At 36.0% G+C, this 57,671-nt stretch carries 58 protein-coding genes, 1 other RNA gene, 1 riboswitch and 2 other annotated features (2 of these 62 only partly in view); of the genes, 44 read left to right on the top strand and 15 right to left on the bottom strand.

Annotated elements, in window-relative coordinates:
• The 3 genes from AC806_RS09900 to AC806_RS09890 form a co-directional block, all read right to left on the bottom strand.
• Window positions 1-29, bottom strand: partial view of an amino acid ABC transporter ATP-binding protein gene (locus AC806_RS09900; protein ID WP_061840747.1) — the start only. It extends 706 nt beyond the left edge of the window; 29 of the gene's 735 nt are visible here — the first part of the coding sequence; it begins with the start codon at window positions 27-29; the stop codon falls past the left edge of the window.
• Between the two features lie 10 nt (window positions 30-39).
• Entirely contained in the window at window positions 40-1,638 is a 1,599-nt protein-coding gene (locus AC806_RS09895) for an ABC transporter permease subunit (protein WP_061840746.1), read from the bottom strand.
• Between the two features lie 118 nt (window positions 1,639-1,756).
• Window positions 1,757-1,927, bottom strand: a riboswitch (Lysine riboswitch).
• Window positions 1,928-2,026: 99 nt separating this feature from the next.
• The gene (locus tag AC806_RS09890; RefSeq protein WP_061840745.1) at window positions 2,027-2,326 is read right to left on the bottom strand and encodes a hypothetical protein; all 300 of its coding nucleotides are present in this window, start codon (window positions 2,324-2,326) and stop codon (window positions 2,027-2,029) included.
• Window positions 2,327-2,519: 193 nt separating this feature from the next.
• On the opposite strand from AC806_RS09890, the gene AC806_RS09885 reads away from it, so the two are divergent.
• The 4 genes from AC806_RS09885 to AC806_RS09870 all read left to right on the top strand — a co-directional run bounded on the left by AC806_RS09885 (window position 2,520) and on the right by AC806_RS09870 (window position 6,597).
• Window positions 2,520-3,359, top strand: coding sequence for a maltose acetyltransferase domain-containing protein (locus tag AC806_RS09885; RefSeq protein ID WP_061840744.1), 840 nt, complete (start codon window positions 2,520-2,522; stop codon window positions 3,357-3,359).
• A 50-nt stretch (window positions 3,360-3,409) separates the two neighbouring features.
• Window positions 3,410-3,644: a binding site (T-box leader), on the top strand.
• Between the two features lie 39 nt (window positions 3,645-3,683).
• Window positions 3,684-3,919 (top strand) — a binding site (T-box leader).
• 83 nt (window positions 3,920-4,002) lie between these two features.
• Window positions 4,003-5,049 (top strand): methionine ABC transporter ATP-binding protein, encoded by a 1,047-nt coding sequence (locus AC806_RS09880; protein ID WP_069029252.1) that lies wholly within the window; start codon window positions 4,003-4,005, stop codon window positions 5,047-5,049.
• Between the two features lies 1 nt (window position 5,050).
• Window positions 5,051-5,731, top strand: coding sequence for a methionine ABC transporter permease (locus AC806_RS09875; protein WP_061840742.1), 681 nt, complete (start codon window positions 5,051-5,053; stop codon window positions 5,729-5,731).
• A gap of 17 nt (window positions 5,732-5,748) precedes the next feature.
• Window positions 5,749-6,597, top strand: a complete 849-nt coding sequence (locus tag AC806_RS09870) for a MetQ/NlpA family ABC transporter substrate-binding protein (protein WP_061840741.1) — start codon at window positions 5,749-5,751, stop codon at window positions 6,595-6,597.
• 428 nt (window positions 6,598-7,025) lie between these two features.
• Here AC806_RS09870 and def read toward each other — a convergent pair whose 3' ends face one another.
• Entirely contained in the window at window positions 7,026-7,589 is a 564-nt protein-coding gene (gene def, locus AC806_RS09865) for a peptide deformylase (protein ID WP_014125545.1), read from the bottom strand.
• A gap of 234 nt (window positions 7,590-7,823) precedes the next feature.
• Between def and AC806_RS09860 the strand changes: the two genes are divergently transcribed.
• The 4 genes from AC806_RS09860 to AC806_RS09845 all read left to right on the top strand — a co-directional run bounded on the left by AC806_RS09860 (window position 7,824) and on the right by AC806_RS09845 (window position 10,990).
• Window positions 7,824-8,798 (top strand): molybdopterin-binding protein, encoded by a 975-nt coding sequence (locus AC806_RS09860; protein ID WP_069029251.1) that lies wholly within the window; start codon window positions 7,824-7,826, stop codon window positions 8,796-8,798.
• A 222-nt stretch (window positions 8,799-9,020) separates the two neighbouring features.
• The gene (locus AC806_RS09855; RefSeq protein WP_231960491.1) at window positions 9,021-9,461 is read left to right on the top strand and encodes a molybdate ABC transporter permease subunit; all 441 of its coding nucleotides are present in this window, start codon (window positions 9,021-9,023) and stop codon (window positions 9,459-9,461) included.
• Entirely contained in the window at window positions 9,458-10,495 is a 1,038-nt protein-coding gene (locus AC806_RS09850; protein WP_061840738.1) for a sulfate/molybdate ABC transporter ATP-binding protein, read from the top strand. The genes AC806_RS09855 and AC806_RS09850 overlap by 4 nt, the downstream gene beginning before the upstream one ends.
• A 3-nt stretch (window positions 10,496-10,498) precedes the next feature.
• Entirely contained in the window at window positions 10,499-10,990 is a 492-nt protein-coding gene (locus AC806_RS09845; RefSeq protein WP_014125540.1) for a MogA/MoaB family molybdenum cofactor biosynthesis protein, read from the top strand.
• 91 nt (window positions 10,991-11,081) lie between these two features.
• Here the strand turns inward: AC806_RS09845 and modA are convergent, their stop codons facing one another.
• A complete protein-coding gene (gene modA, locus AC806_RS09840; RefSeq protein WP_069029250.1) occupies window positions 11,082-11,891 on the bottom strand; it encodes a molybdate ABC transporter substrate-binding protein in 810 nt (269 codons plus the stop codon).
• 239 nt (window positions 11,892-12,130) lie between these two features.
• Here modA and AC806_RS09835 point away from each other — a divergent pair, with 239 nt between their 5' ends.
• The 8 genes from AC806_RS09835 (at window position 12,131) to AC806_RS09800 (ending at window position 21,073) form a co-directional block, all read left to right on the top strand.
• Window positions 12,131-12,820 (top strand): TetR/AcrR family transcriptional regulator, encoded by a 690-nt coding sequence (locus AC806_RS09835; RefSeq protein WP_069029249.1) that lies wholly within the window; start codon window positions 12,131-12,133, stop codon window positions 12,818-12,820.
• Complete coding sequence (locus AC806_RS09830) at window positions 12,817-14,544, top strand: ABC transporter ATP-binding protein (RefSeq protein WP_069029248.1); 1,728 nt, start codon at window positions 12,817-12,819, stop codon at window positions 14,542-14,544. Before AC806_RS09835 ends, AC806_RS09830 begins: the two co-directional genes overlap by 4 nt.
• The gene (locus tag AC806_RS09825) at window positions 14,541-16,403 is read left to right on the top strand and encodes an ABC transporter ATP-binding protein (RefSeq protein ID WP_061840733.1); all 1,863 of its coding nucleotides are present in this window, start codon (window positions 14,541-14,543) and stop codon (window positions 16,401-16,403) included. Before AC806_RS09830 ends, AC806_RS09825 begins: the two co-directional genes overlap by 4 nt.
• Window positions 16,404-16,512: 109 nt before the next feature.
• Window positions 16,513-17,241 (top strand): ABC transporter ATP-binding protein, encoded by a 729-nt coding sequence (locus AC806_RS09820; protein WP_061840732.1) that lies wholly within the window; start codon window positions 16,513-16,515, stop codon window positions 17,239-17,241.
• A 2-nt stretch (window positions 17,242-17,243) separates the two neighbouring features.
• Window positions 17,244-18,458 carry an ABC transporter permease gene (locus AC806_RS09815; RefSeq protein WP_061840731.1) on the top strand — a complete coding sequence of 405 codons (1,215 nt, stop codon included), beginning with the start codon at window positions 17,244-17,246 and terminating at the stop codon, window positions 18,456-18,458.
• 98 nt (window positions 18,459-18,556) lie between these two features.
• A complete protein-coding gene (locus AC806_RS09810) occupies window positions 18,557-19,336 on the top strand; it encodes a phosphotransferase family protein (RefSeq protein WP_069029247.1) in 780 nt (259 codons plus the stop codon).
• Between the two features lie 53 nt (window positions 19,337-19,389).
• The gene (trmB, locus tag AC806_RS09805; protein ID WP_069029246.1) at window positions 19,390-20,037 is read left to right on the top strand and encodes a tRNA (guanosine(46)-N7)-methyltransferase TrmB; all 648 of its coding nucleotides are present in this window, start codon (window positions 19,390-19,392) and stop codon (window positions 20,035-20,037) included.
• Window positions 20,038-20,230: 193 nt separating this feature from the next.
• Window positions 20,231-21,073, top strand: a complete 843-nt coding sequence (locus AC806_RS09800; protein ID WP_069029245.1) for an aldo/keto reductase — start codon at window positions 20,231-20,233, stop codon at window positions 21,071-21,073.
• A gap of 39 nt (window positions 21,074-21,112) precedes the next feature.
• On the opposite strand, the gene AC806_RS09795 is transcribed toward AC806_RS09800, so the two are convergent.
• Window positions 21,113-21,883: a hypothetical protein gene (locus tag AC806_RS09795; protein WP_156768854.1), complete on the bottom strand. Its 771-nt coding sequence runs from the start codon at window positions 21,881-21,883 to the stop codon at window positions 21,113-21,115.
• A 169-nt stretch (window positions 21,884-22,052) separates the two neighbouring features.
• Between AC806_RS09795 and AC806_RS09790 the strand changes: the two genes are divergently transcribed.
• Together AC806_RS09790 and AC806_RS09785 are read left to right on the top strand one after the other, a co-directional pair.
• The gene (locus AC806_RS09790) at window positions 22,053-22,862 is read left to right on the top strand and encodes an aldo/keto reductase family protein (protein ID WP_069029243.1); all 810 of its coding nucleotides are present in this window, start codon (window positions 22,053-22,055) and stop codon (window positions 22,860-22,862) included.
• 115 nt (window positions 22,863-22,977) lie between these two features.
• Window positions 22,978-23,814: a Cof-type HAD-IIB family hydrolase gene (locus AC806_RS09785; RefSeq protein WP_069029242.1), complete on the top strand. Its 837-nt coding sequence runs from the start codon at window positions 22,978-22,980 to the stop codon at window positions 23,812-23,814.
• 79 nt (window positions 23,815-23,893) lie between these two features.
• Here AC806_RS09785 and AC806_RS09780 read toward each other — a convergent pair whose 3' ends face one another.
• The 3 genes from AC806_RS09780 to AC806_RS09770 form a co-directional block, all read right to left on the bottom strand.
• The gene (locus AC806_RS09780) at window positions 23,894-24,283 is read right to left on the bottom strand and encodes a hypothetical protein (RefSeq protein ID WP_069029241.1); all 390 of its coding nucleotides are present in this window, start codon (window positions 24,281-24,283) and stop codon (window positions 23,894-23,896) included.
• Window positions 24,284-24,351: 68 nt separating this feature from the next.
• On the bottom strand, window positions 24,352-24,825 hold the full coding sequence (locus AC806_RS09775) for a universal stress protein (protein ID WP_061840752.1): 474 nt from the start codon (window positions 24,823-24,825) through the stop codon (window positions 24,352-24,354).
• Between the two features lie 73 nt (window positions 24,826-24,898).
• Window positions 24,899-25,171, bottom strand: coding sequence for a hypothetical protein (locus AC806_RS09770; RefSeq protein WP_061840724.1), 273 nt, complete (start codon window positions 25,169-25,171; stop codon window positions 24,899-24,901).
• A 291-nt stretch (window positions 25,172-25,462) separates the two neighbouring features.
• Between AC806_RS09770 and AC806_RS09765 the strand changes: the two genes are divergently transcribed.
• Together AC806_RS09765 and AC806_RS09760 are read left to right on the top strand one after the other, a co-directional pair.
• Window positions 25,463-26,785, top strand: coding sequence for an IS1380 family transposase (locus tag AC806_RS09765; protein ID WP_069029240.1), 1,323 nt, complete (start codon window positions 25,463-25,465; stop codon window positions 26,783-26,785).
• Between the two features lie 305 nt (window positions 26,786-27,090).
• Window positions 27,091-27,522 carry a phosphate-starvation-inducible protein PsiE gene (locus tag AC806_RS09760; protein ID WP_061840723.1) on the top strand — a complete coding sequence of 144 codons (432 nt, stop codon included), beginning with the start codon at window positions 27,091-27,093 and terminating at the stop codon, window positions 27,520-27,522.
• An 80-nt stretch (window positions 27,523-27,602) separates the two neighbouring features.
• Here the strand turns inward: AC806_RS09760 and ssrS are convergent.
• Both ssrS and AC806_RS09750 read right to left on the bottom strand, forming a co-directional pair.
• Window positions 27,603-27,798, bottom strand: a non-coding RNA gene (gene ssrS / locus AC806_RS09755) — 6S RNA.
• Between the two features lie 225 nt (window positions 27,799-28,023).
• A complete protein-coding gene (locus AC806_RS09750; protein WP_061840722.1) occupies window positions 28,024-29,295 on the bottom strand; it encodes a replication-associated recombination protein A in 1,272 nt (423 codons plus the stop codon).
• Window positions 29,296-29,435: 140 nt separating this feature from the next.
• Between AC806_RS09750 and AC806_RS09745 the strand changes: the two genes are divergently transcribed.
• The 10 genes from AC806_RS09745 to AC806_RS09700 all read left to right on the top strand — a co-directional run bounded on the left by AC806_RS09745 (window position 29,436) and on the right by AC806_RS09700 (window position 42,975).
• Window positions 29,436-30,074 carry a DNA-3-methyladenine glycosylase gene (locus tag AC806_RS09745; protein WP_014125521.1) on the top strand — a complete coding sequence of 213 codons (639 nt, stop codon included), beginning with the start codon at window positions 29,436-29,438 and terminating at the stop codon, window positions 30,072-30,074.
• 20 nt (window positions 30,075-30,094) lie between these two features.
• Window positions 30,095-31,039: a 50S ribosomal protein L11 methyltransferase gene (gene prmA, locus AC806_RS09740; RefSeq protein ID WP_014125520.1), complete on the top strand. Its 945-nt coding sequence runs from the start codon at window positions 30,095-30,097 to the stop codon at window positions 31,037-31,039.
• A 5-nt stretch (window positions 31,040-31,044) separates the two neighbouring features.
• The gene (locus AC806_RS09735; protein WP_014125519.1) at window positions 31,045-31,800 is read left to right on the top strand and encodes a 16S rRNA (uracil(1498)-N(3))-methyltransferase; all 756 of its coding nucleotides are present in this window, start codon (window positions 31,045-31,047) and stop codon (window positions 31,798-31,800) included.
• Window positions 31,801-32,076: 276 nt separating this feature from the next.
• Window positions 32,077-34,290 carry a RelA/SpoT family protein gene (locus AC806_RS09730; protein ID WP_061840720.1) on the top strand — a complete coding sequence of 738 codons (2,214 nt, stop codon included), beginning with the start codon at window positions 32,077-32,079 and terminating at the stop codon, window positions 34,288-34,290.
• Window positions 34,291-34,294: 4 nt separating this feature from the next.
• Complete coding sequence (gene dtd / locus AC806_RS09725; protein ID WP_061840719.1) at window positions 34,295-34,744, top strand: D-aminoacyl-tRNA deacylase; 450 nt, start codon at window positions 34,295-34,297, stop codon at window positions 34,742-34,744.
• A 224-nt stretch (window positions 34,745-34,968) separates the two neighbouring features.
• Window positions 34,969-36,618, top strand: coding sequence for a phosphoenolpyruvate carboxykinase (ATP) (locus AC806_RS09720; protein ID WP_061840718.1), 1,650 nt, complete (start codon window positions 34,969-34,971; stop codon window positions 36,616-36,618).
• Between the two features lie 187 nt (window positions 36,619-36,805).
• On the top strand, window positions 36,806-37,144 hold the full coding sequence (locus AC806_RS09715; protein WP_069029404.1) for a helix-turn-helix domain-containing protein: 339 nt from the start codon (window positions 36,806-36,808) through the stop codon (window positions 37,142-37,144).
• Window positions 37,141-39,801: a cation-translocating P-type ATPase gene (locus tag AC806_RS09710; RefSeq protein ID WP_069029239.1), complete on the top strand. Its 2,661-nt coding sequence runs from the start codon at window positions 37,141-37,143 to the stop codon at window positions 39,799-39,801. Before AC806_RS09715 ends, AC806_RS09710 begins: the two co-directional genes overlap by 4 nt.
• Before the next feature lie 146 nt (window positions 39,802-39,947).
• Window positions 39,948-41,438, top strand: a complete 1,491-nt coding sequence (locus tag AC806_RS09705) for a phosphohexomutase domain-containing protein (protein ID WP_061840751.1) — start codon at window positions 39,948-39,950, stop codon at window positions 41,436-41,438.
• A gap of 154 nt (window positions 41,439-41,592) precedes the next feature.
• Entirely contained in the window at window positions 41,593-42,975 is a 1,383-nt protein-coding gene (locus tag AC806_RS09700; protein ID WP_061840715.1) for an APC family permease, read from the top strand.
• A 56-nt stretch (window positions 42,976-43,031) separates the two neighbouring features.
• On the opposite strand, the gene AC806_RS09695 is transcribed toward AC806_RS09700, so the two are convergent.
• The 4 genes from AC806_RS09695 to AC806_RS09680 all read right to left on the bottom strand — a co-directional run bounded on the left by AC806_RS09695 (window position 43,032) and on the right by AC806_RS09680 (window position 47,013).
• The gene (locus AC806_RS09695; RefSeq protein ID WP_061840714.1) at window positions 43,032-44,231 is read right to left on the bottom strand and encodes a toxic anion resistance protein; all 1,200 of its coding nucleotides are present in this window, start codon (window positions 44,229-44,231) and stop codon (window positions 43,032-43,034) included.
• Window positions 44,232-44,285: 54 nt separating this feature from the next.
• Window positions 44,286-44,963, bottom strand: a complete 678-nt coding sequence (locus AC806_RS09690) for a 5-bromo-4-chloroindolyl phosphate hydrolysis family protein (RefSeq protein WP_061840713.1) — start codon at window positions 44,961-44,963, stop codon at window positions 44,286-44,288.
• Window positions 44,964-45,224: 261 nt separating this feature from the next.
• Entirely contained in the window at window positions 45,225-46,370 is a 1,146-nt protein-coding gene (locus tag AC806_RS09685; RefSeq protein WP_069029238.1) for a tyrosine-type recombinase/integrase, read from the bottom strand.
• Between the two features lie 49 nt (window positions 46,371-46,419).
• Complete coding sequence (locus tag AC806_RS09680) at window positions 46,420-47,013, bottom strand: helix-turn-helix domain-containing protein (RefSeq protein ID WP_069029237.1); 594 nt, start codon at window positions 47,011-47,013, stop codon at window positions 46,420-46,422.
• 207 nt (window positions 47,014-47,220) lie between these two features.
• On the opposite strand from AC806_RS09680, the gene AC806_RS09675 reads away from it, so the two are divergent.
• The 14 genes from AC806_RS09675 to AC806_RS09620 form a co-directional block, all read left to right on the top strand.
• The gene (locus AC806_RS09675; RefSeq protein WP_069029236.1) at window positions 47,221-47,487 is read left to right on the top strand and encodes a helix-turn-helix transcriptional regulator; all 267 of its coding nucleotides are present in this window, start codon (window positions 47,221-47,223) and stop codon (window positions 47,485-47,487) included.
• Between the two features lie 29 nt (window positions 47,488-47,516).
• Entirely contained in the window at window positions 47,517-47,675 is a 159-nt protein-coding gene (locus tag AC806_RS11895) for a hypothetical protein (protein WP_156768853.1), read from the top strand.
• Between the two features lie 140 nt (window positions 47,676-47,815).
• Window positions 47,816-47,965, top strand: coding sequence for a hypothetical protein (locus tag AC806_RS11890; protein WP_156768852.1), 150 nt, complete (start codon window positions 47,816-47,818; stop codon window positions 47,963-47,965).
• Window positions 47,958-48,125, top strand: a complete 168-nt coding sequence (locus AC806_RS11885) for a hypothetical protein (protein WP_156768851.1) — start codon at window positions 47,958-47,960, stop codon at window positions 48,123-48,125. Before AC806_RS11890 ends, AC806_RS11885 begins: the two co-directional genes overlap by 8 nt.
• The gene (locus tag AC806_RS09670; RefSeq protein ID WP_069029235.1) at window positions 48,112-48,429 is read left to right on the top strand and encodes a hypothetical protein; all 318 of its coding nucleotides are present in this window, start codon (window positions 48,112-48,114) and stop codon (window positions 48,427-48,429) included. Before AC806_RS11885 ends, AC806_RS09670 begins: the two co-directional genes overlap by 14 nt.
• Window positions 48,413-49,297, top strand: a complete 885-nt coding sequence (locus AC806_RS09665) for a primase alpha helix C-terminal domain-containing protein (RefSeq protein ID WP_069029234.1) — start codon at window positions 48,413-48,415, stop codon at window positions 49,295-49,297. The genes AC806_RS09670 and AC806_RS09665 overlap by 17 nt, the downstream gene beginning before the upstream one ends.
• Entirely contained in the window at window positions 49,297-50,895 is a 1,599-nt protein-coding gene (locus AC806_RS09660) for a DNA primase family protein (protein WP_069029233.1), read from the top strand. The genes AC806_RS09665 and AC806_RS09660 overlap by 1 nt, the downstream gene beginning before the upstream one ends.
• A 267-nt stretch (window positions 50,896-51,162) precedes the next feature.
• Window positions 51,163-51,411 (top strand): hypothetical protein, encoded by a 249-nt coding sequence (locus AC806_RS09655; protein ID WP_069029232.1) that lies wholly within the window; start codon window positions 51,163-51,165, stop codon window positions 51,409-51,411.
• Window positions 51,412-51,415: 4 nt separating this feature from the next.
• Window positions 51,416-51,925 (top strand): hypothetical protein, encoded by a 510-nt coding sequence (locus tag AC806_RS09650; RefSeq protein ID WP_069029231.1) that lies wholly within the window; start codon window positions 51,416-51,418, stop codon window positions 51,923-51,925.
• A complete protein-coding gene (locus tag AC806_RS09645) occupies window positions 51,915-52,301 on the top strand; it encodes an HNH endonuclease signature motif containing protein (RefSeq protein WP_069029230.1) in 387 nt (128 codons plus the stop codon). Before AC806_RS09650 ends, AC806_RS09645 begins: the two co-directional genes overlap by 11 nt.
• 418 nt (window positions 52,302-52,719) lie before the next feature.
• Window positions 52,720-53,196, top strand: a complete 477-nt coding sequence (locus AC806_RS09640) for a phage terminase small subunit P27 family (protein WP_069029229.1) — start codon at window positions 52,720-52,722, stop codon at window positions 53,194-53,196.
• Entirely contained in the window at window positions 53,189-54,880 is a 1,692-nt protein-coding gene (locus AC806_RS09635) for a terminase large subunit (protein ID WP_069029228.1), read from the top strand. The genes AC806_RS09640 and AC806_RS09635 overlap by 8 nt, the downstream gene beginning before the upstream one ends.
• 152 nt (window positions 54,881-55,032) lie before the next feature.
• Window positions 55,033-56,199: a phage portal protein gene (locus AC806_RS09625; RefSeq protein WP_069029226.1), complete on the top strand. Its 1,167-nt coding sequence runs from the start codon at window positions 55,033-55,035 to the stop codon at window positions 56,197-56,199.
• Window positions 56,186-57,671, top strand: the 5' portion of a protein-coding gene (locus tag AC806_RS09620) for a phage major capsid protein (protein ID WP_069029225.1). It continues 11 nt past the right edge of the window; only the first 1,486 of its 1,497 coding nucleotides appear in the window; it begins with the start codon at window positions 56,186-56,188; its stop codon lies off the right edge, out of view. The genes AC806_RS09625 and AC806_RS09620 overlap by 14 nt, the downstream gene beginning before the upstream one ends.

Below are 57,671 nucleotides of genomic sequence, written 5' to 3'. Positions count from 1 at the left end.
AAATGTTTAAGTTCAATAATTGCTGACATGTGTGACCTCCTATTCGTGTCCTGTGGTGCTTTCTTCTACTTTTGTATAGGAATTGGGACTATCCATTTTCTTTTCCATAAGACGTAATAACCCGGTAGCTGCCAGAGTCATAACCAAATAAATTGCACCTACGATGGTAAAAGTTTGGAAAAAGAGTAAATTTGTTCCAGCGGCAGCTGAACCTTGGAAGAAAAGATCCCCTACACTAATAACACTTAGTACTGCTGTATCTTTGATATTAATGACAGATTCATTGCCGATTGCTGGTAAAATGTTTCGAATTGCTTGTGGTAAAATGACTTTACGCATGGTTTGTCCATGGGTCATGCCAATTGCTTGAGCGGCCTCAAATTGTCCATCATCGACTGCAAAAATCCCACCACGTACAATTTCAGACATATAAGCACCAGTATTAACAGATACAATCAATAAAGCCGCTACTGTTCGGTTCATATCGATTGAAAATAGTAGAGCGACCCCATAAAAGATAACCATTGCTTGCACCATCATAGGTGTACCACGAAAGATCTCTATATAGATACGTAAAATACCATTAGCAATTTTTTGCAGTACAGCTAAAAGAGGACTTTCCGAATCTGGTAAAGATCGAAAAATACCTATTAACAAGCCAATTATTGTTCCGGCAATTGTTGAAAAAACAGCGATGAGTAGTGTCATGCCAGCGCCCTTTAAGAAAAGCGTGCCGTATTGCGAAATAATATCGCCAAATGTTGCAAACAATCCACCACTAGATTCTTCATCATTATCACTATCACTTGAAGATGAAGGTTGATCTTCTACTGCCTGATCCATGATTTGGGTTCTCTCATCCTGCGAAATCCCACTTAAAATGTCGTTTACAGTGGATACATCAGGATCATCCTTACGCATGCCAACAGCTACCTGAACATCTTCAGGCGCGGTTTCAAAGCCTTCTCCTTCATCAAAATCGATCATCGTCAAATCGTCATTTACATTGGTTGCCGTAATCCCTTCAGGACGTTCACTTACATATCCGTCAATAATTCCAGAAGACAAAGCGACTCGCATGGCAGAAAAATCATCTTGTGCTTGTTGTTTGTCTACACCGGGAATTTGATCAATAACAGAATAATGAAAGGTATTTAGTTGGGCGGTGATTTTTGCACCATTTAAATCATCGAGTGATTTTGCGTCGGCATATTCACTATCTTTACGAGTTACAGTAACCAAATCTGATTCATAATATGGATCAGTAAAGTCAATTTCTTCCCGTCGCTCTTCGGTAGGGGACATACCAGCGACAATGCCATCAATTTTTCCAGATTTTAAAGCGGGGACTAAACCATCCCATTCGACCGGGACCACGACTAATTCCTTATCCATTCCTTCAGCGATTTGTTTAGCCATTTGGACATCATAACCACCTGCGTAGGCACTCGAATCGCCGCTTTTAGGCACGGCCTCATTTTCATCGCTGGTTTGTGTCCAATTAAAAGGCGCATAGGATGTTTCCATTCCTACTCTAAATTGATCGTCAGGCGTTTTTTCATCTGCATCTGCAGTAATTGTACCTGCAAACAACACCATAAATAAAGAAACTAATAATAGCCAATAATTTTTCCTCATACTTTCATTCTCCCTCTTTTTTTGTGCAATATATTTGAAAATACAAGCAACGCAAAGAAAAAGCAGCCGTACTCCATGATTGGAAAACGACTGCAGACAATTTGTCAACAAACTTCTCACAAAACATAGCGCACCTTAGCTTGTGCTAAGACAGTACGCAAGCTGTTTACTTACGCCCCAACGATGATTCAAAGCAATGAAAAACCGTTTCGGCCAATTTCCCTAGACCTATTTCTACATGTTGCTTCACTCCATAGGCTTAATGAAATTTGCGACCTCTACCTGTTCAAAGGTAACTTTTATTCAAATTTTGACTCGCTCTGATTTTAGAAGAAAAAAGGGTAGTTGTCAACTGAAAATCAGCTTAAACATTAAACACCTTTATAACTTATGCCGTTTTTGGATTTTTTGGTTCACGTCCCAAAATAGCTTGTATGACTGTTAACCCAATTAAAAGACCTAAAATCAAATAAATGAGACTTGAATATTGCGTAATACCCCAGCCCCAAGTATGATAAATTAACATTGTGACCCAGAGCACAACTGCTGAAAGAACATTCAAAAGTCCAAAAGCCCATAAGTTTCCATTTTCTTTACGAACAAGATAGAATATAGAAAAGTATAAACTAAGCGCTAGCCAAGCAATATTAATCAAAATAAGACCCCAATATATAAAAGCTGCTAACATAATTTTGTTCACCTCGCTTATTATTTCAATCAAAGTAATTTTATCATGTTTTATATGAATTGTCACAAAAATTGTGAACTTTTTCATCAAATTTGCTTGGTTAAAGTCCAAGACAAACGGATTTAGTTATTGTATGATATATAGAGAAATTATCATTGAAAAACTTTTAATAAGTGATTGATAGGAGGAAAAGATGCCTGAACGTAGTGAAAAAGAGAAAATGATTGCTGGAGATTTATACTTTTCGGCTGACCCAGAATTAGCTGCAGATAGGAAAGCAGGCAGGAAGAAACAGATTTTAATTAACCATGAAGATGACACCAAACGCCGCAATCAACTGGTAAAAGAAACATTCGGTAGTGTTGGCGATCATATTCATGTTGAGCAAACCATTCGTTTTGATTATGGTTATAATATATCTGTGGGCGAAAATTTTTATGCGAATTATGACTGCGTATTACTTGATATTTGCCCTATTACCATTGGTGATAATTGCATGTTGGCACCTAATGTTAAACTATATACAGCCTCCCATCCACTGCATCCTATCAAAAGAAAAAGTGGTCTGGAAGACGGAAAGCCCATTACAATAGGAAATGACGTGTGGATCGGTGGAGGCTCTGTCATAATACCGGGGGTTACTCTAGGTGATAATGTTGTTGTGGGTGCAGGCAGCGTAGTAACCAAATCTTATTCTGATAACGTAGTGATCGCTGGAAATCCAGCCAAAGTTATCAAAACAATTGAACTAGATCCAGAAGAAGCGACACCATTAGAGCAACAACAAGACATTGTTGACGCCTTAGATTGGCAAGTTGTTGAATTGTTAGAAAAAAGAATAGCAGCTGTAAGTAATATTTTACAGACAAAAACGAATGATGATACAGATTTTTTTACATCAGAACGTTATGAAAAGATATTGTCACACGTCCAAAAAGCTGTGACCAACCCTGCATATGAAGAGGTCATTCAAGAGACTTTCAAAGATCTTTTGCGGCATACGCAAGAAATGGAAGAAAAATTTAGAGATTAATATTGACATTCCTTTGGAGATACGATACATTGTTCACATTAATAAGAAAATAATATCTGTAGAGCAGGGAAGTAAATTTGGATTCTTTAAAGAGAGACTCTGGTTGGTGAGAAGAGTTAAGTATGAAAAATTGAAAATGGCCTGGGAGGATAGTATGTCGATAAGTAGGCATACTCGGAGGTTCAACCGTTAAAAAGAACACCGATCTTTCAAACATGAAATGTCGGACTAAGGGAAGGTTTAACTTCTGAACAAAAGGTGGTAACACGAATATTCGTCCTTTTACTGGCAAAGGCTGGTAAAAGGATTTTTTTATTTTCATAAGAAATAACAATGACATGGTAAGTAAATAGGCGATTTTTTTACAGAAAACTCCGACAGCTGAGAAGGAGAAAAATAGCTTATTGAAAATGGCCATCGAGTGATTCATCTTTAAGTTAATATAACAAAAAGATGACGGAGCAACCGATATTTTGCTAATGTGTACAGATATGTACAGATGAGAAGAAGCTGTTTATGCAGCTTAATTGAGGTGGTACCGCGCTTTAAGCGTCCTCAAGGAAACAAGGAATTAACTGTTTTCTTGAGGACTTTTTTTATAAGATACAAATGAGTTTTATCAATCAATGAGGAGCGGATAAAAATGATCGAATTAAAAGATATATCAGTGACTTTTCGTCAAGGGAATCGAGAAATCCCTGCTGTAAGAAATGTTGATCTTTCAGTGGATCAAGGAGATGTATATGGCATTGTTGGTTATTCGGGCGCTGGTAAAAGCACCTTGGTTCGGGTGATCAACTTATTGCAACAACCTACAGAAGGAACAGTCGAGGTAAAAGGAACAGATTATACTTCCTTACAACCAAAAGAACTGCGTGCTAAACGTAAGAAAATGGGAATGATCTTTCAACATTTTAATTTAATGAACCATCGTTCTATTTTTGATAATGTCGCTTTTTCTTTAAAATATGCTGGTGTTTCAAAAGAAGATCGTCGTCAAAAAGTAAATGAATTGTTGGATTTAGTGGGGCTATCAGCAGAAATCAATTCCTACCCCAGCCAGTTATCTGGCGGACAAAAACAACGGGTGGCAATTGCCAGATCTTTAGCAAATGACCCAGAAATTTTATTGTGTGACGAAGCTACTAGTGCATTGGATCCTAAAACTACCTTACAGATTCTAGATTTACTAAAAAAATTAAATAAGCAACTAGGACTAACTATCGTTATAATCACCCACGAAATGCAAGTTGTTAAAGAAATTTGCAATAAAGTGGCGGTCATGGAAGATGGAAAAATTATTGAACATGGAGAAAGTATTCAAATTTTTAGTAAGCCAGAACAACCGTTGACTAAAGATTTTATTCGAACAGCAACGCATATTGATCAAGCTTTAGACACTATATTAGGAAGTGCTAGTTTTTCGAAGTTGGAAGAAAATGAATGGCTAGTTGAACTTTCTTATGTAGGCGATCAGACAAGTGAACCGCTGATTGCGGAGTTATATAGCCAGTTTCAAGTCACGACTAATATTTTGTATGGGAATGTTGAAATTATTCAAGACACTCCTTTGGGAAGTTTAATTGTGACCTTATCAGGGACTTTGGAACAAAGACAAAAAGCTTATGAATATTTAGTCAATGAAGGCGTATATGTCAACGTGCTAAAACAAACCGAAGGAGGCCTTTAATATGCAAGCTATACTTGAAGAATATTTACCTAATGTTATGGAAATCCCTGATGAGTTTATTGAAGCAACGCAAGAAACCATATATATGACTGTTTATACTTCCTTAATTGCAGGTGTCTTGGGTCTGTTCTTTGGTATTTTGTTAGTTGTTACCAGACCTGGAGGGATATTAGAGCAACGTGTGTTTTTTAATATTTTAGATCAAATTGTCAATATTGTCCGTTCTATACCTTTTATTATTTTGCTAGCATTGTTGGTTACAGTCACACGTTTTATTGTAGGAACTTCCATTGGTGCGACTGCCGCTTTAGTCCCATTGATTGTCGGTGTAGTCCCTTTTTACGCACGACAAGTGGAAGTGGCTTTACTAGAAGTTGATCCTGGTGTAGTTGAAGCTGCAGAAGCAATGGGAACGAGTCCGCTAGGCATTATTTTCCGAGTATATTTACTAGAGGGACTACCTGGAATCATTCGAGTTTCGGCCTTGTCAATTATTAATGTGATTAGTTTGACTGCTATGGCAGGTGCTGTTGGTGCTGGGGGATTAGGAAACTTAGCTGTTACTAGAGGTTATAATCGCTTCCAAACAGATGTGACCTGGGTCGCTTTGATTATCATTTTGATCGTAGTGTTTATCAGTCAGGCAATTAGTAACTGGTTAATCAAAAAAGTAAGTCATTAATTTGGGAGGAATGTTAAATGAAAAAAAGAAAAAGTTTGTTAACTTTAGCTTTCGCAGGTCTTTTTATTATTGCTGGTTGCAGTAGTGGACAAGGCAACTCAGAAGCAGCAGAAAGTACTTCAGAAGATAAGACAGTTAAATTAGGTGTGATCGGCGCGGATACGGATGTTTGGGATGATGTAAAAGATCGTTTGGCAGATGAGGGAATAGATATAGAATATGTAGAGTTCACCGAGTATAGTCAGCCCAACACAGCCTTAGAAAACGGCGATATCGATCTTAATTCTTTCCAACACCAAGACTTCTTGGATAATTATAATGATGAAAGAGGATCTGATCTGGTATCTATTGGAAATACTGTGAATGCTCCTTTAGGCATCTATTCAGAAAAAATTGAAGATGTGGAAGAACTAGAAAACGGTGCGGAAGTTTCCATACCTGATGATGTAACAAATGGTGGGCGCGCTTTGAAACTTTTACAGACGGCTGATTTGATCAAACTTGATGAAGGTGCGCAAAATCCGACCGTTTCTGATATAACCGCCAATCCGAAAGACTTAGAAATTACGGAATTAGAGGCATCGCAAACCGCACGTGCGTTGGAAGATGTTGATGCGTCTGTAGTTAATAGTGGTATGGCAGTGGATGCTGGTCTTTCACCAAATGATGATGCGATTTATCTAGAACCGGTAGATGATACCTCACGTCCTTACGTGAATATTATCGCAGCAAGAAAAGAAGATGAAGACAACGAAGTCTATCAAAAAATTGTCGATGCTTACCAATCAGAAGAGACAAAAGAAGTGATTGAAGAAACGTCAAATGGTGCAGATATTCCGGCATGGGAAGAATTTGGCAGAAAATAGGAAAGAAAATTTATTTATCATTTATTTTATGACTTAGCAAGACACTATTTAGCTAGAAACAGGAAGGCAGAATAAACGGTAAATGGCTTATGTTAGCTATTTGTGATTTTAGTTTTTTGCGAACCACAATTAGAAGCTACGATTCTTTCTTTAAATGGTTTAAGGCAAATTTTAGCCAGTGAGGCAAAAAAATGGCCCCAAGATACTTAAAAGAAGGGCCATCAGTGAGACAATTGGTCCATGCTAACCTAGAGTAAGGGCCAATAGTAAGCATCTTGTCCCTTAGTTTCATTACTTTTGGTCCACTAACTTGATTTGTGGGCCTTTATCAGGGGAAGTTAGGGCCAATTCTTCCTAGAAAGAACAAAATATCTGATATTATAAAAAATTCATCAACCGCTAATTTTTATTACGGTTGATGAATTTTTTTATTCAATCACTAATACACCTTCATTTAGTGCAAATGGATTTTCTTCGTTGATATGGTCATAAAAAAGAACACCGTTTAAGTGATCAAGTTCATGTTGTACAACAACTGCTGGATAGTTTTTCAGACGAATTTTTTTCTTTTCACCTTCGGCATTATAATAACGTAAAGTAATTCTTGCTTGACGCACCACATAGCCAGGAACATCTCGATCTACTGACAAACAACCTTCACCTTCGCCTAAGCAAGCGCCTTGTACAGAGTGACTTAAAATTTTTGGATTATATAAAACATCCTTAAATTCAGGTTCTTCGACGTTAGGGTCCAAACTTGGAACTAAAACAGCGGTAATACGTTTTGAAACATTCACTTGTGGAGCAGCCAAACCAACACCACCTCGTAGTTCTAACTCTTCAGCTTTTTGGGGGTCTTGACTATTTTCTAGAAACTCCATCAGTTCATTTCCTAATTTTTTGTCTTCATCACTTAAAGGTAATGTGACTTCTTCGGCCACTTTTCGTAAAGTAGGACGACCTTCACGAATAATATCATCCATTGTGATCATTGATGACCAAACTCCTCTCAACTATATCTTCATATGTAGGTTTTCTTTGCCCAAGTGTTAGTTTAACACAAAAAAATAGTAGTGGCGTGAAAAATGTTTGTGCTAAAGTGATATGTAATCAAAAAATTTCGCGCTAACTAATTATTTTTTAGTTAGCGCTGTCTTTATTGGTTATAACGTGATAATCTAATTGTATAATAGTAAACAAGCATACCATATAAGGAGGTGGCAGCAGTGAAAATTATTGCTGTAGAGGATGCAGTAGGGATGACCTTGTGGCAAGATATGACTCAAATTATCCCTAAAGAAAAAAAGGGACCACGTTTTCGCAAAGGCCATGTTATAACCAGAGAAGATGTAGCCATATTACTAAATATGGGGAAAGCTCATATTTATGTCGGTGAAAAGCAAGTAGGGATGATTCATGAAAAAGAAGCAGCACAATATCTTTTTCAAATGTGTAATAGTGAGCATTTAGCGCCTTCTGAAATAAAAGAGGGAAAAATTGAAGCTATCGCTGAAAAACAAGGGGTTTTAACAGTTGATCAAAAACGTTTAGAGATGGTGAATGCAACTGGAAAAACGATGATTGCGACAAAGCCTAACTTTTATTCGCTGGAAAAAGGAGAAGTTGCTGCAGGTATGCGGATTATTCCACTTGTTATGGAGGAAAACAAATTAAAGGATCTAAAACAACATATCGGAAAAAGGCCTTTACTACAATTACATCCATTTACTTTTAAAAAAATTGGCATTATAACAACCGGTAGCGAAGTCTATTATAAACGTATCAAAGATGGTTTTGAGCCGGTACTAAGAAAGAAAATTACGCCTTTTCCAGCTGAGATTATCGCAACTAAAATTGTTGACGATCAACTAGAAATGATCGAACAAGCGATCAAGGAAATGAAAAATAAGGGATGCGATATCATCTTGTGCACAGGAGGAATGAGTGTTGATGCTGATGATCGTACACCGACAGCAATACAAAATACAAGTGAGCAGTTCATTTGTTATGGCACACCTGTTTTACCAGGATCTATGTTTGCTTTGTCTTATTTAGATAATGGAGCAACTGTGATGGGACTTCCAGGAGCCGTTATGTTTTCAGCCAGAACAGTCTTTGACTTAATTTTGCCGCGTGTGATGGCTGATATTAAGCTATCTTTTACAGATATTGCTTCACTTGGTTGCGGCGGTCTGTTGTAGAAAGGAAGTCTTATATGTCACCGTTTATTATATCTATGAGAACCGCAGCTGTGTCTGGTGTTATTACTTTTTTTCTAGGTATAGTCGCTGCTAAATTAGTAATTTCAATGAAAAATGACTATTGGAAAATGACGATTGATGGTATCCTGACGCTTCCTATGGTTTTGCCGCCTACGGTTGCTGGATTTTTTCTATTATATATTTTTGGTGTTCAAGGTCCTGTTGGTAGTTTTTTCTTGGAGTGCAACGGTATTAGCTGCTATTGTGATTTCATTTCCTTTAATGTATCGCTCTGCTCGGGGAGCATTAGAACAAGTGGACAAAAATTATCGTTATGCAGCACAAACACTTGGTTTATCAGAGAGTTATATATTTTTTAAGATACAGTTACCACTTGCCACACCAGGTATTCTTTCTGGAGGGATTTTATCTTTTGCTAGAGGATTGGGAGAATTTGGCGCGACAGCGATGATTGCTGGCAATATTGCAGGAAAAACTCGGACATTGCCATTGTCAATCTATTCATCGGTAGCTGCTGGAAGAATGGAAGATGCTTACCAAGAAGTAGGAATTATTGTACTCTTTTCTTTTGTAGTCGTTGTAGCAATGAATTTAATTACTTTAAAAAGTAATAAAAAAGGATTGAAGAGGAAAAAGCTATGAGTTTGGAGATTAATATTGAAAAAAAATTAAATTCCTTTATTTTAAATAGCTCTTTTTCAATGAATTCTAACCATACTGCTTTACTAGGAGCTTCAGGCTCAGGAAAAAGTATGATTTTAAAATGTATTGCCGGTATTGAAATTCCTGATAAAGGGGTAATTAAAGTAAACGGACGTACTTTATTTGATGATAAAAAAGGGATTTACATAAAACCACAAAAACGTAAAGTAGGCTATCTTTTTCAGGATTATGCTTTGTTCCCAAATTTTACTGTTCGAAAGAACATTTCCTGTGTGAAAAATAAAGGGAATAAAAAAACAAAAGTAAGGTCTCTTCTACAACGTTTTGATATAGAAGAAATTGCTGATTCTTATCCCGCAGAATTGTCTGGAGGACAAAAACAGCGAGTGGCTTTAGCTCGTTTACTGGCTAGTGAACCGGAAATATTAATGTTAGATGAACCTTTTTCAGCTTTAGATACTTTTTTAAAGGAAAAAGTAGAGATTGAAATGAAAAATTTTTTAGCTGAATTCTCAGGCGATGTTATTATGGTAACCCATAATAGAAGCGAAGCGTATCGATTATGTGAAAAGTTAGTTATTTTAGATGAAGGACAGACAATTGAAAAAGGGGATTTAAAAGAGATTTTTGAACAGCCGCAACATTTGGCAACTTCAAAACTAACAGGATGTAAAAATTTTTCCCGCATAAAGAAAATCACTGAGCATCAATTGTTTGCCTGTGATTGGGGAGTCCAGTTGAAAACTGAAAAAACAATTACAGACGATATTGGATGGGTTGGTGTGCGTGCACATGACTTTTATGATCCTTTCGACCAACAAGTAGATAATTCTTTTTCTACTACAATGATTGATACTGCTCAGACACTTTTTGAACGACAGCACTTATGTCAAAATCAAGAGGCTAAAGAAACAATTTGGTGGAAAGTTGATAAATCACAAGCACAAGCGACATTTTCAGGTAGATTGGCAGTACTGCCAGAAAATATTCAGTTGTTAAAAGCGAGGGAGTAATAAATGTATAGAGTAGCAGTTATCGTTTCAAGCGATAGTGCTTATGCGGGCAAACGTGAAGATACTAGCGGGAAAAAAATTGTTGAACTTTGTCAGCAAAAGGACTTAAAAATTAGTGAACAATTGGTGTTGCCAGATGATAAAGAACAACTGATCAAAGCCATGAAAAGAATTTGCGATCAAAAAAATGCCGATTTAATTTTGACAACAGGGGGCACAGGACTAGCGCCAAGAGATTGTATGCCAGAAGCTACGCAAGCAGTTGGACAAAGGAATGTACCGGGAATTTCTGAAGCAATGCGTAATTTTAGTATGCAGATTACCAAACGTTCAATGCTGAGTCGAGGCGTATCGGTCATACGTCATCAGACATTGATTATCAACCTACCGGGAAGTCCTAAAGCAGTAGAAGAATCATTAACTTATATTATTGATCAGCTGCCTCATGCAATCGGCTTGATACAGGATAGACAAAATGAAGCTTATAAACATTAGTCAACCAATGATAAAAAAAGAGACTGGAAAATTTTTCCAATCTCTTTTTTAGGTGTGTTAAAACGAACTTATATTTTTTGTAAATATAAAATTATTGTGCTGCAGTAAAACCATAATCTTCAAAAACTTTAACAGTTTCATCAGTTTGCAAGAATGTTAAAAAGTCCTTGGCTGTTTTTGCATTCTGGCTGTCTTCTAACTGAGCAACTGGGTAAAGGATAGGGTCTTTGATACTTTCTTCTGGTGCTTCATCAATCACGGTCACGTCAGCGGTCGTCTTGGCGTCTGTCTCATAGACTAAACCTGCATCTGCACTATTTTCAGCTACCCAATTTAATACTTGGGTCACATTAGTTCCCATACTGAAACGATCTTTGAGTGAATCCCATAAATCTAAATTAGTTAGTGATTCTTGAGCGTATTGTCCTGCCGGGACACTTTCTGGGTCCCCAATTGCGATTGTATCTGCATTTTTTAAATCAGCGAAGTCTTCCACTTCTTTAGGATTATTCTCTGGTGTGATTAAGACTAATTTATTTTCTAATAAGCCTATTTCTGAGTCTTTATCAATTAATTCTTCCGCAATTAATTCATCCATTTGCTGAGTAGCCGCTGAAAAGAAGATATCTGTGTCCATTCCTTGTTCAATTTGTGTTTGCAAATTACCAGAACTATCATAAGTACCTTCGATTTTTATGTTGTCATGTTCCTTTTCATACATGGGGATTAATTTTTCTTCAAATGCATATTCCAGGCTTGCTGCCGCAGCTAAATGAATCGTAGTATCAGCTTTTTCCTCTGTTGTGGCTGCAGTGGCATTTTTTGAGCCATTGGAATTAGCGCATCCTCCTAAAAATATTAACCCAACAGCAGCGGTTAATCCAATTTGCCATTTCTTCATTTTTGTAAATCTCCCTTATTTTGTATTCATGCTCAGTTTATCACGATGTGTATGTAAAAAATAGCGCTTTTTCGATAAAAAGTAATTATAGCTGAATTTTTTTTTATAAAAAATGTATAAAAATTTTCATGAAATTTGAAAACATTTTTCTTGCAAACTCATATCAACAGCGTACAATGACATATTGTCATATGACAGCGTGTCATAAATTCTTAGAGAAATAAAGGAGGGAACTTGTTATGCCCAATGAGACCTTTTTTAACCTCCCCAAAGAAAAACAAAAGCGGATTTTAAAAGCAGCAAAAAAAGAGTTCTCACAAAGTGCATTAAAGGATGCTTCTATTGCTAATGTCGTAAAAGAAGCAGATATTTCCAGGGGTAGTTTTTATCAATACTTTGAAGATATGGAAGATTTATATTTATATTATTTTCATTCATTAGGAAAAGATAACCATAAACAATTTCTTATTCATTTGAGACAACATCAAGGAGATTTGTTTGCTACTTTTGAAGAATTTTTTTCAAGTTGGATTCTGGAAATTTTTAAAGGTGAAAATGTGCTTTTTTATAAAAACTTGTTTACAAGTTTAGATCCTCGTGCTATCCATCGATTTATTACTTTTAATGAAGCAAATCAGCAGAAAGAACTACGGAAAACGAGTGATGCAGCGCATGAAAAAATGCAAGAAATAACAAAAGCGATGTTAAAAGAGGTTGATCAGACGAAATTAGCGGTTGTGGATGATCAACAGTTGGAATTACTCTTTCGTTTATTGATACATATTACTTTTTCAACAATTGCTGATGGTTACCATCACCATAGTGAAAATGGAAAATATGATATTCAAAAAATTAATGAAGAATTCCATTTAAAATTAAATTGGTTACAAAAAGGAACGGAAACAAACGAAAGAGGGAATCATCGATGATAAAAGTAGTAAAAAAAGCCTCTGTCATTTCTGCTTTGTTAGCAGTCGTTTTTATGGCATTTCAAGTACTTGCTGATTTATATTTACCAAATATGACATCAAATATCATTGATAATGGTGTTGCTAAAGGAGATATAGATTATATTTGGCGAATCGGCGGTATTATGATGATAATCTCCGACATAAGTATTATAGCAGCTTTTGGGAATGCTTTTTTCGCAACAAGAGAATCACAAAGATTAGGAAAAAAATTACGTACTGAAATTTATAAAAAAGCTGAGAATTTTTCAATTAATAAGTTTGGTAATTATGGTGCAGCTTCCTTAATTACTCGGACGACCAATGACGTAGAGCAAGTTCAAAGAGTGATGCAAATGTTTCTACGTTTAATGATTCAAGCGCCTATTATGTTGCTGGGCGCAAGCTTTCTAGCCTATCAAAAAGATGCACAGTTAACAAAGGTATTTTTAGTTGTCATTCCTTTAGTAATTGTTGCTGTCGGAGGGATTATGTATTTTGCTGTTCCTTTGTTTCGGAGTATGCAAAAAAAGACGGACCGTATTAATTTAATATTTCGCGAAGAATTAACAGGTGTCCGTGTGATACGGGCTTTTAACAAGGAAAACCATGAAACAGATCGTTTTGATCAAGCCAACCGTGACTTCACTCATACAGCGATTAAAGTCAACACTATTGTTGCTTTTATGATGCCTTTGATGACACTGATTATGAGTGGTACAAATATTGGAATTACTTGGTTTGGTGGTCAGTATATTGCTGACATGCAATTACAAGTGGGGAATATGATTGCTTTTATTACTTATGCTATGCAAATATTGATTAGCTTTATGATGCTTTCTATGATATTTGTTATGGTACCAAGAGCACAAGCTTCAGCTGATCGGATTAATGAAGTGTTAGAAGAAACACCTGATATAACTGATAAAAAGCAGCCGGAAGAGATTTCTTTGAGTAAAGAAGAAGCTACTTTGGCATTTGACCAAGTTAATTTTCGCTATGCAGATGCGGACAGTTTGGCCTTAGAAGATGTTAATTTTAAAGCCAAAGCTGGTCAGACCGTAGCAATTATTGGAGGCACAGGTTCTGGTAAAACAACTTTTGCCAATTTATTACCCCGCTTACATGAAGTTTCTTCAGGGACAATACGCTTAAATGATCATGATATTCGAAATATCCGTCAACATGATTTACGGGAACTTATCGGTTTTGTTCCTCAAACAGCGGTGTTATTTCGCGGAACGATTCGAGAAAATATGCGTTATGGTAATGCACAAGCTTCAGAAGAACAAATTTGGCAAGCATTAAAAATAGCACAAGCACAAGATTTTGTCGCAGAAATGCCGAATGACTTAGATAGTCATGTTGAACAAGGCGGCGGCAATTTTTCCGGGGGACAAAGACAGCGTTTGGCTATCGCACGTGCGTTGATTAAAGCAGCTGATTTGTATGTATTTGATGATTCTTTTTCAGCTTTAGACTTTAAAACGGATGCAAACTTAAGACAAGCACTTCAACAAGAAATACAGAATGCAATCAAAGTGATTGTCGCTCAACGTGTAAGCACGATTATGGATGCAGATATTATTTTAGTTTTAGAAGCAGGTAAAGTCGTGGGTAAAGGTACCCATAAAGAACTACTGGATAATAATAAAACCTATCAAGAAATTGCTTATTCGCAACTAAGAGAGGAGGATTTAAAATGAGTAAAGAACAAGAAAATGCAACAGAGCAAGAACCTACTCCTCTAAGAAGACGAAAGCCTAGGAACTTTTGGAAAACGGTTCGTCGTCTCATACGTTATTTGTCCAGTCGATCGATTGCCATTATATCTGTTTTTATCTTGGCTATTGGCGCCGTTATTTTTCAAATTCAAACGCCGAAAGTCTTAGGTCAAGCAACGACTGAGATATTTGAAGGGGTAATGGCTGGGGTTAAACAAATGCAAGCCGGTGAACAAGTGAATACACTTCCTATTGATTTTGATGCTATAGGGCGTATTTTACTAGTGGTTATTGCAATGTATTTAACTTCAGCAGTTTTTAACTTTTTACAACAATTTATCATGACACGAGTATCACAGCGTTCTGTCTATCAAATGCGTAAAGATTTGGATCAAAAAATGGACCGCCTTCCAATGTCTTACTTTGATACCCATAGTAATGGGGATATTATGTCACGTGCGGTAAATGACATGGATAATGTCGCTGGCATGTTACAGCAAAATTTAACACAATTTGTTACTAGTGTTGTAACGTTTATCGGTGTTTTAATGATGATGTTAACTATCAGTTGGCAGTTGACTTTGGTTGCTTTAGTGACTGTGCCTTTAAGTTTAATCGTGGTTACGATTATTGCACCCAAATCACAACGCTTTTTTGCTGAGCAACAAAAGCGTATGGGCCTTTTAAACGACCAAGTTGAGGAAACTTATGGGGGTCATACGGTGGTTAAGTCATTTAATCATGAAGCCGCAGACCAAGAAGTTTTTGAAAAAGAAAATCAACAATTATATGAAGCAGGTTGGAAAGCGCAATTTGTTTCGGCCATTATCATGCCTATGATGAATTTTATTAAAAATCTAGACTATGTGTTTGTTGCTATAATCGGTGGTATCAAAGTTGCCAATGGGAATATGCCTTTGGGAAATGTGCAAGCATTCTTACAATATACGAATCGGTTCTCACAACCGATTAGACAGTTATCTAATTTAGTAAATACGATACAGGTTACCATTGCTTCAGCAGAGCGTATTTTTGAAATTTTAGACGAAGAAGAGATGGTAGATCAACCGTCTAATTTACCAGCAGAAGAAAATACGCCTTATAAAGTCCGTTTTGAAGATGTCCAATTTGGTTATAGTGGTGACCAATTACTGTTTACCGGCTTTAGTTTGGACGTGAAACCAGCAGAAACTGTTGCGATTGTGGGGCCGACTGGCGCTGGAAAAACTACATTAATTAACTTGCTAGAACGTTTTTACGATGTTTCTGGTGGTAGCATTCGATATGATGGCGTAGATATTCGAGATATGTCTAAAAAAGGATTGCGTAGTAAATTATCGATGGTTTTACAAGATACCTGGTTATTTAGTGGAAGTATCTATGAAAATATCCGTTATGGTAATGATCAAGCAAGTTCTGCTGAGGTCAAAGAAGCTGCTAAGGCAGCACATGTGGATGACTTTGTCCATCAATTACCAGACGGCTATGATACAATCTTAAATGAAGATGCTAGTAATATTTCGCAAGGGCAAAAACAATTAATCACCATTGCGCGGGCCTTTTTAGCAGATCCAGAAGTTTTAATTTTGGATGAAGCGACTTCTAGCGTGGATACGCGGACAGAAACTTTGATTCAAAAAGCGATGAATCGTCTCTTAGAAAATCGTACTAGCTTTGTCGTGGCTCACCGACTTTCTACGATTCAAGGAGCAGATAATATTGTTGTTATGAACCAAGGTTCTATTGTTGAAACCGGAAATCATGACCAATTGATGGAAAAAAATGGCTTCTATGCTGATTTGTATAATAGTCAATTTTCTTCAGGAGAGTTAGCCTCATAGTTCATTTAAAAAATTCGAATGGGATTTTCTCGGCTGTAGCCGACCCTTCGAATTTTTTCTATGCGTTATCCATGCTATAATAAAGGTAGAAAAATTTGGAGGAAAAAATATGACCTTACGCGTAGAAAACTTAACAGGCGGCTATAATCAAATTCCTGTGCTAAAAGATTTAAATTTTACGATCAATGATGGAGAATTGGTTGCTTTGATCGGATTAAATGGTGCAGGCAAAAGTACGACGATTAAAGAAATTATCGGCTTACTACAGCCTCAACAAGGACGCATTGAATTAGACGGACTTACGATCAATAAAGATCCGGAAAGCTATCGGTCAAAGATTGGTTATATACCCGAATCTCCACTTTTATATGAAGAACTAACCTTAAAAGAACATTTAGAAGTTACAGCGATGGCTTATAATATTGAGGAAAAAGAAGCGTGGAAACGAGCTGAACCACTACTGAAAACCTTTCGCTTAGACCAACGTTTAGAGTGGTTTCCTGCTAATTTTTCTAAAGGAATGAAACAAAAGGTAATGATTCTATGTGCTTTTTTGGTAGAACCAAGTCTTTATATTATCGATGAGCCATTTTTAGGCTTAGATCCTTTAGCTATTCACTCATTACTGGAATTAATGCAGTCTTTTAAAGCGCAAGGTTCGTCCATTTTGATGTCTACGCATGTTTTGGCAACGGCGGAAAAATACTGCGATCGATTTATTATGCTTCATGATGGACAAATAAAAGTTCAAGGAACTCTAGGAGAATTACGTCAGAAATTTAATATGCCCCAAGCGTCATTAGATGATATCTATTTGGCGTTGACAAAGGAGGCTTAACAATGAAAGCTTTCTTTCAGGCACGCTTGAAAAAACATCAAAAGCGTATATTGCGCTATATGAAATATGTACTTAACGATCATTTTGTATTGATGATGACTTTTTTATTAGGTGGCATCGGATTTTATTATTCCAACTGGTTAAAAACACTATCTCCAGGTTATTCACTCGGTGGTTTACTTGTTTTAGTTATTTGGATTGTTTCCCTACATATGGGTCGTTTTGTGAGTTTAGCCCAACCAGCAGATCAAATTTTCTTATTACCTAAGGAAAAGCAGATGCGATCTTATTTGTCGGCGGCCTTTTCCTACAGTTGTATTTTTCCATTTGTGGTTATTCTACTAATTTTGGCTTTTACGATGCCTTTAGTCGTGGTATCTACTGGGAATTCGTTTGCGACTTTTTTCTTTTATTTACTTAGTTTATGGGGCCTTAAAATTAGTCATCTAGAAATTCAACGAATGAGTATTTTTCAGGATATGAAAAAAGCCAAAAAGAACGCTTATTTCTTATGGATTATTTTTACACTGATTATTTTGACAATTAGCATATGGTTCCAACCGATTTTGGCGACAATGATCTCTGCGATACAAATCATTTTGTTTCACAAGTTATGTTGGCAGTCGATGAATGTGGCCCTAGACTGGGAAGAAATGATTAATGAAGAACAAGATCGTCTGCATCGTATTTATCAATTCATTAACCTATTTACGGATGTACCTGAAATTGCGACTAAAATGAAACGTCGAAAATATCTTGATCCTTTATTAGCACGGATCTCTTTTTCACAAGATAATACTTATTTGTATTTATACGCTCGTCGTGTATTACGGGGTAATGAATACAGCGGCTTATATTTACGGCTAGTGATTTTAGGAGGAGTTTTACTTTATTTTGTCGCTGAGCAGTGGTTTGCTTTAGGGATCGGTGTCCTTTTTATTTATCTGATTGGTTTCCAGCTTCTTCCATTGTATCAGCAGTTTCAATATGTACCTTTAACGAAATTATACCCAGTTAAAAAAGAACAGAAACTGCTAGCTATGCAAAAATTGCTATTTTTACTTCTAATTTTTTGCGCTGTAGTATTTGCGGTTATTAGTTGGTTTTCTTTATCTGATTGGAGTGAAGGCTTAATTGCTACGTTTGCTTATCTATTAATGGTGCTTTTCTTTGTAAAATTTTATCTTCCTTATCGGCTCAAAAAAATGGATCATTAAACAATATTTTTGTAATGAAAATCGAACATACATGTGCTTGACGATATGAAATTAGCAAGCTAAAATAAGAATTACTGCGATAAAGGAGGTAAGCTTTGATGAATATGCGTATGGATAATGATTGGCAACTACGCCCCATCAAAGGGGATACGGGAAAAGCATATATTGGATTAAAAGAACAAGACAAAATATTTATCAAACGTAATACAACACCAATGCTTGCTGCTTTATCAAAAGAAGGGATTACCCCCAAGTTGATTTGGACAAAGCGAACGGGGGATGGTGATACGCTTTCGGCTCAAGAATGGTTGGAAGGGCAACTATTAGATCCTGAAGAGATCGGTCAAAGAAATGATGTCATTGATGTTCTTTATCATTTGCATCATTCAAAGTCTTTAAAAGATATGCTAAAAAAGATGGGTGGTATTATAAAGCCCCCTAAAAAAATGTTGGAAGAATATGAAGAAACTTTACCCGATACATTAGCCAAAAACCAATTTCTAGGGATGGTTGCCCAGTATCTTAAAAAAAATATTCCTAGCTTCAAATCATCAGAAAAAAGTGTTGTTCATGGCGATGTAAACTATCGTAACTGGATTGTCTGTCAAAATTATTTATATTTGGTAGATTGGGATTCTGTGATGTTTGCTGATCCAGCTGTAGATATTGGTATGATTTTAGGAAATTATTTACCTATCTCTAGTTGGAGTCAGTGGTTAATGAGCTATGGGCTGCAAAGCACCGAAGAAAACATTGAAAAGGTTTATTGGTATGCGCTACTTAGTATGCTACAAGAAATAAAGAAGTGTTATCTTCAAGGTGATTTAAAACAAATGAATGAAGAAATTTTACAATTAAAACGAATTTATACAGGATAAAGGGTGGATGTGTCTATGAGGACGACAACCACCCTTTTTAGAAGGAGTTAAGTATGAGAATTAGAAAACGACCGGGTGCTGCCGAGATGGTTGCTGATAATCCACAATTTGTTGTCCCTGATCCAAAAACATGGCGTGGACACTGGAAGGAACGCTTTGGCAATGAACAAGCGTTACATATCGAAATTGGTATGGGAAAGGGACAGTTTATTACTGAAATGGCTAAAGCTCATCCTGAGATTAATTACATCGGGATTGATTTAGAAACAACAGTAGTATCTTTTGCCTTAGATAAGGTAAAAGAAGCTGAGCTTTCCAATGTTCAGTTGCTTCATGTGGATGGATCAGCTTTGACTGAATATTTTGCTGACAATGAAATTGATTTAATTTATTTAAACTTTTCCGATCCTTGGCCTAAAAAAAGACATGCCAAAAGGCGACTTACTTCGCCTAAATTTTTAGCTGTGGATGAGAAAATTTTGCAACCAGGCGGAGAAATCCATTTTAAAACGGATAACCAAGGGATGTTTGAATACTCATTAGCCAGTTTTTCGCAATATGGCATGATCATTAAAGAGGTTTGGCTTGACTTACACGCAAGTAATTTTACTGGCAATGTCATGACTGAGTACGAAGAAAAGTTTTCACAAAAAGGGCAACCGATTTATCGTGTAGAAGTGAAATTTCCAGATAGAAATTAGCGAAATAAAAGGATTAAAAGCAATAAATCCAAGCTATTTAATTGGATGAGAACATTTTAACTGTAGTAATTCAAGATAAGCCCATTAGTTTTTTCCAATAATTTTTAAATGTAGGAACTGTTTCTAAAAGTTGACATTATAAGGTTCCCATTTTATGATTTTTATAAGGACATAGAAATGAAGGAGAGATTAAATGAGTTTAACAGATACGTATACTTTATCAAATGGTGTAAAGATTCCGGTAGTTGGTTTCGGTACTTGGCAAACACCAGATGGAGAAGTTGCTGAATCTTCTGTTTTAGCAGCTTTAAAAGCGGGTTATCGTCATATTGATACAGCAGCAATTTATGGGAATGAAGAATCTGTGGGCCGGGGTATTGCTAAAAGCGGTGTTCCTCGTGAAGAACTATTTGTCACTACTAAATTATGGAATGCAAATCATTCCTATGAATTGGCACAAAAAGCAATTGATGCCTCGTTAGAAAGACTGGGCTTAGATTATGTTGATTTGTATCTTATCCATTGGCCTAACCCAAGCGAATTTAGAGACCACTGGCAACAAGCCAATGCAGATACTTGGCGTGCCATGGAAGAAGCTGTAGATGCTGGCAAGATTCGCTCACTAGGAGTGTCGAACTTTTTAAGTCATCATATTGACGCTTTATTAGAAACAGCAAGAATAAAACCTGTGGCTAATCAAATTTTCTTAAATCCAAGTGACCAACAAGAAGATCTTGTTGCTTATAATAAAACGCATGACATTTTAAGTGAAGCATATAGTCCATTAGGAACAGGTAAGATTTTTGATGTGCCTGAATTAAATGTTTTAGCTCGTGTTTATCATAAGACAATTGCGCAAGTTGTTTTACGCTGGAGCTTACAAAAAGGGTTCTTGCCGCTGCCTAAATCTGTACATGAAAAACGTATTATCGAAAACACACAAATTTTTGATTTTGAACTAAGTGGTAAAGATATGCAAGCAATTGATGGATTAAAAGGCACTGCTGGCGTAGGGCCAGATCCTGATAATAAATAAAAGAAAAATAACTCTGCTGTTAAAAAATTAATAGTAGAGTTATTTTTTTACTTTAGACCATTCATCGATTGTTTGGCCATTATTATCTTTTAATACTAACCAGCTGTTTGTTCCACCAAAGTAAAGGAACAAGCCAACTTCATTGACACTTTTTAAAATAATATCTTCAGTCGTAATGAAATTCTGTATTTTATCTTTTTGTTCATCACGTAATTGCGTCCCCATTCGTGCACCTAAGCCTACAGAACCGTCTTTGTTTAGGGAATAAGATGGGCGTAAATGTGCTCCTTTTTTAATAAGAAATTCATTGCGTTTTTGCCAAATAACAGTAGCTTGGCTGTGAAAATCGTCAACAAAAAATTCAATTTCACTTAATGTTTTTTTCCAACGGTGCTGTGCTTTAGCAGGCATTCTTTTTTTCTGGGTGAAGGTAAAGCCAAATTTTTCTAAAAGTAAAAGCAATTTGCTTAAATAATCATACATTTCCGCTTGGCTTGGCTCATTTGTTTCTATTAGTTCTTGTAGGCTTTTTTCTTTACCTATATTAGTAAGGCACTGTTTTAAGTAATCATTATCTAATGTTTTGGGAGGGATAATTTGAATCACAGTATCTGCAGTGGGGATATTATTGAGATCGGGAGTGGCTTGAACCGTCTTGAATTTCTTATCTTTAAAAATTAGGAAAAGTCCCTTATTGATATCGTTAAGCCCACTTTTATCATAAAAAATAATCACTTTACTATCAAAATCAGTCAGCGTTATTTCAGCTTTTTTATCATCTAAAGCAAGTTCAGCATTTAAAGACATCATCGTTATCTCCTGGAATCATTTTTTCATTATTTTGTTTGTAGTATACAACATTTTCTTTATAAAAAGTAGCATAATGATTATAGAAAGCTGTGAAAGATTCTTTTTTGTTTGCTGCTTTGATTAAAGACTAGTAGACTGAAAGTATAGTAATACCAAGGAGGTATTTTGTATGGAAACTATTACTTTAAATACAGGAATAAAAATCCCTGTTGTCGGTAGCGGCACCAATACATTTGGAAAAGTAGATCACGCTTATCAAGGTGAAATTAACGATGATACTACAGAAATTCTGATGGCAATCGATGCTGGTTATCGTCATTTTGATACAGCAATTTCTTATCGTAATGAATCCGTTGTAGGAAAAGCCCTAGGAGAAAGCAAAAAGGCGCGCAGTGAGTTTTTCATTACCTCTAAAATTCCTGGAAAACAAGAATATTATGCGGATAAAGAAGCTGTAAAAAAGGGTGTTAAACAAAGCTTACAAGCACTTAATACGGCCTATATTGATTTGTATTTGATTCATCATCCTTGGGACAACTTAGTGCAAATGTTGTCCATGTGGCAAGTATTAGAAGACTATGTAGATCAAGGAAAATTAAAAGCTATCGGCGTATCTAATTTTAATGAAAAAGAATTGGGCTATTTAATAGAAAATGGACGAATAAAACCAGCCGTGAACCAAGTAGAATCTCATCCTAGAAACTGGAATGATGTAATTATTAATTATTCACTAGCACAAGAAGTTGTTCCAGAAGCCTGGGGACCTTTAACCAGAGTGAGTGATCAAGCCAAAGAAAAATTGAGTGAAATAGGCGCAAAATATAACAAAACTTGGGCACAAGTTATCCTACGTTATCAAATCGAACGTGGTGTAGTTGTTATTCCTAAATCACATAATCAAAAGCGACAAGAACAGAATCTAGAAATTTTTGACTTCAAACTTTCAGATGAAGATAAGCAATTCATTAGTGCACAATAGAAAATGTAAAAAATAGAGTTATATAAATCATTTATATAGCTTTTTTTTATAGAAGATTGCAAGGACTATATTTTTCCGCTACTATGTAATAAGTTGTGAAATTTGGAGGTAAACGATGACAATTAAAGCAATTGCAATGGATATGGATGGCACATTACTTAATGAAGGAAAAATCATAAGTAGCAAAACGAAAGCGGCCTTGCTTGAAGCACAAAGACAAGGTATTAAAGTAATCTTAGCATCAGGTAGACCCACTCCTGGTTTATTCAAGTACGCAGAAGAACTGGCAATGGAGGAATATGATGGTATCGGGCTTTCATTTAATGGTGCTCATGTACTTGATTATCAAACAAATGAGGTCTTATTTGAACAACCTTTACCATTAGAGACTTCTAAAGCTATTTTAGAACATCTAAAAAACTTTGATGTTAAACCGATGATATGCCATCAAAAATATATGTACGTTAACGATGTTTTTGACAATCAAATTCATTTTGCAAATGAAGAGATCAATATCATTGAATACGAAGCAAGAGCTGGTGGTTACAAACTTTGTGAGGTTAATGATTTAGCAGGGTTTTGTGATTTTCCTTTGCATAAAGTTCTGGTAGCAGCAGACCCTGACTATTTAAAGAAACATTATCAAGAGATGATGAGACCCTTTGAAGGCCAAGTCAGTGCACTTTTTTCAGCCCCTTTTTATTTTGAATTTACTGACTTGGGCATTACTAAAGCCAAAGCAATTGCTGCGGTTTTACCTAAGTTAAATGTAAAAAAAGAAGAGTTAATGGCATTTGGAGATGGTCAAAATGATCAAGCCATGATTGAATATGCTGGCATTGGGGTTGCAATGGATAATGCGACAACAGAACTAAAGCAAGTAGCTGATAAAATAACTTTGTCTAATAATGAAGATGGCATTGCTCATGCCTTAGAAAAGTACCTTTCTTAGTATTACTTGACTGAAATTTTTTAAAGCTAGTAAACGAGTAAATGTGTTGCTAGCTTTTTATTTAATTGACCCAAGGTTACTATGCTAAAGTAATATATAAACATAATAGAAAAGTGACTGCTGATACGGGTGTCATAGTGTATTTTTCTTTTTTACTTTGAGATATAAAGTTTGCCAGGGTCATTAATCCCAAAGCGATTGTGATTATCCACATTAGTACATAGCTAGGTAAAAAGTCTAAACCATTGAATATCTTAGCATGTTTTAGAACAATTATCGCCATGAATAAGAGGATCAAAGAACTAATCGCACTTATCGCACGTAATTTTTTAGGCAAGACTTTATAATATCCGCCTAATGTAAACTCAGCAAAAGGAAAACCGAGTGTCAGTAATTCCTGAAAAATTGCCAAAGATACAAAGAGGATTGCGACAACGATTGCAGATAGGGTAACCAAATTGTTTTCCATGATATCACCTCTTTTACAATACTTTAATTTTAAAAAACCAAGCGAGCTATTTGAACTCGCTTGGTTTTTTATTCCTCTTCATTATAAGTTCTTTTATTTTCTACATCTGTGCGTACGATTAAAACATCGCATGAAGCGTTACGTGTGACGTATTCTGAAACAGAGCCGATAAATAGACGTTCAACTGCATTTAGCCCTGTTGCTCCTAAAATAATTAAATCAACGTCTTTATCTTGCGGAATTTGTTTAGCAATAATTAACTTAGGCGAACCATATTCGATTACAGTTTCGACTTGTTCAACACCACTGTTTTTGGCGTTTTCTCTATAATCACTCAAAGATTGTTTTGCTAATTCAGTCGCTTGATCTGCTAACATTGAATCAAAGGAGTTTACATCTTGGAATGCTCTTGTGTCAATCACATGTACTAACAATAAGCTTGCTTCATTCCGCTTTGCAATATTAACTGCTTTTTGAAATGCTAGTTCTGCTTCATTGGACCCATCAACAGCGACCATAATTTTTTGATATTGTTGTAACATCACACCACGACCTTCCATTTATTTCTAATTTTATTATACCTTTTTTTGCCCAAAAAATAAAAACTTAATGCATTTATGACATCTTTTTAGCGAGTAAGAAACTAAAAATTCCTGAAATGACTAACATAAAACATAAAAAAGTGATCGCCCACTCTAATTGGTTAAAAAAACCGACAAGTAAACATATCATACCTAGAAAAATAAATATTACACCAAAAGTTGATAGGAATGTTTTGTTTTGCGAATTTTTAGTGATTAAGGAAAAAAAGATTGTCTGTTTTATACATAATATGACCCCCATAGCGACTAAAATTATCGCCATGATAGATAGTAAAGTAGTGATCATCTAATACTCCTAACATGTGAATTTGACTAAATTATAAGGGAAGAGACAGAAAAGAGCAACTCACACATAGAAGTATTTAAATTGTTTTTTTGCAAAAAGTAATTCTGTTTATCTTCTTTTTATAATATAATAACTGTCCTGAATGATTTATAAATTTTTCCCAGGATCATTCAATCCTTGGCATGTGCTTTTTTCTAAAGGTTGAGTTGCTTCACCTTCTGGGTGTACAAAAAGAACGCACTTCGTGTTATTGTAAAGTCAACGAAACATAACAATAAGGAGTGCTTTCTTATGTCTTTCACTTTACAACAAAATTCTCTTACATTCAATAAGCAAAAAGCCATCTTGATCGCCAATGACGGTGGCACCTTAACCAATGACGCGGGGCTCGTCTTACTTTCGGAGTTTCTAAATCAAATTCGTTTTGATTCCCTGTTAGCGCGATACGTTCATATTCCAGAGTATCGTGCCTTCGCCCAACATGAATGGCTGGATGTCGTAAAACAATGGCTATATCAATTGATCGCTGGTTATTCTCGAGACCGAGACGCCAATACCTTACAATATGATCGCCTTTTTAAGGAAGCATTGAAACAAGAACGCCTTAGTTCGCAATTTATGATGTCTACTTTGCTTCATACCTTGACAGAAGAAAATGTTAATCAACTATTACAAGTGGCGAAAAAACTTGGCGATTTAGGCATGGACCAGCAAAACAGCCAACAACTCGTGCTTGATCTGGATTCCACCTGTTGTCCCACTTACGGAAAGCAAGAAGCAGGGGAATATATTTACCACTATGGCCTCAATGGGTATCATCCATTTGTGGCATTTGAAGGTTTAACCGGATTGGCATTAGATGTTCGCCATCGTCATGGCAAATCTTATACCTCCACCCACGCCGAAGATTATCTCGTAGAAATGTTGGCGCATTACCAACAACGTTCGAGTGATCCCACAATGCTTGTACGCGGGGATAGTGGCTTTGCCAAACCGGAAATTTATAAACAATGTGAGTGTCGAGGCGCCCATTATGTGATTAAATTGAAAAATAACGTACGGTTGATTCATTATGCGCAACATCTTGTCCAATATACCAACGGTACGGACTACACAAAGTCCGAACATCAATATTTTAAGATGGCTTATCAAGCAGATTCTTGGGACCGATCTCGAACAGTAGCCATCAAGGCTACTCGAAAAGCCGAAACTTTACTTTTTTCCGAATTTCAATTTGTGGTGACCGATTTCGCTCATCTTTCGCCCCAAACCATTTTTCAGCTCTATCAAAAACGAGGGAATATGGAAAACTTCATTAAAGAAATGAAGACCGGATTTTTCGCTGATAAAACGGACAGTCCTTCCTTTTTAGCGAATAAGGTTCGCTTAGCCCTAAGTTTTATCGCCTATAATATCATCCACTTGATGAAACAGCTGACTTTTCCGCAAGAGAAAAAGACGACGGTGATTGACACGATCCGTTTTCAACTATTTCATATTGCTGGAAAAGTCACAGAACACGCGCGTCAAGTGCAAATTCACTTATCAAGTACGAATGTTTACAACACGCTTTTTTGGGAAGTCCTTACACGAATTCAGCGATTGAATCTCTAGTTTACTTTTCCCCTTTTCCTCTTGATAAAAAAGGCTTGGCTTTCATTCTCTAGGAAGAATTTTATCTTTTTTTAGCGTCGTTCGATCATCCCTTTCTATTCTTTATTCAAAAGCGGCGATAAAAAGGGAAAATAACATAAAAGTCACCTCGTTGAACAGTCGAATGCGTTATCCACAAATTTTTATAAATCATTCAGGACTGTATACCTTTTCATCAATATGTAATTTAAATTTTTCTCGTTTTGTTAATGAAGCGTATTTTAGTTCAGGAATTTGTAAAACTGTGATAATAAAGGAGATTTTAGATGAAGCGATTTGATAGTTTTGCAAAAATAGCAAGTTTGATTGTTGATCTTATGCTAGCGATATTAGTAATTGTTGTTTTAATTGCTATGGCAACAGCTATTTATGACATTTTTACTCATGTATTAACAATGAGTTCAATGAGCGAACTTTATTATGTTATTGAAGAAATCGCCACTTGGTTTATTCTTTTAGAAGTATTCTTAATGTTACTGCGCTATGTAAAAGAAGGTCATCATGTGCCAGTACGTTATCTTATTTTAATTGGTATTACAGCTGTTTCACGGAAGCTTTTGTTAGAGCACGGTGGAGGATTAGATGCTTTAATGTTAGCATTGGCGATCTTAATTTTAGTCCTTGATCTGTTTTTACTAGAAAAAGTGAATGCTTTTCATACACATAAATCTTCAGAAGAAGATCAAGATATTTTTTAAGTAAAAAAGATAACAATATGAGCTTGAACTAAAAAATCCCTTATCATTTTTGATAAGGGATTTTATCTTTAAAAAAAAGGGTAATATCCGTGGATGCCGTTTATTGTCCTGGAGTATTGATCCCGCAAAGTCTAAGCAGGTGGGTTCCATGGCCAAGGTCTTGAGCTACCAAATGATAAGGCGTGCTGCTGACATTGGCACCTAACGGATCCCAATATATCAATAAAAATGTTCGGTCAATACTAAAAATGGATAACTCGTACATCACAGAATTCCCAAGTCAATAGTAGCATAATCTTTCAAATGTGGCAATAGACAGACTCATCAACTAGATGTGTTTATTAGCATAGTTTTTAATTTTCAACGAAATAAACACATTATCTTAGGATTTTGATGAGATAAACAGCAATTAAGCACGTAATTTTGTTATTTTAATGAAACTATTTGCAATTAGTTGCATAGATTTATCATTTTTATGAGTTTAATGCAGAACAAATTACATTATTTTTTCCAATCACTTAGTTGTTTATAACGCATTGCCAATGCTTTTTCGTATTTTCCAGTAGTTTTAGGGGCGTAGTAAGTCGTGTTTTTTAGCTTATCTGGTAGATACTGTTGATCAACCCAGGCTTCTGGATAATCGTGAGGATAATGATAATCTACACCACGACTTAAATTTTTAGCTCCTTTATAATGACTATCGCGTAGATGAGTTGGCACGTCTCCAGACTTTCCACTTTGTACATCTGCAATTGCTTGGTCTAAAGCTGTATGAGCAGAATTTGATTTAGGTGATAAACATAAATCAACAACAGTTTCAGCTAGCGGAATACGTGCTTCAGGCAAACCAATTTTTTCAGCAGCAAGGACTGCTTCGACGCAACGAGCAGCAGCTTGGGGATTAGCTAGACCGATATCTTCATAACCAATAACCATTAAACGACGACAGATAATCGCTAAATCGCCTGCTTCTACTAATCTTGCTAAGTAATGCAAAGCAGCATCTACATCACTGCCACGAATGGATTTTTGAAAGGCTGAGATGACATCATAATGTGCATCGCCGCCTTTGTCATGGGTTAAGGCCTTTTTTTGAATACATTCTTCAATAATCGTTAGGGTAATGTGAATTTGACCATTATCATCAGCAGGCGTAGATTTTACAGCTAATTCGAGGCCGTTTAACACACTACGTAAATCACCGTTGGTTGCACGGCATAGATGTATTTTAGCATTTTCATCTAAAATCACAGGATAGTTTCCTAAACCACGTTCTTTGTCTGCTAAGGCAAACTCAAGCGCTTGGGCTAAATCTGTTTCGGTCAAAGGTAAAACTTCAAAAATCTGTGTTCGGCTTCTGATGGCTGGATTAATTGTAATATAGGGATTTTCTGTTGTAGCACCAATCATAATGATTCGTCCGCTTTCCAAATGAGGCAGTAAAAAATCCTGTTTGGTTTTATCTAAACGATGGACTTCATCCAATAGTAAAATGACCGTACCACTCATTTTTGCTTCTTCAGCAACAATTTGTAAGTCCTTTTTAGTGTCAGTTGCGGCATTAAGCATGCGAAAAGCATATTGTGTTGTACCAGCAATAGCACTAGCAATACTTGTTTTTCCAGTACCTGGAGGCCCGTATAAAATCATAGATGAAAGCATTTGGGCGTCAATCATTCGACGGATGATTTTACCTTTACCAACTAAATGTTGTTGACCGACAACTTCATTTAAATTTTGCGGCCGCATCCGATAACTTAGTGGCTGCTGCATGTTTATCCTTCTTTCTTTTCTCATTACTGCTATTATAACATATGAACATCTATTACTTAATTTAAATGAGTTCATCTCAATAAAATAAAAAGGATGGCGTGAACACTATGTTTTGTGTATCATGGCATTAGGTGATAGCAATGAAAGAGACAATAAAAATTTTTGAAACAGCCTCAACAGTCGATATTGCTCGTTTTTTAGTGGGGATGTATCTTGAACATGATACTCCAAAAGGAAAACTAGGGGGATATATTGTTGACTGTGAGGCATATTTAGGTCCTGATGACATGGCAGCTCATAGTTACGGGATGAGAAAAACGCCTAGACTAAAAGCGATGTATCAAAAACCTGGCACGATTTATTTATATACTATGCATACACATTTGATTTTAAATATGGTGACACAAGCTGAAGGCATGCCACAAGGGGTGATGATCCGAGCAATTGAACCTGTAGAAGGAAAAGAACAGATGGAAAAAAGACGAGCTAAAATAGGGCGCGAGGTCTCCAATGGGCCAGGAAAATTAGTGGAAGCTTTAGGGATACCTAAAAATCTTTATGGCCAATCTATTTTCTCTAGTGATTTACATTTAGTGCCCGAAAAGCGAAAAACGCCTAAAAAAATAGCAGAGCTTCCGCGTGTAGGGATACCAAATAAGGGAGAATGGACAGATATGCCTTTGCGGTTTGTCGCCAGTGGCAATCCATATATAACAAAAATTCGACGCCAACAAATTGATTCTGACAGTGGTTGGCAAGAAGAAAACGATAATGACTAGTGATTGGAGGTTTGTCACAGATGAAATGGAATGAAGTAAGCGTTGAAACTGCTAGTGAAGCTGTTGAAGCTGTTGCAAATATTTTAATGGAAGCAGGGGCCAGTGGCGTAGCTATTGAAGATAGTAAGGACCTAGAAAATTTTCAGGAAGACAGCTTTGGCGAAGTGATTGACGTTGAAATGATTAGCTCTTTAAATGAAGGAGCTTATGTTAAAGCTTATTTTCCAGAAACGATCTTTGTCCCAGAAATTTTACCTGCTATTAAGGAAAGAATTGCAGAGTTACCAGATTTTGGGCTTTCGGTTGGCAAAAATGAAGTAGAGGTAACAGAAGTTGAAGAAAAAAATTGGGCTACAGCTTGGAAAAAGTATTATCATCCCGTTCGGATTTCGCGTTTTTTGACCATTAAACCTAGTTGGGAAGACTATCAAACGATAGATCCAAACGAGCAAGTGATCGATTTAGATCCAGGAATGGCTTTTGGCACAGGGACTCATCCTACGACCCGTTTAACCTTACAAGCTTTAGAGACGGTTTTGCGTGGTAATGAAACGGTTCTTGATGTAGGTGCAGGTTCTGGTGTATTAAGTATTGCAGCCAGTTTTTTTGGCGCAAAAGAAGTTGTAGCTTATGATCTAGACGATGTGGCCGTTAAAGCAGCCAAAGAAAATATTGCGCTTAATCCATCGGCAAAAAACATTCAAGTAAAGGCTAATAATTTGTTAGTCGATGTAGAGAAAAAAGCTGATGTTATTGTCGCTAACATCCTGGCCGATATTATTATTGAAATGTTACCTGATGCTTGGCGCTTATTAAAAAAAGATGGCACACTGATTGTGTCAGGGATTATCGAGGCAAAAAAACAAAGTGTGCTGGAGGCAATGCAGGTACAAGGATTTGTTTTAGACCAAACTTTTCAGCAAAAAGATTGGTATGCTTTAACATTTAAAAAAGTGGAGGAGTAACGACCATGCAACGCTACTTTACAAATGAAAAGTACGAAAAAAAAGACACTTATTCATTAAGCGGAGAACCTTATCATCATATAACCCACGTAATGCGAATGCGAGAAGGAGATCAAATCGACTTAGTTTTTTCTGATCAAGTAACCATACATGCCAAAATCACATCGATAAATGATCAAAAAGTGTTTGTTGAAGAAGTGGCTAAAGAAAGTCAGGAAAAGGAATTACCACTTGCGATCACGATTGCTTGTGGTTATCCTAAAGGAGATAAGTTCGACTGGCTGGTACAAAAGGCTACTGAATTAGGCGCTGCAGCATTTATAGGTTTTCCTGCTAAAACCTCCGTTGTAAAATGGGACCCAAAAAAATTAAGCAAAAAACAGCAGCGATTAGAAAAAATTACGCAAGAAGCAGCTGAGCAATCTCAACGTAGTTATTTGCCGGATGTCAGTCTTTTGGCTAATGAAGGAGATTTGTTTCCTCTTTTTTCGGATTACGATTATGTTTTGGTTGCTTATGAAGAGTCCGCTAAGCAAGGTGAGACGGCTACATTGGCCAAGTTATTGCAGAATGTGTCTGTGAATGCTCAAATATTAGCGGTTTTCGGACCAGAAGGTGGTTTCACGTCAGAAGAAATTGCTATGTTTGAACAAAATCAGGCACTCTTTTGCGGTTTAGGACCTAGGATATTACGTGCAGAAACAGCACCTTTATACTTATTAAGTGCTATTAGCTATCATTGGGAACTTTTGTATAGATAAAAAACTAAAGATGCCGCCAATAATTTATAGATTGGAGGGACATCAAGAAAAGTGCCACCAATATTTTCACTGACTAGACTACATTGTTTGATATCTCGCCGATGGTATTAGAGTGAATATTTGAAAAAAGGCAAGTATTTATTGTATAATATACTTGTTAGATAGCAGCAATAAGCGCTTTTGTAAAAGAGCGTTTATTTACTTTTCTTCTTTTGTATATAAATAAGCAAAGTGTCTGGGTTAAAGACCCAGACCTTTTTAACAAGGAGGGTCAATATGGCAAAAGATAGTGTGATATCAGGAGCTAGTGTGATCAAATTAGTTTCCTATTATATGAGTGACGAACATACTGCTTTTGTAAAAAAAGCCTATGAATATGCAGTAGATGCACATAAAGATCAATATCGTAAATCAGGAGAACCTTACATCATTCACCCTATTCAAGTAGCAGGTATCTTAGCTGAGTTACATATGGACCCACATACGATTGCAGTTGGGTTTTTACATGATGTTGTCGAAGATACTGATGTGACTTTAGATGATTTGAAAAACGAATTTGGTCATGACGTAGCGATGATTGTTGATGGTGTGACTAAACTGGGAAAAATTAAATACAAATCGCATGAAGAACAGTTGGCAGAAAACTATCGAAAAATGCTTTTAGCTATGGCGCAAGATCTGCGTGTTATTATGGTGAAATTAGCTGACCGACTTCATAATATGCGTACGTTAAAACATCTTAGAGATGATAAACAAAGAAGAATTGCTAGAGAAACCCTTGAAATTTATGCTCCTTTAGCTGACCGTTTAGGGATTAGTCGCATAAAATGGGAATTAGAAGACTTATCCCTGCGCTATTTAAATCCTAAACAATATTATCGCATTGTTCATTTGATGCAATCTAAACGAGACGAACGAGAAAAATATGTGAAACAGGCAGTAGAAGAAATTCGCATTGCTACTGAAGACTTAGACATTTATGCTGAAATATATGGTCGTCCTAAACATATTTATTCTGTTTATCGGAAAATGGTTGATAAAAAGAAACAGTTTGATGAAATTTATGATCTATTAGCGATTCGAGTGATCGTTGATTCGATCAAAGATTGTTATGCTGTGTTAGGGGCTATTCATACAAAATGGAAACCAATGCCTGGTCGGTTTAAAGATTATATTGCTATGCCTAAAGCCAATATGTATCAATCGATTCATACTACAGTTATCGGCCCTAACGGTAACCCAGTTGAAATTCAAATACGAACACACCAGATGCATGAAATTGCTGAATTTGGTGTAGCTGCTCATTGGGCGTATAAAGAAGGACATACAGAAGAAATTCAGCCGGATGAAATGACAAACCAAGTCGGCTGGTTTAAAGAATTATTAGAATTACAAGATGAAAGTTTTGACGCTTCTGATTTTATGGAAGGTGTCAAAGGAGATATTTTCAGTGATAAGGTGTACGTATTTACGCCTAAAGGAGATGTTTCTGAACTACCGAAAGGTTCGGGTCCTTTAGATTTTGCTTATCATATTCATACAGATATTGGTAATAAAACTGTAGGAGCAAAAATTAATGGAAAAATGGTGCAGCTTGATTATAATTTAAAAAATGGTGATATTGTAGAAATATTAACGTCTCCTAATTCTTTTGGTCCCAGTCGGGATTGGTTAAAATTTGTTGCTACGAGTAAAGCTAAGAATAAAATTAAGCGTTTCTTTAAAGCCCAAGACCGTGACGAGAATATTGAAAAAGGGCACAGTCTATTGGTCAAAACATTACAAGAAATGAACTTTTCAGCCAAAGAGGTTCTTTCAAAAAGCAAAATCCAAGAAGCTTTAGAAAGATATAATTATCACTCAGAAGATGATTTATACGCAGCAGTTGGTTTTGGTGAAATGAGTCCGACTACTCTAGCAAATCGTTTAACCGAAGAGGAGCGGCGTCAACAACAAGCAGCAGAAGAAAAACAACGTGTACAAGATATGGTCAATAATGGTCCTAAAAAAGAAACGGAAAAAATGAAGATTCGCCATGACGGCGGTGTAGTCATTCAAGGCGTAGAAAACTTGTTGATCCGTATCAGCCATTGTTGTAATCCAGTGCCAGGTGATGACATCGTTGGTTATATTACAAAAGGACGTGGCGTTTCTATTCATAGAAAAGATTGTCCTAATGTACAAAATTCATCGCAAATGCAAGACCGCTTAATCGAAGTGGAGTGGGAAGATACAAGTAATACCAGTAAAGAATATGATGCTGAAATCGAAGTTTACGGTTACGATCGTTCGGCATTATTAAATGATATTTTACAAGCGGTAAGTTCACAAAATCATCGAATTATTAATGTAGAAGCACATTCTAATAAGGAAAAAGCAGCAACGATTCGGATTACTGTTTCGATTAAAAATCTTTCACATTTACAATCAATTGTAGATAAAATTAAACAAGTTCCTGATATATATAGTGTCCATCGTTTGAAAGGATAGAGGTATGCGAGCAGTTGTTCAAAGAGTAAAAAGTGCGCATGTTACGATTAATGATAAAATCGTAGGTGAAATCGATCAAGGCTTTATGATCCTTTTGGGAATTCATGAAGAAGATAGCCAGGATGATGTGGAATATCTGGTAAAAAAAATAGCAAAATTGCGCGTTTTTGAAGACGAAAATGGAAAATTAAATTTAAGTATTGATGCAGTCGGCGGTAGTATTTTAAGTGTTTCGCAGTTTACTTTGTATGCAGATACGAAAAAGGGGAATCGTCCTAGCTTTATTAAAGCTGCGCGGCCGGAAATAGCGGTTCCTTTATATGAAACTTTCAATGACGGCTTAAGCCAACAAGGGATTCCTGTAGTAACGGGTGAGTTTGGCGCAGACATGCAAATTTCTTTAGTAAATGATGGTCCAGTTACTATTATTTATGACACTAGGGAAAAGACATAAGTGGGGTTTAAAATAAAAACTAGTGTTGCTAGCACGAAACTGTCTTTCTTGTTTTATCAACACTAGTTTTTTTATGCTACGAATAAAACATGTATTTTTTTCGTAAAATCATTTGTAAGCGCTTTATAATTATGAGATAATAAAATGGCAGGGGGGATTTCCCTTTAGATAAACGTATCTATAAATATTGTTTTTATTTACAATGAAAGGAGTTTCGATGATTTATGGCAACTATTGGAAGGTTTAATCGCAGTGAAGTTAAGAAAGAAAATCAGTTATTTTCGCGTTTTAAAACCTTAGTTGAGACAGCTTTTTATGGAAATAATGTGACAAGTGTCACAAATTTGCAAAAAGCTTATCATTTAGCTACGCAAGCTTCGGGGACGGTCGTTACAGATTTGCCAGTAAAGCATACTAGTGATTTAGGTTTACCTGAAGAGACTAAGATGCTTATTTTTAATGATGGAAAAATTGTGGGAAGAACAGCAGCGGCGCGTGTAGTTATCGGTCACCCGGGGGTTGACTCTGATTATTATCAAGGAATATTAAGAGAGGCACTATATCAATCAAGGGAACAAAACTTTTATACCGCTGATGTTGTTGTCGGTCTTGATGAAAAGTTCATGGTTAAAAGTCATCTGATGCTGCCAGAAGGATTTGAAAATAATCTCTATTCTTATTTATTGAATTTCCAAATAGCAAATAAGCAGTGGCAAGAACGTTATGAAAACTCTGTTTCTTATGAAGAAAATGACATCTATCTTTTTGCCAATCCTAACTGGCACCATCCAGATTTTCCTTTTGGCCTGGCTTTATTTGACCCTGAGCATAATGTGGCCGCTGTCTTAGGTTTACGTTATTTTGGTGAATTAAAAAAAGGCACACTGACGCTTGCTTGGGCAACTGCTCACCGGAATAACTACGTAGCTTGTCATGGGGGAATTAAACAGTACCAACTACCCGAAGGTAACAAATATACAATGGCTGCCTTTGGTCTTTCTGGTTCAGGAAAGTCAACGATCACTTTAACCCAACATGGCGGAAAATATAAAGTTGATGTTTTGCATGATGATGCTTTTATTATTGATAGAGATACAGGATCAACGATTGCATTAGAGCCTGCGTATTTTGATAAAGTGCAGGATTATCCATTAACTCATAATACAGTTGATTACTACTTAACTATGCAAAATGTCGGGGCGACAAAAGATAAAGAAGGTAAAACTGTTCCTGTTTTACAAGATATTAGAAATGGTAATGGTCGAACAGTTAAATCACGTTATGTCACAAAAAATCGAGTAGATGCTTTAGATGAAAAATTAGATGCTGTTTTTTGGATTATGAAAGATGATAGCTTACCTCCTGTAGTAAAAGTGGAAGACCCTATTTTAGCTGCAGTTTTTGGTTTAACACTTGCAACAAAACGGTCAACAGCAGAAAATGTTGTAGGCGATGTCGATTTAAATCAGCTAGTTATTGAGCCTTATGCCGATCCGTTTCGTGCTTATCCTTTAGCAGAGGATTATCGTAATTTCCGTGATTTATTTAATAAAAATAAAACTGCCTGCTATATTTTAAATACAGATGCTTTCCATGGTAAGGATATCACTCCACAAGTCACTTTATCCAGTATTGAAAAAATTATTACGGGTGAAGCGATTTTTGAACAATTCGGCCCAATTAAGGAAATGTCTTACTTGCCAATTGAAGGATACGAACTGGATCTTAATGACAAAAAGTATATGAAAGATATTCATGCGCGTTTACAAAGTCGATTAGATTTTATTTTAAAAGAAAATAATACAAACGAAGGTTATGATGCTTTACCTGAAGAAACAGCAGAAATGATGCGTCATGTAATAAGTGAATTATAACTAAAGTATTAGTAAACTGATAATTAACTTTAACGGTTAATTATCAGTTTTTTTGTGACTAAAAAAGCGTTTGTATATTGCCACTTAATATTTATCTGAATAAATAAACTCACACTTTACAAAAAAGTGGAGAAATGTTAAGGTATACTTAATCTGAAAAACGAAGGGAGGCAAGTTGGGGTTGCAAATGGATATAGGTAAGCGAATTTATGAATTGCGTACAAATCAGAAAATGAGCGCAAAAGATCTTGCGAAGAAGGTGGGGGTCTCTGCCGCGTTTATTTCAGCGTTAGAGCATCATACAACGAGTGCTTCAATTACAACATTGGAAAATTTGTGCAATGGATTAGATGTTTCATTAAGTGAATTTTTTCAAGAGGAGGAAGCGCCATTGGATGTAGAGCTACTTCATAAATTTGCAAATATGAATACTGAACAAAAGACAGCCATTTTAAATTTAATTGAAGTTTTTTGCCCAATAAATTCTGAGGATGTAACTAAAGAAATTAAGGGGGCTAATGAATGAAAGAAGACTATCAGATATCAATTGAGGAAACAATAGAAAAATTTGATACGGATCGAAAAGAAGGGCTCACACAGGAAACTGTCGATAAACGTTTAGAAGAAAATGGACGTAATGAGATCCAAGAAGGAAAGAAAACTTCTCCCTGGAAATTATTATGGAATAATATAAATGACTTAATTGTGTATTTATTATTAGCAGCTGCAGTCATTTCTTTTCTTATGGACGATTTAGCAGAAACTATTGCGATATTACTTGCTTTGTTACTTGCGGTACTCACTGGTTTTTTCACCGAATTACAAGCACAAAAATCAGTTGAATCCTTGCAAAGCATGATTTATACCACCATTACGGTTATTCGAGATGGAAAGACGCAAACAATCGATGCAGGAAATATTGTCCCTGGAGATGTGCTCTTATTAAGAGAAGGTGATGCTATTGCTGCGGATGGTCGCATTATTTCTAGCAATAACTTTGCCTGTATTGAATCAGCATTGACGGGAGAATCAGAAGCGGTTGAAAAAAGCGCAGATGATATTTCTGAAGAAGAAGTACCATTAGGCGATCAACAAAATATGGTTTTTTCCGGTACAGCTGTGACCCGTGGATATGCTTATGTTATTGTGACTGAAACTGGTATGGAAACTGAAGTTGGTAAAATTAGTGGGATGTTGGATGAAACAAGCGATGAAAAAACACCACTAGATATAGAATTAGATAAATTAAGTAAGGCTATTATTGTTGCGGCTTTTATTGCTGGAGTTGCAGTACTGGTTGCAGGACTTATTACTGATAAGCCGTTTGTTGAAATGATCCATATCGCTATTATTTTAGCTGTTGCTGCAATACCAGAAGCAATGCCAGCAGTAGAAACAATTACTTTATCAAAAGGCATGAACACTATGGCCCAACGCAAAGCTTTAGTGAAGTCACTGCCGGCAGTAGAAACGCTAGGAGCAACTAGTGTAATTGCTAGTGATAAGACGGGAACATTAACAGAAAACCAAATGATGGCTTCTGAACTAGTACTGGGTGAAAAAACACACTATGAAGTTACAGGGGAAGGTTACGACCCACATGGTTCTGTCAAAAAAGATGGAGAAGAAATTGTTCCAGAAAATAATCAAGATTTGATGCAATTTATTCAATCTGGGGTCTTATGTAATACTGCTCATATAGACCAAAATGAAGATGGACAATATGAAGTTGTGGGTGATCCTACAGATGGCGCTTTAGTGACGCTAGGTAAAAAAGTAGGGTTAGAGCGTGAAGAGCTTGAAAACAAGGGCTTCGAAAAAATAGCTGAAGTTCCATTTTCTTCTGAAAATAAATATATGATTGTGGTTTATGAAAAAGATGGCAAACGTCAGTTAATTATTAAGGGATCTTTTGATGTCATTTTAGGTTTAGCTGATCAGACACAAGAAACCAAAGATAATTTGCAACAACAAAATGAAATGTTTGCTGCAAAAGGTCAACGCGTTATTGCAATTGCAAGTATCGAAAATTACGATGGCGGATTGACTGAAGAGGAAATGAAAAGTTCTTTGGATAGTTTAAAAATTCAAGGATTAGTAGGTATTATTGATCCACCACGACCAGATGCATATGAATCTGTTGAAAGTGCACAAAATGCTGGTATTAAGGTGAAAATGATTACTGGAGATCATCCTAAAACAGCTTCTATTATTGCTAAAGATATTGGTATAGCTGATTATGAAAAGATTACGACCGGTAAAGAAATCGATGCACAAGTAGATAATGAAAATTTTGCTGAAGTGGTGGATGAAACGGCAGTCTTTGCTCGTGTTTCGCCAGAAAATAAAATGCAAATTGTATCAGCGCTTAAAAAAGAAAGTGAAGTTGTTTCAATGACCGGTGACGGTGTAAACGATGCGCCTGCTTTAAATGATGCTAACATCGGTGTTGCTATGGGGATTAGAGGTACTGAAGTTGCTAAAGAAGCTTCGGACATGATACTAACAGATGATCGTTTTGGTACAATCGTGGATGCAGTTAAAGAAGGAAGGATTATTTTTGATAATATTAAAAAATACGTTTCTTTCTTATTTGCTTGTAACATGGTGGAAATTATCGCGATCTTCGTAAGTGTAGTCTTTTTACTGCCGATGCCGATTGCACCGTTACACATTTTATTTTTAAATTTGATTATTGATATCGCTCCTGCAATGTCATTATCTTTTGAACCGGCTGAGGATAATGTCATGGCAAGAGGACCACGTTCCAAAAAAGATAGTTTGGTCAATCGCCACTTTTTAACACGTATTGTTTTTAGTGGAGTAATTATTGGTTTATCAGCTTTTGCCCTATTTTGGATATTATTAAATGGTAATCAATCAAGTGAATATCTACAGACCGCTGTATTTACTTTTATGGCAGTTGCACAATTAATGCATATTTTTAACGTTAGAAAGACAAATTCTTTCGGGATTGACCGTAGCTTTTTCCAAAATAAAGCTCTATTAGGTTCAATCGCACTATCTATTGCTTTACAATTAGTTGCAGTGTACGCGCCATTTATGAATGATCTTTTAGGTACTGAACCTTTAAGACTTGTTACTTGGTTAGGAATTCTCGGTGCAGCTATCATTTCTACAGTTATTGTAGGATTGTTTAATAAAATAAAATACCATCATTGATTTAAAAACTTATTTGATTCTATAAGATAATATATAATAAATTCCTCCTCGTTATTTAGCACCAAAATTTGGTATAATGATTTTGACGTTAAATAAAATGCTTACAAAAAGTAGCTTAGAGGGGGGAGTTTTTTGTGGAAGAAATAATGAATCTGCAAAACGAGTCAGATATTCGTGGTATTGCTATGGATACCCAAGAATATCAAGCAAATTTGACAGTTTCAGCGGTACGAAAGATTGCTGCAGGTATCGTAAATTGGTTAAACAAAATGGGAAAAAAAGATGAAATAACAGTAGGGGTAGGTAGAGATAGCCGCTTAAGTGGTCCTGAATTGGAAGAAGCGCTTATAGAAGAACTGATTCATAGCGGCGTAAATGTTTATGATTTTGGACTTGCAACAACACCAGCTTTATTTATGAGTACGCAATTTTCACAATTTTCGTGTGATGCAGGCGTTATGTTGACTGCTAGCCACTTACCTTATTATTACAACGGCATAAAAGTTTTCAGCCAAAAAGGCGGCGCAGAAAAAGAAGATATTACTTATATTTTGTCTCATACAGAAAAAAGACAAGGAATAACTGCTGGTAAGCTGACAGAAGCTGACCTGCTTACTGTTTATGCTGCTGATTTGGTTGAAAAAATACGTACTGCCAGCTATAAAGATACTGAAAAACCATTGACTGGCTTTAAAATTGTTGTTGACGCTGGTAACGGCGCAGGCGGGTTTTTTACAGAGAAAGTTCTACAAGTTCTAGGCGCAGATACCTCAGGCTCACAATTTTTAACACCTGACGGCAATTTCCCCAACCACATCCCTAATCCAGATAATAAAGCAGCGATGCGAAGTATTCAAGACGCTGTTTTAACAAATCATGCGGATTTGGGAGTGATTTTTGATACTGATGTGGATCGTTCGGCAGTGGTAACAAAATCAGGTGATGTATTGAATCGTAATAATCTTATCGCAGTATTAAGCCGTATTGCGCTAAGCGAACATCCGGGGACAAGTATCGTTACAAATTCACCGACTTCTGATCATTTAAAGGACTTTATTGAATCTTTAGGTGGTAAGCAAGTTCGTTATATTTCTGGTTACCGTAATGTAATCAATAAAGCACTAGAGCTTAATCGCGCAGGTATTGATACACAATTAGCGATTGAAACCAGTGGACATGCGGCTTTTAAAGAAAATTATTTCTTAGATGATGGAGCTTATGTCATTGCTAAGATTTTAATGTTGTTGCCAAAATTACAAGAAGAAGGAAAATCTTTAGAGTCATTGATTGCTGATTTGAAACAGCCGCTTGAAACGCAAGAAGTTCGTTTTAAATTAGAATCGGAAAATTATCGTGCATTAGGTGAAAAAGTCATTGAACAAATTGCCGATATTCGAGTTTCTGGATGGCAAATCGATCCTGAAAATGATGAGGGGATTCGTTTTCGCTTGTCTCAGCCGTATGGACAAGGTTGGTTTTTACTACGTATGAGTCTACACGAACCTTTATTGGTATTACAAATTGAAAATGATGAAAAAGGATATATCGTGCCTGTACTAAAGAAGATGCGAGAATTTTTAAATAACTATCCAGAGGTAAACCAAGAAAAGTTAACGCCATTAGTATCAAATGTGTAATCCTTAAAAGATAAAATGATTCCCAGCAAAGTGACGAACAGTTTTTGCTGGGAATTTTTTATTACAATAAGACTAGAAATAGTATAGAACTTTGTTTGAAAATAAAAAGAAAAATCTATATAATGGACAGCGATTAAAGAATGGAGGGAAATGAATGGAAATTTTCCGGAAAAGGCCAATTGAAAAGGATTCATTCAATACATTAAAAAGAGAATTAAAATTAAAAGATTTAATTATGTTAGGAATCGGCGCTATTATTGGTACAGGGATTTTCGTTGTCACCGGGCAGGCTTCAGCAGATTATGCCGGCCCAGCATCGATGATTTCTTTTATTATTGCAGCTTTAGTGGTTATTTTAAACGGGATTTGTTTTGCGGAATTTGCTTCACGCGTGCCTGTTTCTGGCGGGCCTTATAGCTATATGTATGTGGTCTTTGGCGAATTGACGGCTTGGATCGCTGGTTGGCTATTGATTTGTGAGTATATGTTAGCTGTTTCCTCGGTGGCTTCAGGTTGGTCCGGCTATTTCCAGGGTTTCTTAAGTAATTGGGGAATTCAATTACCTCAAGCATTAACTGCCGGTTATAATCCAGAAGAAGGTACATATATTGATTTGATTGCAGCTTTAGTAATGATTTTAATTACACTATGGGTTACCCAAGAAGCTAAAAAAGCATTGCGCTTAAATAATGCGATGGTCTGGGTGAAATTTGGTATCATTATTTTGTTTGTTGCTGTGGGCGTATTTTTTGTACAGCCTGAAAATTGGCAGCCTTATATGCCTTATGGCACGCAAGGTATTTTTAGTGGCGCTGCTTTAGTATTTTTTGCCTTCTTAGGTTTTGATTCTGTTTCAATGGCAGCTGAAGAAGTTGAAAATCCACAAAAAGACGTACCGCGAGGGATCATTGGTTCTATTATCATTGCGACCATTTTATATGTAGTTGTTACCTTAGTTTTGACAGGAATGGTGCCTTTTTCTCAATTAGGCGTTCAAGATCCAGTGGCTTTTGCCATGCGTTATATCGATCAAGGTTTTATCGGCTCTGTCATTTCGGTTGGGACGATTTTGACATTATTAACTGTTACAATATCTATGCTTTACTCTCTGGCGAGGCTTATTTATTCTATTAGTAAAGATGGCTTATTACCAAAATACTTGCAACAAATAGATGAGAAACGACGTACACCAAAAAATGCAACATTTGTTGCAGGAGCTATAGGATTATTCTTTGCAGCTGCTTTTCCTTTAAATATTTTAGCAGAATTAACAAATATTACGGCGCTTGCTTGTTTAGCTCTTATGGCGTTAGGCGTGATTCGCTTACGGAAAATGTTAGGAAAACCTAGTAAAGATGAATTCAAAGTTCCCCTGGTGCCGTTACTACCAATCATTTCAGTGCTTTCTTGCATATTTTTAATGCTACAATTAGATAAGCTTACTTGGACAGTTTTTATTATAACGCTTGTTTTAGGATTAGCAATTTATTTTGGTTATGGTTATCAACATAGTGATCTAAATGAAAAAAAGAGCTGATGTAAAATACTCCCTGAAAGAATTAATCTTCCAGGGAGTAACATTAAGCTCTTTTTTTATTGCTCTTTTTTAGTTGTTAATTCGATCAATTTTTGTTTTAAGCCTTCTTCCATTTCGCCAAGTTCTAGCTCTGCATGACGACGGTTTTCTTTACCTTCTTTTTGAATACGTAGTGTTTCTTCGATTGTTTCTACTAAGTCATCTTGTGTTTGTTGTAAAGTATCGACATCGACGATGCCACGTTCGTTTTCTTTGGCAGTTTCGATGGCCGAGACTTTCAACATTTCAGCGTTTTTCTTCAATAAGTCATTTGTCGTTTCAGAAACCTGTCTTTGAGCAGTAACCGCGTCTTTTTGACGTAACAGCGTTAAAGCAATGACGACTTGGTTTTTCCATAAAGGGATCGCTGTATTGATCGAAGACTGAATTTTTTCTGCTAAAGCTTGGTTTGTGTTTTGAATTAAGCGAATTTGTGGCGCTTGTTGCAAGGCAATTTCACGGGTCAAGCGCAAATCATGGGTCCGTTTATCTAAGCGATCTAAAAATTGAGCGTAATCATTGGCCATTTGCACATCCATTTGTTCACCGGTTTGTTTTGCTTTCTCCATTGCTTCGGGAATAGTTTTTTGTTCTAATTCTTCCATCTTCACTTCGCTAGCGGCAATATAAATATTTAAAGCGTCAAAATAGTCCTTATTTTTTTGATAGAGCTGCTCAAGCATTGCATGGTCTTCAAGCAAGCCTTCTTTTTCCTTATCTAATTTAACAGCAACTTTATCCACTTGTGCACCAATTTTTTGGTATTTTGCTGTGATTTCATAAATCGACTGTTTAACTTTACCGAACATCCGTTGGAAAATGTTGCCCTCACCGGCACGAAGTTCGTCAGGATTGGCTTCTTGCAAACGGTACATTAGATCGTTAAGTGTATCTCCAATCGGCCCAATATCAGAAGTTTGTACTTGACTTAACATTGATTGTGAAAATTCACTCAATTTTGTTTGTGCTTTTGTTCCATAAGTTAACACCGCTTGTTGATCTGTAGCATCAATCTGATCGGCTAGTTGCTTGGCTTGCTGTTGCCTTTCTTCAGATAATTTATCAACTAAACGAGGTGCTTGTTCTTGCGTATGTAGATCGGCGATTTCCTTTTGTTGAGTGGCTGTTAATTGATTTAAATCGGGTGTAAATGAATCATCCATCAAATCTTCTAAAGTCTTGTCGACAGAAGTTGATTGGTTTGAGCGGTCGGACATAACAATTTCCTCCTTCAATAGTTTGAAAAACAGAAGAAGATAAAAGTTGAACTTTTATCTAGCTTCATGTTGTTTGTAATCACCGTTTTGTTTTAAACTTTGTTTAGCAATAGTCATTTCTACATCTAAATCGTCTAAATCATCAGCAACAAATTTCTGATAATCGATTGCGATTAAAGCAGCCATCTGGTCGATGATTTGAATACTTTCTTCAATCTTATCATAAGTATCACGATTTTTTATTTCGTGCTCGTTGATTTCCATAAATTTGTCGGTTAAATCCACTAAGTTTGGTAGATGTGTGTATAAAAAGTGGTTCGCTTCAGGCATTCGTTTAGGAGAGTCAACAATTTCTTTAAATAAAGCCTTAGCTGCTTTGATGGTATCATGACGTAAGTCAACGGCTCTTAGTTTGCCGCTTTTGTTCATTGTTGCTTGTAAGTGATCAATTTGTTTTTTTGTTTGATTCATCGTTTGACGGAACATATCGATTTCACTGTCAGACATCCCAGCATTGATATAATTTTGTTCTCTTTTTTTTGATAGCGTAGGTAATTCATTTTTTTTAGCATGCTTCGATTTTCCCTTGAAACCATAATAGATTAAAAAGCCACCAGCGACAAAAAACAGCAATGGGAAATAATCGAATGAGTCATTTCCGGAAAAAATGTTAAGCAAAAAAATGACTCCCAAAATGACGCCAATCCATAATGCCCATCTTGAATTTTTCATTTCTAAACCTCCTAAAATCCTTGTATATAAACGCCTTATGTTATTTCTCTACTCTTTTATTCTATCATGATATAGTAAATAAAAGAATCCGACTTACGGTGTATTTCGATAATTTAGAAAAAACATAACTTTTTAATTTCATATGTTCATGAGCTGTTAAGTTTTTTCAATACACTGTAAAATCGGACTTTCTTATATTTATGTTTTTAATGAGTAGAATTGATTTTAAGATAAATCTAAAGAGTTTTCTAAAGAGGTTCTTTACTGAAGAATGCTACTTATCACATTCACAGCGTCTGTTTTTTGTTCCTTATAGACACCTGCGTAAACGTCTAAAGTCATACTAATATTTGTATGACCTAATAGTTCTGATACTGTTTTGAAGTCTTTTCCTTGGCTAATAAGAATCGTTGCAAACGTATGCCTTAAAGCGTGTGGGCTTAATTGAGGCAATCCACTTCTTTTGCAAATACATTTTACCCAATAATTAGGAGAAGACATTTCTATAAAACTATTTTTACGATTAGAAAAAACAAGTTGCTCTTTATCCATTGTATTGAATCCGTATAGCAACATTTCTTCTCGTTGAATTTTACGCCAATGTTTTAATATAGCGATTGTTTCATTATTTAAAGGTATATCACGCTTAGAATTCTTGTTTTTAGGTTCTTCCAAGTATGGGCGATTATTCTTGCCTTTGGCTAATGTTTGGCGTATCTTAAGTGTTTGGCTGGAAAAGTCAACATGCTTCCATTGTAGACCTAGTAATTCCCCTTGTCTTGTGCCTGTGTTAGCCATTAAATAAAAGAAACTAAATTTCTTTGTATTTTCGTGTTCTTTTGCATAAGTTAAGAAGATATTTAGTTGCTCTTGCGTAAAATATTTGATTTTTGATTTCTCAAAATCTTCTTTTTTCCGTGGCATAAAAATCCGATCGACTGGGTTTTTATCTACAATACCTTGTTTAATCGCAAACTTAAATATACGTGATATATTGAAAATAAATGTTTTAAATTGGGTGTGCGTTTTGCTTTTTTCGTTAGCAAACTTTTGAACTTCAGTTATGGTTATTTTTCTAAGCGGTTTATTGCCAAATTTAGGCAAAATGTGGTTTCTGAAATCACGCTGTAAAATCATAAGAGTTGATTCTTTAACCGTCATTTTATAACTTTCTAACCATAACTCATAAATATCTTTGAAAGTATCGCCAGTGGTTTCTTTTTTAAAACCGTTCTTATCAATTTCTACTAATTTGCGATTAAGAAATAATTGTGCTTCTTTCTTGCTGTTAAATCCTCTTTTTTCAACGTTAACTTGTTTCCCTGTGTTGGGATCAATTCCTAAATATCCTGAAACTTTCCAAGCGGTTTGACCGCTTTTTTTTGTGTATTTTGTATATGTTGCCATTATTTTCCCTCCGTGTTGCTACGCTGGGGGCGTGTAGGGGAGGGGAGGATTAATTGTTGTTATCATCAAACATATTGCTACGGTCGTAATCCAAAATTAGTTTAGAGATTTTGTTATAAACATTAATTAATTCTGAAGGATCGTCTTCTTCGACATTAATTCGATTATACAAATGAAATAAAAATTTGTTAAGAAATTTTCTTGTTTCATTAGCGAAGTAATAATTAGTTTTTTCAACATCTCTTAGTCTTTCGATGAGGTCATTCAAATTATGCATACTTGAAATTTCCTCTTTAGTATACTCATTGTAATTTTCTATAAAGTGTAGGGAACTTGCATACACCTGGTTAGCTACATCATTTTCTGCACTACTTACAGCTTCCTCAAGTGAAACAAATGGTAATTTATCTTCTTTATTTACGTTATAAATCCTTTTCAGATCACCTAAAGTTGTTTTTCCTTCCATTAGATATAAGAAAGATACATCCATTTTTTTAGCCAGCTTGGATACCGTTTCGATACTAGGTGACTTCCTGTTATTTTCTAAATCGCTTAGATAGGTTCTTGATATTCCAAGTTTTTTAGCAAAAGCTGTTTGAGTTTCTTTTCCTCTAATTTTTCTTAAATTTTCACCTAAAGACATTCTTTCACCTACTCTCGTTTGCTATAAGTCTAGCATAAATAACAATTAGACGCCAATAGTTTCGTAAGTATATTTTTTGACGCCGATAGTTGCAATTGACTTTAATTAATGTTAAGATGATTTTACAAAGCGAAACGCCGATAGTTTCGCTTTATAAATAAACGATATGACGCCGATAGTTACATCGTGTAAGGAGAGGTGAAACAAATGCAAGTAATGCTAACAGACGAACAAAGCGCTTCTTTACAACAATTTATTTACGAAACAACCAAACAAGCCATTGCTGAAGCAAAACATAATGCGGGCGTAGATAAACGCTTTTTACGCAAAGGCGAAACAGCTGAATGGCTTGGAATCTCAAGAAATTCACTTAACAAGCTTGAACGTGAAGGCATGAAGTCAATTGTAATAGACGGTATAACTTTTTTTGATCGTGAAGAAGTAACAAAATATTTACTAAGTAAACAAAAATAATCTTACTACAACTGGGGCGTGTAGGGAGCATGAAGGAACAAAAAGAATACGAGAAGCAAGCAAAAATTATTATGATTCGTTTATCAAAATATATTCCAATCAACGTGGAAGATGAAGAGAGTTATATAAAAGGTTTAATAAACGGATTAAAAGCAGTAGACAGACAAAAAGAACGAGGAAATAAATGAAGACAAAGAAAAAGCCTTTTGCTAAAAAGTCCTGGCAGACGTAGCAAAAAGGCAAGGCAAAATATACGGTTATAATATAAACCAATTTCTTATATTATAACCTGAAAAGCCTTAAATAGCAAGCTTTTGGAGGTAATAAAATGAAATTTAAAACAAGAAGAAGACTGTTTATTATAGCTTTAATAGCCATTGTGTCGCCACTACCACTTTTATTGAAAGCAATGGTTGTTTTACCAGCCATACAGTTATTACTCATAGATTCTGACGAGTGGAGGGCTAAAAATGGATAGACAAGAAGCCATTCAGAAAGCAGCAAGACTTGCAAATGAATATATTAAAAACAGAAATGACGCTGAACGTAAACATAAAGAATTAAATCAACTATTTAAACAATTTCATCTTTCATGGGACGAAATCAACGAGGAGGATAAACACAATGCAAAGAAATAATAATGAAGAAATGTTCACACAAGCGTGTAAGCTCACTAATTTAGCGGATCATTTAAATTTGGCAGAAATGCTATTAGATAATGTAGCGGTAAGCAGGGATAACAAAGATAATGGCGCTGTTCATTATTTCTTAAATAAAGAATTAGACAGCGTACAAAACAACATCATAAATATACAAAATCAAATTCAAGAGATTTCTGATGTGTTAACAGATATTTATAACGAGGAAGACAACCTTCAAGAATCTACTAAAAATACTAGTTTATTTGAATCTTTGGAGGTTGAAAATGATGATGTACGTTAGTCAAGGATATAGAACAGCTAAAATGAAGCCATCAGAGAGCGAGAAAGCACCGTTTGAAGAGTTACTGGAGTTTCCGCCACAAAAAGCACCAGAAATAACCGAGAAAAGCACTTCAAAAGAAATTGATAAGTTTAAAAGTAATAAAATCGGGTATTTTATCGCTGGGAAATTAAAAAACAATACACGAAATAATAGCAATCTGATAGAAAAAGAATTAGTTACATTAGATTATGACGACTTAGGCAATATGCTGTATACAAAGTTTGTAAATACGATTAAAGAGAAACTAAAAGGTATTCGCTTCATTTTATACCCAACGATCAAGAATAACTTGCCAGATTATGGCATGCGGTATCGGTTAGTAATAGACACTAACCGATCATACAATCAAAAAGAAAATGGTCGTTTGATTGTAAATCTAATTGAACACATTGGGTTACCTTGTGACCCCAAAAGTGAAACTTACAGCCAGTGCATGGGTTTGCCATATCTTAATGCTTGTAGTTCTGAAAAATTAATCGTAAAGCAAGACGGCGAACCGTTGGAAGTAAAAAAATGGCTATATGAACCGAAAAGAAAGGAAAACAAACTTTCCTTTACGACCAATTACAGGAATGTAGGCGGAAAATATACAGGCGTGTTTCTCAATAAGGTTATTGAAGGTACAGCCGAGGGCAACCGTGATGTGTGGCTAACCAGTGTTATAGGCACGATGTTAAATCAAGGTGTAGAGGCGCAAAATGCTTATATGATGGCTGATGTAATCAACCAAAACTTTATTAATCCGCCTTTGAGTGATGAACAAGTGAATAAAATTTATTTGAGCATATTAGATAAAGAAACAAGAAAGAGAGGGGTTGCTATTTGATGAAGACCATTCCAAAAGATATTGAAAAATCAATTATCAGTTTTGAAAAGGTAAAGCAAGAAGAACCAAAAGAACTTGAACCATTTCATATAAACATTGAAGTGAACAAAATTGAAAAAGAGGCTAAAGATAAAGGCAGCGATTATTTTAATGAGGCGGTAGAAGAGCTTAAAAAAACAACGCCTTGTTGGGTTTGGTTCACAGGCATAGTAGACACGGAAATAAAACCTCCTAAATATTCCATAGAACATGGTTTTGACCACGAAAAAATGGGCGATATGATTATTAAAAGATTTCACCTTGTAAAGTATCCCAAACTACAAGTAGGCGCTGTTTATGGGAAAAAGAAAGGTGCATGGCGTTATTTCGCAGGAAAAGATGAAATGAGATTCTTTGTTGAACGTGAAGTTTTGAGGGAATTACAAAACTGGGGGTATTATGACCAGAAATATATCCCTTGGTCGAGAATATACATTCTTCAAAAGGTTTATGATCCAAGTTATCCGAGTGAAACGCCGTTTGATAGGAGTAAACCGGAGCTAGTCGTATTTAAAAATGGCACATATAATATCTTGACTGACAAAATGAAACCTCATGAGGCAAAAGATTATATATTGCTTTCGTATGATTATGATTTGGACACTAGCGGTAGAGATACGCCGTACACAGATTCTTTATTAGATGGTTTGGTTGGAGAGAATGCACTTTTCTTAAAGCAATTTATTGGGTATACGTTTTATAGAAGTCACGCGCCAGCGCAAGAAATGGTGTTTTTAAAAGGTTCAGGCGGTGAGGGGAAATCGAGCTTTCTTAATTTCTTATCAGAAAATATTTTTTGTGAAGATAATGTTTCTTCTGTAACACCGCAAGATTTATCAGATGATCGTTTTCAGGTTGTAGAGTTATTGGGTAAGGCTGTAAACGTTAGTGCTGATATTAAAGACGATTATATAGAAGACAGCAGTATTATAAAAAGGTTAACGGGGAATGATTCGTTATTCGCTCAATATAAAGGGGTGCAAGGCTTTACTATGCGAAACCATGCGAAGTTGATATTTAGTGCGAACACGTTGCCGAGGTTTAAAGACTTAACAGAGGGCTTTTCTCATAGATTGGTTGTTATACCATTTCTAAACGGCAATCAACGTTTAGATTCTGCCACTTTTTGGAAAGAACACGATATGAACAAGGTTAAAGAAGAAGCAGCAGCGTTTGCTTACTCTTGTATCCAAGAATTTAGGAAAATTTTTGATGGTAAGCGTGCATTGTTTACGAAACCGGAAAGTTTGTTAGAAGCCACTAACAATTGGATCAATGAAAATGATCATATCGGTGAATTTATATCAACTAGTGTCAAAATTCATCCTGGTGACGACAGAGGGGAGCTTTCTTCCACGGTATTTGCTGAATATAAAGCATTTTGCCACCAAAATGGTTATTCTCCCAAATCTAACCAAGAATTTCGTAAATATTTAGAAACCAAAGGGATTACAAAAAGAAAAAGTAGAAGTCAGTTTAATGATGGGGGATCTAATTCACAAAGGTACGTCGGTTTAGAGTTAACAGCTTCTTATATCAATGACGGATTAAATAGATAAATTTGTTCCAATTGTTCCAAGTTTTGGGCAACTTTGTTCCAAGTTTTTTCCCGTAATACCAGTGTTTGGGCAATTGTTCCAAGTTTTTGCTACATATAATGAATTAAAAGATAAGTATACTAATTATATATATATAAATGTATGTGCAAAAAAACTGGAACAATTGGAACACCCTTATCATAACAATGGTTGCAGCGTTTTTTTTGGAACAAAACCTGCCCAAACCTGCCCAAAAACTGGAACAAAACTAAAAAAGGAGACAATATCATGCAACAAGTAAACAGATTTGTAGGAGCACGACCAGATAACAGAGCTATATTATCAATGAACGAATGGCTAGCAAAGAATGATGATGTAAAAGTGGTTCAGATGGATATACAGAATCAAGGGCATATTGAGATTATCACGATCGTTTATGATGACCTTGCAAACACAAAACATGAACATGAAGAAATGGTTACTATACTACAAAAAATCAATGGTTCAATTTCAGATATAAATTTTAATAAGGAGTGATAATATGAACTGGCAATCAACAAACAACTATCCTTTCCCCAATACTGGGGAAGACCTAGCATTACGCAAAGCTGCTTATCGGTTCTTTATAAAACGTATGGGCTTTGATAAGCAAGCACCCTATGAGCCTGTTAAAGACTTATCTAAGCTATTGCATGGGGATAGGGGTTATAACGCAGGACGTACCCCTAGCGACCGTGGCCTATCTTACTACCCATGGTTAGACCATGCCATGTACCTACGTGATACTACTAGGCACTATACTGTACTTCTGACGCAACCATATCCATATGATAAGAAGCTTGTTACTACTAAAGGTTTGAACATGACAGACTTAACAACGTTGAAGATGTATGCCAAAGAATTTAGTTTCTATTGGCCAGAAGTAACAGAGATTCATTTAATCACTACGAAAGAAGCAGCTAAGCGTTATGAGATCATCATTACACAAATACATGAAGAGTTGTTCCGTGCGTTCTGTGTGGAAGCTGTGAGGCAATTAGATGAAGCCTAAACGATTATGCAATCATGCTGGATGTAATGCATTGGTTGACTATAACCAAACATATTGTAGTAAGCATGAACCAGAAGCAAAGAAGAATCTTTATGACAATTACGAAAATAGAAAAAAGATTGGTGGTAAATACTTTTGGTTTTACAAGTCTAAGCAATGGCAAAGACTATCTAAGCAGTATAGAATCAATCATCCAGTATGTGAGCATTGTTTAAAAGATGGCATTGTACGCCAAGCGGAGTTAGTCGACCATATTATTGAAGTACGTGATGATTGGGATAAACGGTTAGATGAAAATAATCTTCAATCGTTATGCAAGTCTTGCCACTGGAAGAAAACAAAAGAAGAACAAGAAAAAAGGAAAATAAAAAAATAATTTTCTGTACTATAACAGATTAAAAATCTGTACTAGTAGCTGAAGAAAAATTCAAAAAATTTATTTTCAAAAAATAAAAATTAAAAAAATAAAATAACAAATGGGGGCGCTTGTCTTTCGGCAAAAAAACGAGCCGCATCTCATTTGTTTACAAAAACCCGATTTAAAAAGGCTTTATATCAACGTTTTATGTGATGATTACGTTATATAAGGTCTTTTTTTATATGGTTAAATAACTATCATCAAAGTGTGTTTACTATTGTAATCTATATGTTTATCTGTTATAATACAGGTGTAGCTGATATAGTACAGACAACCAAATAAAGGCTTTCGATACTGAGCGCCCGTGAATCTGAATCGAACACGAACACACGACCAGCGCAACAGCCTATATAAACTAAAAAAAGGAGGGAAGAACGTGGCAAATATCAATTTACTAAAAGATGATAAACAAAAATCCAGTAATGAGGATAATGCCCAACGGCAAGACGCTTTGAAAGAGCTGTTCAATTATGAAGACTTTTCAATGACCGACCCCCCTGCTTATTTTCCGCAAGCTGCTAAAGCTGAATGGAAAAGATTGCTTCCTATTTTAAAAAAAGATTTTCCTATGAGTGAAACCGACTATGGCAATTTTGTAGCTTATTGTTTGGCTTTTGCTCGAATAAAACAAAGTGAACACGAAATAAAGAAATATGGTACATTTCAAAATAATAAAGATGGCAGTAAGCGAGAAAACCCAGCTGTACGGACACAATCACGAGCTATGCATGACTTAAAAGCAGCTTCTACGGCTTTGGGTATGACGATGATTGAACGGCAGAAAATGGCTTTAAACAAAGCGAAAGCTGAGCCTGAAAAAGATCCGTTTGCAGAGTTGATGAATAATGAATGATTACATTGAAAAAGTGCTATCTGGCGAATTATTAGCGCCTGAGAAGATAAAAAACGCTTGCCAACGTCATAAAAATGACTTGGAACGCAGCAAATTGGAAGACTTTCCTTATATATTTGATGAAAAACAAGCCAATAAGGCTATTCAATTCATGGAATTATTACCCGGAACAGATGGCAACACAATCAAAATGCTAGGCTTTCAGAAGTTTATCATTGGTTCATTGTATGGTTGGAGGACAAAACAAGGGGATTTACGACGTTTTAACCGTGCATTAATCTCTATGAGTCGTAAAAACTCTAAGACCTATCTTGCAAGTGGGATTGGGGCAAACGCCTTAATTATGGAAAAAGAACCCGCAGAAGGTAGGCAGGTATTATTTACAGCTAATAGCACCAAACAGGCTAGAATTGGCTATGATATGCTGGCTAATTCACTTCAAGCCGTTTCTAAACAAAGTAAATTCATGCGGCAACAATTGAAAATTATGCAATCGAAAATTGTACATAAACCAAGCAATAGTTTTGCTATGGCTTTGGCCAGTGAAACCAATACATTGGACGGGTTCGGCGCTACGGTAGCGATTCGAGATGAAGCCCACGAGGCAAAGACACGCAAAGTAGAAAACGTGTTGAAATCAGGCATGATGAACCAAAAAAATGGTTTGTTGGCCACGATAACCACAGCGGGCTTAGATTTGAATGTACCGCTGTATTCGGATTATTTGTTAGCTGATCGCATTCTAAAAGGGTTAGATGAATCCGAACGCTATTTTATTGCTATTTGGGAATTGGACGACGAAAAAGAAATCCATGACCAATCAAAGTGGATTAAGGCAAACCCAATTTTTGAAAGCGAAGAAATCAAAAAAACAATGATTTCAGCTATTCAAGATGATGTACAGTTGGCTTTGAAACAAGACAATTTAAACGCTGTATTGGTTAAAAACTTCAATTTGTGGCGTCAAGCAAGTGAGGATAGTTATTTACCTGCGAAAGATTGGAACGCCGTAGAAGTCCAACCACAGACGATTAAGGGCAACCCTATTTATATTGGTATTGATTTATCGAAAACGGATGACTTAACTTCTGTTTCTTGGATTGTGCCTATTGATGGCAAGCTTTACTGTGATAGTCATTCATTTGTGGCCACTAAGTATGGCTTAGAAAGCAAAGAAAAGAAAGATGGCTTACCTTATCGGAAGTTAGAGCAGGTAGGCGAGTGTTCCATTACACAACTAGAAAGTGGCATTGTAGATTATGAACAAGTATTTGACTTCATTCAAGGATTGATTGAAGAGAATGAATTGGATTTACAAGGGATTTGTTATGATCCGTATAATGCAAACTCAATTATTTCAATGGCAGAAAAAGAAAACTACCCAATGTTAGAAGTACGACAAGGCACACGAACATTAAACGTGCCAACTCGGACTTTTAGGGAACAAGTTTTTGCGGGAAATATCATTCATTCAAAGAATACCATCTTAACGCATGCCGTAAATAACGCTTTAACTAAGGAAGACAACAACGGTATTCAAATCAACAAAGCTAAGAACAGTAATAAAATTGATCCAATCGCAGCATTAATGAATGCTTACGTGTTTGCTATGAATCATTATGAAAATCAAGAAAGGAGTGTGGCGGACAATGAATTTTACAAATCTGAAGCATTTTCTTTCTAATAATGTACAGGCGGTGTTACTAATCGCTGGCTTTTTTTGCATAACCGTGGCTATTACATTTCTAACAAGTATCTTTTATGGTTTGTTAGCGCTGGGAATTATCCTAATAGTTATAGCATTCATCATTAATTATGAGAAAGGGGGTTAGATAATTGGGATTCTTTACAAAGAAACAAAGTACAACTGGCGACCCATTTCTTGACGCAGTGGTTACTATGCAATCAGATAATGGCAGTTATAGCAGTGTGGGTGCTATTCGCAATAGTGATATCTTTACCGCTGTTTCAATCATTGCAAGTGATGTGGCTTCTAGTCCACTTCAAATTATAAAGAATGGATTGCCTCAAAAGGATAATCGATTGACCGAATTAATCAATGGTCAACCTAACGAAGTGATGGACGGTTGGCATTTAAAGTTTGCGTTGGCAGTTAACATGTTATTAAACGGTAATAGTTATGCCGAAATACGACGAAATGGCAACAAGGTGCAAGCCATTGAATTATTGCCAAACTCTTCTGTAACGGTCACACAGACCGATAACGGGGAATTACGTTATAGCGTTGGTGAGAAAAAACGACGTGTAAAGCCTGAAGATATATTACACTTTAAATTCTTCACGCAAGATGGCTTAACAGGATTAAGCCCGCTCTATGCCTTGCGTGATGAAATGAAAATTCAAAAGACAGGTAACAAAATGATTAGTAATTTCTTTTCTCGTGGGGTAAATGGTAATGGCATCTTAAAAGTAAATAAAGCTGATTTAGACAATGAAGCCAAGAAAAACATTCGAGAAAAATTTGAAGAAGCTAACGGGGCAGACAATGGCGACAATACATTGAGAACCATTATTTTAGATGAATCAATGGACTACAAAAACTTAGAAATTAATACAGATGTGTTGAAGTTAGCCAACTCACACGATTGGACAAGCCGACAAATTGCGGCAGCGTTCCGTATTCCCGTAGAACGTTTAGGGGTGGAAAATACGCATAGTAATACTTCACAAAGTAATCTGATTTACGTAAAAGAAACCTTAATTCATTACTTTAATTGTTTTACCAGTGAATTAAATCGAAAGCTAGAAACTAATTTTCGTTTCAATGTTGACCGTATGTTAGAAAGCGACCCAGATACTAAAGTAAAAAATATCTTGAATCAAGTCCAAGGTTCGTTGATTACGATTAATGAAGGACGTTCAAAGGTAGGACTTCCACCTGTGGAGGGTGGCGATCGTATGCTAGCAAGTTTGAATTACACATATTTAGATACTTTAGAAGAGTATCAACGAAAGGAGAACACAGACAATGGCGAACAATGATGAAGAAAAAGAAAAACGCTTGACGGAAGAAGCCGAGTTGGAAGCAAAAGAAAAAGAAGTGGACAACAAGGACGAGGAAAGCGAAGAAGAAACAAAAACCATTAGTGGGTATGCATTGAAATTTGATGAACCTAGCAAGGATTTAGGGGGCTTTGTTGAAGTTATTACGCCCGAAGCATTAAAAGACGTTGATTTTTCTAACTGTTTCTTGCTATATGACCATGATTATAGTAAACCACTAGCTAGCGTGAAAAATGATACGTTAAAAATTGAAGTTGATGACGTGGGATTGCATTTTGAAGCAACGCTAAATGATACCACCTATGCTAAAGACGTGTACGAAAATGTTTCAACGGGTGTTGTGGATTCTATGAGCTTTGGCTTTGAGTTAGGTATTGATTCTTTTGACGAAGACGAAGAAAGCGGCGAAGTGACACGCAGCATTAAAAACATTAAGAATATTCCAGAAGTAAGTGTGGTAACTATGCCCGCTTATGATTCACCCAATGTACAAGTGAACAAGCGTTCATATAATAAATTCATTAAGAAACAACAAGAAAAACAAAAAGGAGCTAATAAAATGGAAAAAACATTAATTGACAATCAAAACACAGAAGTACGAAACTATGAAAACTATATCCGTTCCAAAGGCGAAGTTAGAGATGTAACAACAGAAAACGCTGCGGCCGTTGTACCTGAAGAAGTTATTGGCGAAGTATTCGACTTAAAACGTTCAGATTACAACTTAGCCCAATATGCGACCGTAAAAAACGTTTCTAATGGTCAAGGTACTTACCCAGTTGCAACCAATCAAGAAGCCATTTTGGCCACAAAAGAAGAACTGGCAGAAATTGAAGACATAGACGCAGACATGTTTGCTAATGTAGAGTATAAAGTTGAAACTCGTGCGGGTAAGATTGCTTTATCGAATGAAGTTGTAGAAGATTCTGAAGTAAATATTGTGCAAGAAGTCAAGGAACAACTAACAAAACTAGTTGATAATACAGACAACAAACATATTATTAATGTATTGAAAGACTTTCCTAAAAAGTCCGTATCTACCTTAGATGGATTAAAAGAAATCAACAATGTAACTTTAGATCCTGCTTTAGATAAAACCGCGATTTTGAATCAATCAGGCTTTAATCACTTAGATACATTGAAAGATTCAGACGGTCGTTATATCTTACAACCTGATGTAACAGCACCAAGCGGTAAAAGCTTATTTGGATTGCCTGTGGTTTTAGTTAGTGATAAATTGTTTGCTAATCCAAAACAAGGCACTTATCCAATGATTGTGGGCGATATTGCGCAATCGGTCTTTGTGGCTCGTCGTAACCAAGTAACGACCCAATGGGAAAAATTCGACTTTTATTCTCAAGGACTAGCGGCAATTATCCGCAACGACTACAAGAAAATTGATGATGAAGCTTCTGTTTATGTTGAATTTACGCCAGATAACGAGGGCAATT

The sequence above is a fragment of the Tetragenococcus halophilus genome, from assembly GCF_001712815.1.
GTDB classification, from domain to species: Bacteria; Bacillota; Bacilli; order Lactobacillales; family Enterococcaceae; genus Tetragenococcus; species Tetragenococcus halophilus.
The sequence above is the reverse complement of the archived record's forward strand: the minus strand, read 5'-3'. Positions and strand labels throughout refer to the sequence as shown.

Coding starts and splice junctions, on each gene's coding strand:
- AC806_RS09715 (WP_069029404.1), top strand. CDS start 36,806: ATGGATATAGGTAAGCGAATTTATGAATTGCGTACAAATCAGAAAATG.
- AC806_RS09835 (WP_069029249.1), top strand. CDS start 12,131: ATGCCCAATGAGACCTTTTTTAACCTCCCCAAAGAAAAACAAAAGCGG.
- AC806_RS09695 (WP_061840714.1), bottom strand. CDS start 44,231: ATGTCCGACCGCTCAAACCAATCAACTTCTGTCGACAAGACTTTAGAA.
- AC806_RS09895 (WP_061840746.1), bottom strand. CDS start 1,638: ATGAGGAAAAATTATTGGCTATTATTAGTTTCTTTATTTATGGTGTTG.
- AC806_RS09880 (WP_069029252.1), top strand. CDS start 4,003: ATGATCGAATTAAAAGATATATCAGTGACTTTTCGTCAAGGGAATCGA.
- AC806_RS09785 (WP_069029242.1), top strand. CDS start 22,978: ATGACAATTAAAGCAATTGCAATGGATATGGATGGCACATTACTTAAT.
- AC806_RS09660 (WP_069029233.1), top strand. CDS start 49,297: ATGAAGACCATTCCAAAAGATATTGAAAAATCAATTATCAGTTTTGAA.
- AC806_RS09780 (WP_069029241.1), bottom strand. CDS start 24,283: ATGGAAAACAATTTGGTTACCCTATCTGCAATCGTTGTCGCAATCCTC.
- AC806_RS11895 (WP_156768853.1), top strand. CDS start 47,517: ATGAAGGAACAAAAAGAATACGAGAAGCAAGCAAAAATTATTATGATT.
- prmA (WP_014125520.1), top strand. CDS start 30,095: ATGAAATGGAATGAAGTAAGCGTTGAAACTGCTAGTGAAGCTGTTGAA.
- AC806_RS09690 (WP_061840713.1), bottom strand. CDS start 44,963: ATGAAAAATTCAAGATGGGCATTATGGATTGGCGTCATTTTGGGAGTC.
- AC806_RS09750 (WP_061840722.1), bottom strand. CDS start 29,295: ATGCAGCAGCCACTAAGTTATCGGATGCGGCCGCAAAATTTAAATGAA.
- AC806_RS09770 (WP_061840724.1), bottom strand. CDS start 25,171: ATGATCACTACTTTACTATCTATCATGGCGATAATTTTAGTCGCTATG.
- AC806_RS09705 (WP_061840751.1), top strand. CDS start 39,948: ATGAATCTGCAAAACGAGTCAGATATTCGTGGTATTGCTATGGATACC.
- AC806_RS09635 (WP_069029228.1), top strand. CDS start 53,189: ATGAATGATTACATTGAAAAAGTGCTATCTGGCGAATTATTAGCGCCT.
- AC806_RS09645 (WP_069029230.1), top strand. CDS start 51,915: ATGAAGCCTAAACGATTATGCAATCATGCTGGATGTAATGCATTGGTT.
- AC806_RS09765 (WP_069029240.1), top strand. CDS start 25,463: ATGTCTTTCACTTTACAACAAAATTCTCTTACATTCAATAAGCAAAAA.
- AC806_RS09720 (WP_061840718.1), top strand. CDS start 34,969: ATGGCAACTATTGGAAGGTTTAATCGCAGTGAAGTTAAGAAAGAAAAT.
- AC806_RS09890 (WP_061840745.1), bottom strand. CDS start 2,326: ATGTTAGCAGCTTTTATATATTGGGGTCTTATTTTGATTAATATTGCT.
- AC806_RS09800 (WP_069029245.1), top strand. CDS start 20,231: ATGAGTTTAACAGATACGTATACTTTATCAAATGGTGTAAAGATTCCG.
- AC806_RS09685 (WP_069029238.1), bottom strand. CDS start 46,370: ATGGCAACATATACAAAATACACAAAAAAAAGCGGTCAAACCGCTTGG.
- AC806_RS09775 (WP_061840752.1), bottom strand. CDS start 24,825: ATGTTACAACAATATCAAAAAATTATGGTCGCTGTTGATGGGTCCAAT.
- AC806_RS09735 (WP_014125519.1), top strand. CDS start 31,045: ATGCAACGCTACTTTACAAATGAAAAGTACGAAAAAAAAGACACTTAT.
- AC806_RS09745 (WP_014125521.1), top strand. CDS start 29,436: ATGAAAGAGACAATAAAAATTTTTGAAACAGCCTCAACAGTCGATATT.
- AC806_RS09825 (WP_061840733.1), top strand. CDS start 14,541: ATGAGTAAAGAACAAGAAAATGCAACAGAGCAAGAACCTACTCCTCTA.
- AC806_RS09700 (WP_061840715.1), top strand. CDS start 41,593: ATGGAAATTTTCCGGAAAAGGCCAATTGAAAAGGATTCATTCAATACA.
- AC806_RS09830 (WP_069029248.1), top strand. CDS start 12,817: ATGATAAAAGTAGTAAAAAAAGCCTCTGTCATTTCTGCTTTGTTAGCA.
- AC806_RS09850 (WP_061840738.1), top strand. CDS start 9,458: ATGAGTTTGGAGATTAATATTGAAAAAAAATTAAATTCCTTTATTTTA.
- AC806_RS09680 (WP_069029237.1), bottom strand. CDS start 47,013: ATGTCTTTAGGTGAAAATTTAAGAAAAATTAGAGGAAAAGAAACTCAA.
- trmB (WP_069029246.1), top strand. CDS start 19,390: ATGAGAATTAGAAAACGACCGGGTGCTGCCGAGATGGTTGCTGATAAT.
- AC806_RS09810 (WP_069029247.1), top strand. CDS start 18,557: ATGAATATGCGTATGGATAATGATTGGCAACTACGCCCCATCAAAGGG.
- AC806_RS09710 (WP_069029239.1), top strand. CDS start 37,141: ATGAAAGAAGACTATCAGATATCAATTGAGGAAACAATAGAAAAATTT.
- AC806_RS09675 (WP_069029236.1), top strand. CDS start 47,221: ATGCAAGTAATGCTAACAGACGAACAAAGCGCTTCTTTACAACAATTT.
- modA (WP_069029250.1), bottom strand. CDS start 11,891: ATGAAGAAATGGCAAATTGGATTAACCGCTGCTGTTGGGTTAATATTT.
- AC806_RS09820 (WP_061840732.1), top strand. CDS start 16,513: ATGACCTTACGCGTAGAAAACTTAACAGGCGGCTATAATCAAATTCCT.
- AC806_RS09795 (WP_156768854.1), bottom strand. CDS start 21,883: ATGATGTCTTTAAATGCTGAACTTGCTTTAGATGATAAAAAAGCTGAA.
- AC806_RS09875 (WP_061840742.1), top strand. CDS start 5,051: ATGCAAGCTATACTTGAAGAATATTTACCTAATGTTATGGAAATCCCT.
- AC806_RS09655 (WP_069029232.1), top strand. CDS start 51,163: ATGCAACAAGTAAACAGATTTGTAGGAGCACGACCAGATAACAGAGCT.
- AC806_RS11885 (WP_156768851.1), top strand. CDS start 47,958: ATGGATAGACAAGAAGCCATTCAGAAAGCAGCAAGACTTGCAAATGAA.
- AC806_RS09790 (WP_069029243.1), top strand. CDS start 22,053: ATGGAAACTATTACTTTAAATACAGGAATAAAAATCCCTGTTGTCGGT.
- dtd (WP_061840719.1), top strand. CDS start 34,295: ATGCGAGCAGTTGTTCAAAGAGTAAAAAGTGCGCATGTTACGATTAAT.
- AC806_RS09760 (WP_061840723.1), top strand. CDS start 27,091: ATGAAGCGATTTGATAGTTTTGCAAAAATAGCAAGTTTGATTGTTGAT.
- AC806_RS09845 (WP_014125540.1), top strand. CDS start 10,499: ATGTATAGAGTAGCAGTTATCGTTTCAAGCGATAGTGCTTATGCGGGC.
- AC806_RS09670 (WP_069029235.1), top strand. CDS start 48,112: ATGCAAAGAAATAATAATGAAGAAATGTTCACACAAGCGTGTAAGCTC.
- AC806_RS09730 (WP_061840720.1), top strand. CDS start 32,077: ATGGCAAAAGATAGTGTGATATCAGGAGCTAGTGTGATCAAATTAGTT.
- AC806_RS09885 (WP_061840744.1), top strand. CDS start 2,520: ATGCCTGAACGTAGTGAAAAAGAGAAAATGATTGCTGGAGATTTATAC.
- AC806_RS09815 (WP_061840731.1), top strand. CDS start 17,244: ATGAAAGCTTTCTTTCAGGCACGCTTGAAAAAACATCAAAAGCGTATA.
- AC806_RS09870 (WP_061840741.1), top strand. CDS start 5,749: ATGAAAAAAAGAAAAAGTTTGTTAACTTTAGCTTTCGCAGGTCTTTTT.
- AC806_RS09650 (WP_069029231.1), top strand. CDS start 51,416: ATGAACTGGCAATCAACAAACAACTATCCTTTCCCCAATACTGGGGAA.
- def (WP_014125545.1), bottom strand. CDS start 7,589: ATGATCACAATGGATGATATTATTCGTGAAGGTCGTCCTACTTTACGA.
- AC806_RS09665 (WP_069029234.1), top strand. CDS start 48,413: ATGATGATGTACGTTAGTCAAGGATATAGAACAGCTAAAATGAAGCCA.
- AC806_RS11890 (WP_156768852.1), top strand. CDS start 47,816: ATGAAATTTAAAACAAGAAGAAGACTGTTTATTATAGCTTTAATAGCC.